This is a genomic window from Pseudomonas sp. B28(2017) (assembly GCF_002113025.1).
In the GTDB taxonomy this organism is placed as follows: Bacteria; Pseudomonadota; Gammaproteobacteria; order Pseudomonadales; family Pseudomonadaceae; genus Aquipseudomonas.
Window position 1 is genome coordinate 168,847 of record NZ_NEJH01000009.1, and the last position, 48,104, is coordinate 216,950.

The 48,104-nt window shown below is 62.0% G+C and carries 43 protein-coding genes (1 of these 43 running past the window's edge); 20 read left to right on the forward strand and 23 right to left on the reverse strand.

Annotation, left to right across the window (positions count from 1 at the left end; genetic code table 11):
* The 10 genes from CAF65_RS21305 to CAF65_RS21350 form a co-directional block, all read left to right on the forward strand.
* A protein-coding gene (locus CAF65_RS21305) for a glycosyltransferase family 4 protein (protein ID WP_085718109.1) crosses the window boundary here: on the forward strand, positions 1-926 show its 3' portion. 169 nt of this gene lie to the left of the window's left edge; only the last 926 of its 1,095 coding nucleotides appear in the window; the start codon falls outside the window, past its left edge; its stop codon occupies positions 924-926.
* Positions 923-2,290, forward strand: a complete 1,368-nt coding sequence (locus CAF65_RS21310; RefSeq protein ID WP_085718070.1) for an O-antigen ligase — start codon at positions 923-925, stop codon at positions 2,288-2,290. The genes CAF65_RS21305 and CAF65_RS21310 overlap by 4 nt, the downstream gene beginning before the upstream one ends.
* Positions 2,287-3,255, forward strand: a complete 969-nt coding sequence (locus CAF65_RS21315) for a glycosyltransferase (protein ID WP_085718071.1) — start codon at positions 2,287-2,289, stop codon at positions 3,253-3,255. The genes CAF65_RS21310 and CAF65_RS21315 overlap by 4 nt, the downstream gene beginning before the upstream one ends.
* Entirely contained in the window at positions 3,248-4,384 is a 1,137-nt protein-coding gene (locus tag CAF65_RS21320; RefSeq protein ID WP_085718072.1) for a glycosyltransferase, read from the forward strand. The genes CAF65_RS21315 and CAF65_RS21320 overlap by 8 nt, the downstream gene beginning before the upstream one ends.
* 12 nt (positions 4,385-4,396) lie before the next feature.
* A complete protein-coding gene (locus tag CAF65_RS21325) occupies positions 4,397-5,395 on the forward strand; it encodes a polysaccharide deacetylase family protein (protein ID WP_085718073.1) in 999 nt (332 codons plus the stop codon).
* Positions 5,392-6,696 carry a lipopolysaccharide biosynthesis protein gene (locus CAF65_RS21330; protein WP_085718074.1) on the forward strand — a complete coding sequence of 435 codons (1,305 nt, stop codon included), beginning with the start codon at positions 5,392-5,394 and terminating at the stop codon, positions 6,694-6,696. The genes CAF65_RS21325 and CAF65_RS21330 overlap by 4 nt, the downstream gene beginning before the upstream one ends.
* Complete coding sequence (locus CAF65_RS21335; RefSeq protein ID WP_085718075.1) at positions 6,693-8,612, forward strand: hypothetical protein; 1,920 nt, start codon at positions 6,693-6,695, stop codon at positions 8,610-8,612. The genes CAF65_RS21330 and CAF65_RS21335 overlap by 4 nt, the downstream gene beginning before the upstream one ends.
* Positions 8,613-8,695: 83 nt before the next feature.
* On the forward strand, positions 8,696-9,382 hold the full coding sequence (locus CAF65_RS21340) for an N-acetyltransferase (RefSeq protein WP_085718076.1): 687 nt from the start codon (positions 8,696-8,698) through the stop codon (positions 9,380-9,382).
* A 4-nt stretch (positions 9,383-9,386) separates the two neighbouring features.
* A complete protein-coding gene (locus tag CAF65_RS21345) occupies positions 9,387-10,580 on the forward strand; it encodes a GNAT family N-acetyltransferase (protein WP_085718077.1) in 1,194 nt (397 codons plus the stop codon).
* Entirely contained in the window at positions 10,552-11,346 is a 795-nt protein-coding gene (locus tag CAF65_RS21350) for a ChbG/HpnK family deacetylase (protein WP_085718078.1), read from the forward strand. The genes CAF65_RS21345 and CAF65_RS21350 overlap by 29 nt, the downstream gene beginning before the upstream one ends.
* A 106-nt stretch (positions 11,347-11,452) precedes the next feature.
* On the opposite strand, the gene CAF65_RS21355 is transcribed toward CAF65_RS21350, so the two are convergent.
* Positions 11,453-12,073: a TetR/AcrR family transcriptional regulator gene (locus CAF65_RS21355; protein ID WP_008017494.1), complete on the reverse strand. Its 621-nt coding sequence runs from the start codon at positions 12,071-12,073 to the stop codon at positions 11,453-11,455.
* Between the two features lie 135 nt (positions 12,074-12,208).
* On the opposite strand from CAF65_RS21355, the gene copC reads away from it, so the two are divergent.
* Positions 12,209-12,574, forward strand: coding sequence for a copper homeostasis periplasmic binding protein CopC (copC, locus tag CAF65_RS21360; RefSeq protein ID WP_085718079.1), 366 nt, complete (start codon positions 12,209-12,211; stop codon positions 12,572-12,574).
* 3 nt (positions 12,575-12,577) lie between these two features.
* Positions 12,578-13,435, forward strand: a complete 858-nt coding sequence (gene copD / locus CAF65_RS21365) for a copper homeostasis membrane protein CopD (protein WP_085718080.1) — start codon at positions 12,578-12,580, stop codon at positions 13,433-13,435.
* Positions 13,436-13,522: 87 nt separating this feature from the next.
* Here the strand turns inward: copD and CAF65_RS21370 are convergent, their stop codons facing one another.
* The 14 genes from CAF65_RS21370 to CAF65_RS28515 form a co-directional block, all read right to left on the reverse strand.
* On the reverse strand, positions 13,523-15,259 hold the full coding sequence (locus CAF65_RS21370) for a NahK/ErcS family hybrid sensor histidine kinase/response regulator (RefSeq protein ID WP_085718081.1): 1,737 nt from the start codon (positions 15,257-15,259) through the stop codon (positions 13,523-13,525).
* Positions 15,243-16,406: an alcohol dehydrogenase-like regulatory protein ErcA gene (gene ercA, locus CAF65_RS21375; RefSeq protein ID WP_085718082.1), complete on the reverse strand. Its 1,164-nt coding sequence runs from the start codon at positions 16,404-16,406 to the stop codon at positions 15,243-15,245. The genes CAF65_RS21370 and ercA overlap by 17 nt, the downstream gene beginning before the upstream one ends.
* A 130-nt stretch (positions 16,407-16,536) precedes the next feature.
* Positions 16,537-17,679 (reverse strand): pyrroloquinoline quinone biosynthesis protein PqqE, encoded by a 1,143-nt coding sequence (gene pqqE / locus CAF65_RS21380; RefSeq protein ID WP_085718083.1) that lies wholly within the window; start codon positions 17,677-17,679, stop codon positions 16,537-16,539.
* Positions 17,657-17,929, reverse strand: coding sequence for a pyrroloquinoline quinone biosynthesis peptide chaperone PqqD (pqqD, locus tag CAF65_RS21385; protein WP_085718084.1), 273 nt, complete (start codon positions 17,927-17,929; stop codon positions 17,657-17,659). The genes pqqE and pqqD overlap by 23 nt, the downstream gene beginning before the upstream one ends.
* Positions 17,926-18,678 (reverse strand): pyrroloquinoline-quinone synthase PqqC, encoded by a 753-nt coding sequence (pqqC, locus tag CAF65_RS21390; RefSeq protein ID WP_085718085.1) that lies wholly within the window; start codon positions 18,676-18,678, stop codon positions 17,926-17,928. Before pqqC ends, pqqD begins: the two co-directional genes overlap by 4 nt.
* 121 nt (positions 18,679-18,799) lie before the next feature.
* The gene (pqqB, locus tag CAF65_RS21395) at positions 18,800-19,714 is read right to left on the reverse strand and encodes a pyrroloquinoline quinone biosynthesis protein PqqB (protein ID WP_085718086.1); all 915 of its coding nucleotides are present in this window, start codon (positions 19,712-19,714) and stop codon (positions 18,800-18,802) included.
* Positions 19,715-19,769: 55 nt separating this feature from the next.
* On the reverse strand, positions 19,770-19,841 hold the full coding sequence (gene pqqA / locus CAF65_RS21400; RefSeq protein ID WP_003253598.1) for a pyrroloquinoline quinone precursor peptide PqqA: 72 nt from the start codon (positions 19,839-19,841) through the stop codon (positions 19,770-19,772).
* Between the two features lie 192 nt (positions 19,842-20,033).
* Positions 20,034-21,554 carry an aldehyde dehydrogenase family protein gene (locus CAF65_RS21405; RefSeq protein ID WP_085718087.1) on the reverse strand — a complete coding sequence of 507 codons (1,521 nt, stop codon included), beginning with the start codon at positions 21,552-21,554 and terminating at the stop codon, positions 20,034-20,036.
* Positions 21,555-21,796: 242 nt separating this feature from the next.
* Positions 21,797-23,572 carry a PQQ-dependent methanol/ethanol family dehydrogenase gene (locus CAF65_RS21410; RefSeq protein WP_085718088.1) on the reverse strand — a complete coding sequence of 592 codons (1,776 nt, stop codon included), beginning with the start codon at positions 23,570-23,572 and terminating at the stop codon, positions 21,797-21,799.
* Positions 23,573-23,855: 283 nt separating this feature from the next.
* Entirely contained in the window at positions 23,856-24,791 is a 936-nt protein-coding gene (locus CAF65_RS21415; protein WP_085718089.1) for a quinoprotein relay system zinc metallohydrolase 1, read from the reverse strand.
* A 16-nt stretch (positions 24,792-24,807) separates the two neighbouring features.
* Positions 24,808-25,569, reverse strand: coding sequence for a quinoprotein dehydrogenase-associated SoxYZ-like carrier (locus CAF65_RS21420; RefSeq protein ID WP_085718090.1), 762 nt, complete (start codon positions 25,567-25,569; stop codon positions 24,808-24,810).
* Positions 25,570-25,578: 9 nt separating this feature from the next.
* On the reverse strand, positions 25,579-26,454 hold the full coding sequence (locus CAF65_RS21425) for an ABC transporter substrate-binding protein (RefSeq protein WP_085718091.1): 876 nt from the start codon (positions 26,452-26,454) through the stop codon (positions 25,579-25,581).
* A gap of 3 nt (positions 26,455-26,457) precedes the next feature.
* The gene (pedF, locus tag CAF65_RS21430) at positions 26,458-26,919 is read right to left on the reverse strand and encodes a cytochrome c-550 PedF (protein WP_085718092.1); all 462 of its coding nucleotides are present in this window, start codon (positions 26,917-26,919) and stop codon (positions 26,458-26,460) included.
* Positions 26,920-26,975: 56 nt separating this feature from the next.
* Positions 26,976-27,140, reverse strand: a complete 165-nt coding sequence (locus tag CAF65_RS28515) for a hypothetical protein (RefSeq protein WP_178076730.1) — start codon at positions 27,138-27,140, stop codon at positions 26,976-26,978.
* Positions 27,141-27,297: 157 nt separating this feature from the next.
* On the opposite strand from CAF65_RS28515, the gene CAF65_RS21435 reads away from it, so the two are divergent.
* The 6 genes from CAF65_RS21435 (at position 27,298) to CAF65_RS21460 (ending at position 32,400) form a co-directional block, all read left to right on the forward strand.
* Positions 27,298-28,482 carry an ABC transporter substrate-binding protein gene (locus CAF65_RS21435; protein ID WP_085718093.1) on the forward strand — a complete coding sequence of 395 codons (1,185 nt, stop codon included), beginning with the start codon at positions 27,298-27,300 and terminating at the stop codon, positions 28,480-28,482.
* Positions 28,483-28,510: 28 nt separating this feature from the next.
* On the forward strand, positions 28,511-29,470 hold the full coding sequence (locus tag CAF65_RS21440; protein ID WP_085718094.1) for a YVTN family beta-propeller repeat protein: 960 nt from the start codon (positions 28,511-28,513) through the stop codon (positions 29,468-29,470).
* Complete coding sequence (locus tag CAF65_RS21445) at positions 29,467-30,198, forward strand: ATP-binding cassette domain-containing protein (RefSeq protein WP_085718095.1); 732 nt, start codon at positions 29,467-29,469, stop codon at positions 30,196-30,198. Before CAF65_RS21440 ends, CAF65_RS21445 begins: the two co-directional genes overlap by 4 nt.
* Positions 30,195-30,986: an ABC transporter permease gene (locus CAF65_RS21450; RefSeq protein WP_085718096.1), complete on the forward strand. Its 792-nt coding sequence runs from the start codon at positions 30,195-30,197 to the stop codon at positions 30,984-30,986. The genes CAF65_RS21445 and CAF65_RS21450 overlap by 4 nt, the downstream gene beginning before the upstream one ends.
* A gap of 134 nt (positions 30,987-31,120) precedes the next feature.
* Entirely contained in the window at positions 31,121-31,678 is a 558-nt protein-coding gene (locus CAF65_RS21455) for a PQQ-dependent catabolism-associated CXXCW motif protein (protein ID WP_085718097.1), read from the forward strand.
* A gap of 56 nt (positions 31,679-31,734) precedes the next feature.
* Positions 31,735-32,400: a response regulator transcription factor gene (locus tag CAF65_RS21460; RefSeq protein WP_057397452.1), complete on the forward strand. Its 666-nt coding sequence runs from the start codon at positions 31,735-31,737 to the stop codon at positions 32,398-32,400.
* Positions 32,401-32,424: 24 nt separating this feature from the next.
* Here the strand turns inward: CAF65_RS21460 and nahK are convergent, their stop codons facing one another.
* The 6 genes from nahK to CAF65_RS21490 form a co-directional block, all read right to left on the reverse strand.
* Complete coding sequence (nahK, locus tag CAF65_RS21465) at positions 32,425-35,058, reverse strand: hybrid sensor histidine kinase/response regulator NahK/ErcS' (protein WP_085718098.1); 2,634 nt, start codon at positions 35,056-35,058, stop codon at positions 32,425-32,427.
* The gene (gene nosP, locus CAF65_RS21470) at positions 34,988-36,151 is read right to left on the reverse strand and encodes a nitric oxide-sensing protein NosP (RefSeq protein ID WP_085718099.1); all 1,164 of its coding nucleotides are present in this window, start codon (positions 36,149-36,151) and stop codon (positions 34,988-34,990) included. Before nosP ends, nahK begins: the two co-directional genes overlap by 71 nt.
* 152 nt (positions 36,152-36,303) lie before the next feature.
* Positions 36,304-37,488: a porin gene (locus CAF65_RS21475; RefSeq protein WP_085718100.1), complete on the reverse strand. Its 1,185-nt coding sequence runs from the start codon at positions 37,486-37,488 to the stop codon at positions 36,304-36,306.
* Positions 37,489-37,697: 209 nt separating this feature from the next.
* The gene (locus tag CAF65_RS21480; RefSeq protein WP_085718101.1) at positions 37,698-38,504 is read right to left on the reverse strand and encodes a sulfite exporter TauE/SafE family protein; all 807 of its coding nucleotides are present in this window, start codon (positions 38,502-38,504) and stop codon (positions 37,698-37,700) included.
* Between the two features lie 9 nt (positions 38,505-38,513).
* Positions 38,514-39,758, reverse strand: a complete 1,245-nt coding sequence (locus tag CAF65_RS21485; RefSeq protein ID WP_085718102.1) for an FAD/NAD(P)-binding oxidoreductase — start codon at positions 39,756-39,758, stop codon at positions 38,514-38,516.
* 79 nt (positions 39,759-39,837) lie between these two features.
* Complete coding sequence (locus CAF65_RS21490; protein ID WP_007976596.1) at positions 39,838-40,179, reverse strand: helix-turn-helix transcriptional regulator; 342 nt, start codon at positions 40,177-40,179, stop codon at positions 39,838-39,840.
* Positions 40,180-40,282: 103 nt separating this feature from the next.
* On the opposite strand from CAF65_RS21490, the gene CAF65_RS21495 reads away from it, so the two are divergent.
* Positions 40,283-41,146, forward strand: coding sequence for an MBL fold metallo-hydrolase (locus CAF65_RS21495; protein ID WP_085718103.1), 864 nt, complete (start codon positions 40,283-40,285; stop codon positions 41,144-41,146).
* Between the two features lie 207 nt (positions 41,147-41,353).
* On the opposite strand, the gene CAF65_RS21500 is transcribed toward CAF65_RS21495, so the two are convergent.
* Positions 41,354-42,256: a universal stress protein gene (locus tag CAF65_RS21500; RefSeq protein WP_085718104.1), complete on the reverse strand. Its 903-nt coding sequence runs from the start codon at positions 42,254-42,256 to the stop codon at positions 41,354-41,356.
* A gap of 284 nt (positions 42,257-42,540) precedes the next feature.
* On the opposite strand from CAF65_RS21500, the gene CAF65_RS21505 reads away from it, so the two are divergent.
* The gene (locus tag CAF65_RS21505) at positions 42,541-43,026 is read left to right on the forward strand and encodes an adenosine-specific kinase (protein ID WP_085718105.1); all 486 of its coding nucleotides are present in this window, start codon (positions 42,541-42,543) and stop codon (positions 43,024-43,026) included.
* Between the two features lie 254 nt (positions 43,027-43,280).
* On the opposite strand, the gene CAF65_RS21510 is transcribed toward CAF65_RS21505, so the two are convergent.
* On the reverse strand, positions 43,281-48,104 hold a 4,824-nt coding region (locus tag CAF65_RS21510), incomplete at its 5' end, for an S-layer family protein (RefSeq protein WP_085718110.1).

Consider the following 48,104-nt stretch of genomic DNA (forward strand, 5'->3'; position numbering starts at 1 on the left):
AGGCCGGTGTCGATTGCCTCGGCTGTGCAGGCCTGGTCGCGTTGCTGGGGCATTTGCGCCAGCGACGGGACCAGCGGCCACTGATCAATACGCACAACTTCAAGGGCCTGTTGTTCGGCTGGGTCAGCGCCACGCTGTTGCGCCTGCCACTGGTGATCACCCAGCACGGCTTCACCCCGCGCAGTCGCAAGCAGAAGCTCTACACCTGGCTGAGCCTGCAACTGTGCCGCACGGCCTCGGTGGACCGGGTGGTGTGTGTCGCCGAAAGCATTGCCGCGCTGCACCGCCAGGCCAATGTGCGCGCGGACAAACTGCAGGTGATCCCCAATGGCCTGCCGGCGACCCACGATTTGCCGCCACCCAGTGGCGAACGTCAACGCCGGCTGGCCGGATACGTCGGGCGCTTGAGCCAGGAAAAAGGCCCAGACCTGTTTCTAGATGCGCTGATTCCGTTGTGTCAGCAGTACCCGCAACTGGACGCGGTGATGCTCGGCGATGGGCCTGAGCGCGAAAGCCTGCAGGCACGCATCGACGAGGCAGGCTTGCAGGCGCGCATCACATTGCCGGGCTATCAGACCGATATGCGCGCCTGGTGGTCACAACTCGATGCGCTGGTGATCAGTTCGCGCACCGAAGGCACGCCCATGATTCTGCTCGAGGCGATGCAGGCCGGGGTACCGGTGGTGGCCTTCGGCGTCGGCGGGATTCCCGATGTCTTGCAGGACCGCCACAACGGCCTGCTCGCCGCGCCCACCGACAGCGCCGCCCTTGCCCGCCAGATCGGCGCGCTGCTGGATGACCCGGCACTGGCCGGCGCGTTGATCGACAACGCAAAACAGACGCAACGCGATCGCTACGACCTCAAGGCCCTGGCCGAACGCTGGTCGCAGCTTTACATACGGACTGCACGGGAGCCGCGCGCGTGATTGTTCCGCTCTCGATCGTCAGTTTGCTCGGCCTGGTCTGCCTTGGTCTGCTGGCCAGCCCTTATCCGTACCTGGCGCCGGGAGCGGTGCTGGGCCTGGTAGGGGTCGCGGTGCTGTACCGCAAGCCGACCTGGGGCCTGCTGGGCATTGTCGCCATCCTGCCTTTCGAGGGCCTGTTCAAGGACAGCGCGTTATCGGGCTCGAAGTTCCTCGGCGCCTCGCTGGCGCTGATCCTGATGCTGCAACTGGCGATTCGCCAACTGCCGTCCGAGCGCCTGCGCAACAATATCTGGCGTTTCCTGATCGGGTTCATGGTGCTGTATCTGCTCAGCCTGTTGAACACCGACAACATGGGCTTCTCCCTGGTCCACCTGCGTGAATTGAGCGTCGGCCTGATTCTGTTTGTCATCACCCTGCTGATCGGGCGTGAGTTGAACCTCGACATGTTCGCCAAACTGGTTGCCATCAGTGTCGCGGTGACCTGCGCCATGGCGATGTTCTCCGCCAAATACCAGGACGAAGGCCGTGCGTCCGGCATGCTCAATGACCCGAACGAATTTGCCCTGATGATCGCCTTCGCCGTGCCCATGGCGCTGTTGCTGGTGGTCCGCAGCCCGAACCGGTTGCACCGGTTGTTCTGGGGGGCCTGTGCCCTCGTGCTGCTGGCCGGCATGACCAAGACTGAGTCCCGCTCGGGGCTGGTGGTGTTGCTCCTCAGCCTGTTGATCGGCACGTGGCACTATCGCGCGCAGTTACCACATATTCGTCCACGCCACCTGGGCTTTGCCATGCTCGGCCTGACGATTGTGATTGCGCTTGGGCTCTATGCGATGCCGGCAAGTTACGTGGCGCGCATCCAGTCGCTGAGCATCCTCAGCTCCGGGGCCAAGAGTCAGGACCAGTCCCTGGGCCGTCGCGCCTCCTACGTTGTGGTCGGCAGCGCCATGATCGCCGAGAACCCCTTGCTTGGCACCGGCCCCGGCACGTTCCCGCTGCACTACGCCAACACCGGTTATGCCAAGGCCTTTGCCATGACCGGCAAGGTCGACGACCTGTACCGCCGCGCCCACAACACCTATATGGAAATCTTCAGTGAACTGGGGGTTCCCGCCGGCCTGATGTTCGTCGGCATGCTAGTCCAGGGGTTGTACAACCTGATTCGCGCCCGCCGCACCTGGCTGTTGCGAGGAGACAGGCATCAGGCCGATCTGATGACCCACCTCGGCATGAGTTTTCTGTCGTTGACGTTGTTCCTGATGTTCCTCAGCGCGCCGAACCACAAGTACCTGTGGATCATGCTCGCGTTGACCGGCGCGCTGCGCACGAAAGCCGAAGAAGCCCCGCTGAAGGAGGTCAGGGCATGAACCGCATCAGTATCGTCATCCCGATGTACAACGAGGCCCGGCACATCGCCCGGACCCTGCAAGCGGCACGACAGGCCGCCGAGGCGGCCAACGTCGAATGCGAGTTGATCGTGGTCGACAACGGCTCCGACGACCAGGGCCCGCACATTGCCCGGGAGTTCGGCGCCCAGGTGCTGGTCCTGCCCGGCCTGCTCATCGGCGCGTTGCGCAATCGCGGAGCGGCGATTGCCAGCGGTGAATGGCTGGCCTTTATCGATGCCGACGTCGAGATGCCCGAGAACTGGCTCAAGCTGTTGTTCGACCTCGAGTCCAGCGGCAAGGCCGATGTCAGCGGTCTTGACCTGCACACTCCGGCCGAAGCGCCGTGGTACGCCGACGCCTGGCAGCGCCGCACCTTGCGCCCCCATACGCAGCCGCTGCATGTCGCGCAATGGCTGCCCACTTGCAACCTGCTGATGCGCCGTCGCTGGTTCGACAAGGTCGGTGGTTTCAATGAACAACTGCGCACCGGCGAGGACAAGGAGCTGACCATGCGCCTGTCCGACGCGGGCGCGAAACTGCTCGCGGTCAACCAGAGCGTGGCGCTGCATTGGGGTTACGAAGGCAGTTGGCGGGAATGGATGGGCAAGGAATTGTGGCGTCAGGGCAGTCATCTGCAACTGCTGCGCACCCATGGCCCGAGCCTGCGCTTGCTGCGCTTTCCGCTACTGTCGATTGCCGTCTGGGTGATCGACTTCATGGCCATTTCCGCCCTGCTCGACGGTTTCCCCCATCATTCGTTGCTGATGCTGCTGATGACCGTCCTGCCCGCCCTGGCCCTGAGCCTGCGTCAAAGTGCCAGGCACCGCGACCCGCTCCTGACCCTGCAACTCTGGGGCCTGCACTGGGTGCGCCTGCACCTGGCGGGCGCCGGGTTCATCCTCAGCCTTTGTCATTGGAATGCCAGGAGGCCCGCCCGTGGCTGAATTCATTTTCTGGTTGTGCCTGTTGCTACCGGTTTACGCCTACCTCGGTTATCCCCTGTTATTGACGTTGCTGGCACCGTTTTACCCGGCACCGCGCCATGGACCGGCACAACCGATGGACGTGAGCATCGTGATTGCCGCGCACAACGAAGCGCGGCATATCGAAGAAAAACTGCGCACCGTGCTGGCCCAGGATTATCAGGCCCGCTCGCTGCAAATCATCCTCGCCAGCGACGGCTCGACCGACGACACCGTGGCCTGCGCGCGCCGGGTCGAGGACCCGCGCATCAGCGTGCTCGATCTGCCCCGCCAGGGCAAGGCGGCGACGCTCAATGCCGGGGTCGCGATCAGCAGCGGCGCGATCCTGGTGTTCACCGACGCCGACAACCAATGGTCCACCGACACCCTCGGCCATTTGCTCGCGCCGCTCAACGACCCGCAGGTCGGTGGCTGCGCCGGGCACATGGTGATCCCGGTGACCGGCAAGGGGTTGAGCGTTGGTGACAGCCTGTATCGGCACTACGAAGGCTGGCTGCGCTACGTGGAAAATCGCACCGGCTGCATGGTCTCCGCCGATGGCGCATTGCTCGCCCTGCGCCGCGAGTTGTTCCAGAACGTGCCGGCGGAGGTCAACGACGATTTCTTTATCAGTACCTGCGCGCCGGTCGCGTTCAAGCGGATTGTCTACGTGCCTCAGGCCCGGGTAATCGACCAGGGTGTGGACGAAGCCGACAAGCAATTGCGCCGCCGTCAGCGGGTTACGGTGGGTGGCCTGCAAAGCCTGGCCCAGCGCCGGGAGCTGCTCAATCCGTTGACCCACGGCCTGTATGCGATTGCCTTGATCAGCCACAAGCTGATCCGGCGGCTGGCGCCGATCCTGTTGCTGCCGTTGCTGCTGAGCAATTTCTGGCTGTGGGAAGACCACGGCTTTTATCGCCTGAGCCTGATCGCACAACTGCTCGGCTACACGATGGCCATTGCCGGCCTGCTGGATTCGCAACACCGCTTGCCCAAACCCTTTCGCCTGGCTGCGTTCCTGCTGGTGACCCTTACCGGGATGAGCATTGGCCTGTGGCAGTTCCTGCGCGGTCGGCGTTACGCGCAATGGAACCCCGAGCAAAATCGATGAGAGGCGCGTGCCATGGCGATCAAACAACTGTTAAAGCGCACCAGTGGCTGGCTGTACCTCAACTCCCCGGTCGGGCGCAATCAACTGCACGGCGCCGGGGTGATCCTGATGCTGCACCGGGTGCTGGCCAGCGATCAGGCCGCCGAACTGCCCCATCGCAATGAACTGTGCGTCGGGCCAAAGGCGTTTGAACATTTGCTGGTGTGGTTGAAAAAACACTTCGACTGCGTGCCGCTGATGGACATTCTGCAACCGGGTGCGCGCTCGGAGCGGCCGAAAGTGGCGCTGACCTTCGACGACGGCTGGCGCGACAACGCGGTGAATGCCTTCCCGTTGCTGCAAAAACACCGGGTGCCGGCGAGCATCTTTCTGTCCACTGATTTCATCGGCAGCCGCCAGCGGTTCTGGTGGGAAAGCATCGGCGAAACCCTATGGAACAGTCATGGCGAACAGGCACGCCTGCACCTGATCGAACATTTGCAGCACCTGGGGCGCCCGTTGCCGACACGGTGCGATGACCCGGATCGGCAACGCCGCAGCCTGGCGCTGCTGAACTTTTTACAGAGCCTGAAAACCCTGGCGCCGCTGGACCTCAATCGCCTGACCGACGCCTGTCCGCAAGAGTCGTTGCCCCAGGCGCTGGACTGGCAGCAAGTACGCAACCTGGAAGCGTCCGGCCTGGTGCGCTTCGGCCCCCACGGTGCCAGCCACGCCATCCTCACTGGTCTCGACGATCAACGCCTGGATGAAGAACTGAGCCGCAGTCGCGACGCGCTGCTCCACGGCTGCGTCCGGCCGTTGCCGGTTTACTGCTACCCCAATGGCGACAACGATGCGCGGGTGCGCCAACAGGTGGCCAGGCACGACTTCCCGTTTGCCCTGGGCACCGGCACCGGCATTTATCGAGGGGCCGGAGATCCACTGGCCCTGCCACGCTTCGGCGTCAGCCAGCGTACCGCGCGCAATCCCGAGTTGCTGTCCTGGCGCCTCTACCGTGGGGCACGCCCATGAGCCGCAGCAACTACCTCAAGCACCTGGCCCTGAGCATGGGCACCAAACTGGCGATGATCGCCCTGCGCTTGCTGCGTAACGTGTTGCTGGCACGGATTCTCGGCCCCAGCGAACGGGGCCTGTTTGCCTTGCTCAACACCCTGCCCGACCTGATCAGCGCTGCCACCAGCGGCGGCCTGAATTCAGCGGTGGGCTATCAGGCGGCCAAGCAACGACCGATGGGCTTGCTGCTCAGTCAGGTGCTGCTGTTCGGTTGTCTGCTGGCGACGCTGCTGACCTTGCTGGTGGTGGCGCTGACCCGCGAGTTCGGCAGTGAACTGGACATCACCACGCAGTTGGGCCTGCTCGCCTGGCTGTTGCTGCTGGCGGTGCCGCTGACCGTGCTCAAAAGCGGTTTGCTGACCCTGCACAACGCCTCAGGTGGCGTGGTCGCCTTCAATGCCTTGCGCCTGACCGAGTCACTGGCGCCGCTGCTGGTATTCCTCAGCCTGTTCTGGATGTGGAAAGGCGCGGCCCTGGAAGCGGCGTTGATCAGTTGGCTGGCGGGGATCAGCCTGGTGGTGCTGGCCGGTTGGGTCTGGCTCAAGCGCGAGCATCCGCTGAGCCTGCAATGGGACCGCGCCAGTCAAAACGAACTGCTGCGCTACAGCGCCCGCAGTCATCCGGACCTGCTGTTCCAGCAGGTGATTCTGCGCTCCGACTACCTGTTCATCGGCGCCCTGCTCGGCACCACGGCGCTGGGTCACTACGCCATGGCCAGCGCGGCCGCCGAGTTGCTGCTGATCGTTCCGGAAGCAGTGACCACGCCGCTGATGAAACGCCTGCTGCAACAGGAAGAAGGCATCGAAAAAGTCACGCCACTGGCCTTGCGCTTGACCGCTACGGTGATGCTCGGCGCTTGCCTGAGCATGGCCGTGGTCGGTGAATGGTTGATCGTGACGCTGTTTGGCGAAGCCTATCAGCCTGCCTATCCTGCGTTGCTGGCGCTGCTGCCAGGCCTGTTGGGTCTGTGCTACATGAGCATTCTGCGTCTGGACTTATTGGGCAAAAACCGCCCCGGCACGATTTCGTTGTCGATGGGCCTCAGCGCCCTGCTCAACCTGGCGCTCAATGTGCTGCTGATCCCGACCTACGGCATCGTCGGCGCAGCAGCCGCATCCTCTATCGCGTACCTGGCCGTGACCCTGGCGCTGTTGGTGATGTATTGCCGGTTGAGCCACGTGCCGGTCTGGAAAACACTTATCGTCCTGCCCGGCGATATCGTGCCGACGCTGCAGATGCTGCAACGGAAATCGGCATGAAACGCCTGTTATTGCTGGTGAGTCTTGGCCTCGGGCTGAGCGCCGAAGCGGCGCCCATGCGTTGGGCCGATATCCGCGACGGCAGCCTGTACCTGCAAACGGACCGCCCCGACAGCCTGACCGTGCTCTGGGCTCCGGTGTGGCAGGCTGAAGCCAACGAAGAACACCTCTACTTGCTCGACGGCCAGGGCAAACTCCTGAGCGAACGACTGATTGCCGCCCATGAGCCCCGCGGCAGCCAACGCTGGGACCTGGCGCCGGGCGCCGCCAGTTATCGACTGGAAATTCCTGGCTACAGCTTCCGCCGTTATACGATTGAGCACGACGACCGCACCGTCGCACTGTTCGCCCCTGCCAAGGTGCATTTCAGCGCCGAGCCCCGGGACGGTGACGAGTTGTATTTCAAGGTCGCGGCCGGTGAACACGCGGTGCTGGCCGGTAAATTCCACGGCGGCGTCGGCGCGTTGCAAGCGCAGCGCGTGAGTGACGGCCAACAGCTTTCACTGCCTCTCAAGCCTTACCCCGCCTATTGGCAGTTCGACAAAGTCGGGTTGCCCGTTGCAACCACCGATCAAGTCTGGCGCCTGCACCTGCGCGGCAGCGGCAAGGTCGCGTTCTGGCTCGACGGCACGGCCAACCTGTTCGCCCAGAACCCACAACAGCTCAAACCCTTGCGCGAAGACGAGGGCGAGACCCGGCTGACGCTGCACCAGGACGTGCTCGGCAAGACCCCGAACCTGGGTATCGCCCTGCCCTATGCGCGACCGCCGGATTCCGGTTTCGCCGTGCTCGATGCCCTGCAACCACAGGCCGGAACCTATTACAGCCTGGTCGACATCATGGCCACGCGGCCGCATTACGAAGACCTGTTCCGCCGACTGTATCAGGATCGCTTCGGCATCACTCAGGACATCACCCTGCTGGCCGGCAGTCAGCGCCAGGCCGAACTGCGCGCCGACACCACCAGCAACGCCGGCCTCAACGCCTGGCTCACCGCCACGCGCGCACTTGGCGGCAAAGGCACGCACTACATCAGCTTTGCCGACGAACCGAACCTCAACTACCCGGACTACGCCAGCTACCAGCGCCTCTTCAACAGCATGGCCTGGCAAGTGCGCAGCAACCCGGACAACGCCAAAGCCGGCGTACGCATCGCCATGCCGGCCAGCTCCCGGTTCGTCAATGGCCCGCTCGTCGACAATGCCGCCGACAAGCGCGGCATCGACTGGGCCCGACGCTTGCTGGCCGAGTCCGGCGACAAGATCGATGCGCTGGCATGGCACGAATGGATGGTCCGCGACCTGCTGGCGACCCGTGTCTACCGCGATAGCGTACGCAAAGCGGCAGAGCTGGTGGGGCTCGACGCCCAGGGACGACCACGCAAGGCCTTGTTGCTGGACCAGACCAACATGTCCAGCGGGGCCAGCCTCAGCCCTTACGATCAGGAAACTCACTACGCCTCGTTATGGTGGGCCTCGGTCATCATCAATGCTTCCCAGGACGGCTTGCTCGACATGCTCGGCTGGTTCCAGGCCGACGACGAACCCGAGTATCCCAAGGGCATGTTCCGCGTGCTCGGCAAGGATGAATTCGAGCTCAAGCCCGTAGGCCTGGCGCAGCAATTTATCCGCAAGCATTGGCTACAGAATGTCATGCGCCTGGAGAACGACGCCTTCGAGGTTGACGTGCTGGCCATGTCTGCCGGGCAGCAACGCAGCCTGCTTGGCGTCAACAAAGGCTCGCGCTTGCAGCGTGTGAGCCTGGCTGGCGCGCAATGCCCATTGCCCCAGGGATCATTGCGCTATTTCGGCGCCGACAACCGCAGTCGCGACGCATTTTTCAAGTGTCTGGAGGGTCGCATCAGCTTCGATTTACCAGGAGAAACCCTGTTTACACTCAGCTGGAGCGCCACATGAACGTCATTGATTTTTGCCGTGTAGACGATTCGTCGTGCATTGAGTCACGGCACTCGCGACCAACACCGTGAGGAGTCAAAAACATGAATGTTCTAAAAAAACTCAGCGATCACATCAAGCAAAAAGGCCTGCGCGCCACCGTCGGCAAGTTGTGGAAACACTACGTGTTTTTCCACGAAGAACTGTTGTGGATGGAGCGCGACCTGGTGAGCCCGGTACCGCCACACAAGCTTCGGCCCTATACACCGCTGCGACTGGAAACCATCACCCCACAAAACGCCGTAGCGTTCACCAGGCACTTCGGTGATCGCGTGGGCACCATGGCCGAGTTGGCGTCCGAAGGATACACCGGGCACATGTACCTGGATGAAAACGGCGATACCGTGGCCTTTATCTGGGGCAGCACACGCGATTATCACGACCGTCATTACTACGGCTGCCTGTTCCCGGTGAAGCCAGGTGAGTTCTTCGAGTTCGCTCTCGAGCAGATTCCTGCCTACCGGGGCACCACGCTGTCGGTCGATTTCCAGCTGAACCTGTGGAAAGCCATGGCTGATCAAGGCTGCAACAAAGTGGTGGATATCTGCGAGTCCCACAACATTCCCGCGCTCAAGCTGCACATCCGCATGGGGTATCGCGAGCAAGGACGGGTCATGAACATCTACCACCTGTTCGGCTGGCGCTTCTTCCGCGAAACCCGCTACAGCGGTTCACGCCTGGATGCCTTGCGCAAACCGGCCCCCTCTCCTGTTCCAGCCGAGGCGAGCTGACCTTATGTCTGCACGATTCGAATGGCGCACTTCTCTGTGCACCGACGACTTTCCGGCAGCGGCTTACGAAGCGTTGCGCCTGCGCATAACGGACCACACGCCGTTCAACACCCTGGCCTGGCTATACGCATCGGAACTGGCACTCAAGCCCGGCGCGCAGTTGCACGTGCTGCTCGGCTGGCAGGATGACGAACTGGCGCTGTGCCTGCCGCTGGTGGCGTCCGTGGAGCGCTTTGCGCGTTTGCCGTTTCGGGTCCTGCATCATTTGGGCTATCCCCTCGCCGACCGTCTCGCACTGCTGACGAGGCTGGACGATGACAATTTACGCAAGGCGCTGACGCAGATCCGTCAACGCCTGCCCCATGCTGTGCTGCAACTCAACGAACTGACCGGTTCCACGGCACAGGCCCTGGCACCGTGGCAGGCGCTGAGTTCGACTGCCGAACAACGCCTCAGCTGTCGAGTGCCGGTGCACCTGATCAGCGAGTCCGACCATCAGGAAGTCTCCGGCGACCCGCGCTACAAACTGCGTCGCGCACGCAAACGCATAGCCGCGTGTGGTGCCCAGGTACGGCGGATTACTCCCGACGCCCTGACCATGGGGCCACTGTTGCAGGAAATCAGTGAAGTCGAAGCGGTGAGCTGGAAAGGCGATGAAGGCGTCGGGATCTTTTCCGATGCGCGCCATCGCCAGTGGATGAACCGCGCCTTCACCGCCCTGGCGGCCCGAGGCCTGGTGCGCGTGGTGGTGCTGGAGCTGGAGGGGCGCTGCATCAGCTATCGCCTTGGCTTGCTGGAACAGGGTCGACTGTACGACTACAATTTGGCGTTCCTGCCGCAATATGCCGACCTGGGCAGCGGTCGGGTGCTGCTCGAAGAGTGGATTCGCTGGGGCCTGGAAGACAACTGGTGCTGGATCGATGCGTCCCGGGTCAGCCTGGAAAACTCCAGCCATCAACTGCACGAACGCATGACCGGGCAACTGGAACACTGGCGCTGGAGTTTTTACTCCTGGCGTCCAGGCGGTCTGGTGCTGGGGCTGGCCTTGCGGGTCTGGCAACGCTTCAAACCCCGATTGCAGCAATGGCGCGCCCGACGCGCGGCGGCCACAGTCGCGACACCCGCGGTCAAGACGCCTGCGCCAGCGGAAAAATTCAAGGAGGGTGAGCATGCCTCGGCAAGTGATAATCAACGCTGACGATTTCGGTCTCAGTGCCTGCGAAAACGCGGTGATCCTTGGCGCGTTCCAGGCCGGGCTCATCAGCTCCGCCACCGCCATGGCCAACATGCCGGCGTTCGAAGCGGCCTGCGCCCTGGCCCGGCATCCGTTACTCGAAGGCCGCATCGGCCTGCACTTCAACCTGACCTACGGTCGTCCGTTGAGCCAGAGCATTGTGCAGCGCCCGACGTTTTGCGACGGTGCCGGCGTGTTCGACCTCAACCTGCCCCGCACCCGCCTCTGGCTCGGGCGCCGGGATCGCCACGCCGTACTGGAAGAACTCGAAGCCCAATGGCAGCGCTGCCTGGACAACGGCGTGCGCCCCAGTCACCTGGACTCCCATCAACACGTGCACAACATCTGGCCGATCGGCGAGATTGTCGCGCGCTTCGCTGCCCGCCAGGGGGTGCCGGTGCGTCTGGCGCGCAACCTGGGACAAAACCTCAGCCTGCCCAAACGTGTATTCAAGGACTTGCTCAATCGGCGCCTGAGCAACCTGGCCGGCGCCACCGCCGACTACGTGTGCACCCCGGTGGATCTGCGCAACGCCGAGCCGCCACCCGACGGACTGCTGGAAATCGTCGCCCACCCGAACCAGCTCGGCGCCGACTTCGGCGATGCCTACCTGGAACCGGGAGAGTCCCTGAGCGCGTTGCTGGAACAGCGTTTGCCGGGTGTACCGAGGGTGGCCTATACCGCTGCGGGCGACGCCACACCTCGCCGTGCGCAGGCCGTTCTGGATTAATCCACCCCACATTGAATCTTTGCCGTACACAAGATCTGTGTACGACAAAGATTCAATGTGAGAGCGGGCTTGTTCGAGAAGAGGCCGGCAACCGCACCACAGATTTTCAAGGCTCCAAACCGATCCCCCGCAAAATCACACTGGTCACCGTCTGCACCGCTTTTTCAAATTGCATGTCCGACAGCGGCTGATGGTCGTTGAGGATATTCACCTGGTGATCGAAGTCGGCGTAGTGCTGGGTCGAGGCCCAGATCATGTACAGCAGGCTCGATGGCTCTACTGGCAGAATGCGTTTGTCGTCCACCCACTGGCGGATTTTCGCTTCCTTCATCTTGGCCCAGTCGTACAGGCTCGCGTCCAGCGCTGCGCCAAGGGTTGGCGCGCCATGGATGATTTCGTTGGCCCAGACTTTCGAACCATAAGGCCGGCTGCGGGAATGGTTCATCTTGGCGCGGATGTAGCTGCTGAGCACCACACGCGGGTCATCGAACATCTCGAAGCACAGGGCGTCCTGCTTCCAGACTTCCAGCAAATCGAACAGCACCGCGCTGTACAGTTCGGTCTTGGTGCTGAAGTAGTAATGCAGGTTGGAACGCGGCAGTTGCACTTCGGCGGCGATGTCGGCCATGGCGGTGCTGCCGAAGCCCTTTTCAGCGAAGACTTTTTCCGCCCCCAGCAGAATCTTTTCGACGTTACTGCGACGAATCTCGATCTTGTGATTGCCCATGCGGGTCCCCGACAACAACGTTGAACAAGACTAGCATCCGCTCTGGACCGCGGCGACAGGGGAAAACGAAACTTCGTACAGCCGCTGTCGTAGCGCTAAACTCTGCGCACCTGGAAACTGCCTGAGGAACTCACGATGCTGCTCAAGAAAACCCTGACCGTCGCTGCCCTGCTTGGCTCGCTGCTCGCCGCTTCTTCGGTGTTTGCCCATGCTCACCTGAAAAGCCAGACACCGGCCGCCGACAGCACCGTGACCGCGCCAACGGAATTGCGCCTGGAGTTCTCCGAGGGTGTCGAGGCCAGTTTCACCAAGGTCACGCTGACCAGGGATGGCGCACCGGTGGCGGTCAAGGCGCTGACCACCGAAGGCAGCGACAAGAAGACCCTGATCGTCACCCCGGCCGCGCCGCTAACCGCCGGTGCCTACAAAGTCGAATGGCACGCCGTGTCGGTCGACACTCACAAAAGCGAAGGTGCCTACGCCTTCAAGGTTGGCCAGTAATTCATGGCGAGCGCGCTGGTGCTGTGCCGCTTCCTGCATTTCATTGTGGTGTTGATGCTGTTCGGAGCCTGGGTGTTCAGGCCGTTGCTGGCCAATGGCGAAAGCGCACTGGATCAGCGGCTGGCACGCACCTCCCATTGGCTGGCCGCGGTGGCGCTGGGCAGCGGGATCTGCTGGCTGTTGCTGGTTACCGCAAGCATGGCCGGAGCCTGGGATGCGGCCTTCGATCCGCCGACCCTGAACCTGGTGCTGGGCAATACCTTTTTCGGTCAGGTCTGGCGCTGGCATCTGCTGATTAACATGGCGTTGCTGGTGGTGTTGCTGACACCGCTACGCGCCAGCCATGCGTCGCGCCTGATCCTCAGCGGTCTGCTGGTGGCCACGCTGGCCCCGGTCGGTCACGGCGCCATGCTCGATGGCACCGCCGGGCAATTGCTGATCCTCAATCAACTCATTCACTTGATGTGCGTGGGTGCCTGGCTCGGCGGCTTGATGTTGCTGGTGATGATTCTGCGACAGCCTGCCGGGCATTCGATCCGCGTGATGTTGCAGCGCTTCAGCGGCGTCGGCTACGGGTTGGTTGCCGGGCTGCTGATCACCGGGCTGATCAATGTGCGGGTGCTCACCGGGGCATTCTGGCCAACGCCGCTGTTCACCGGGTTCGCCTTGATCCTGTTGATCAAGGCGTTGTTGGTGGCCTCGATGTTGGGCCTGGCGGTGTTCAATCGCTTGCGGATCAATGTTTGCGAGCAGCGTCTGCAAACACTGCGCACCAGCGTGATGCTGGAGTGGATGCTGGGGCTTGGCGCAGTGGCGGCCGTTTCATTGCTGGGCACCCTGCCGCCGATGATTTCCAGTTGACCACCCCCTCCCCCTCGCCACAGGAATGCGTTTACTGGAACAAGGTCAGTCCACCGAGCCGGGTTTCACCCTGCAGTATCGGCCGCTTCAGGCAGATGTCCCCAACAGTTGACTCAACACCGCTCGCAATTTGCCGGGCCTCACCGGCTTGTTCAGCAACGGTGAGTTGAGCCGCTGTAACGCACGCCGACAATGATCGGTACGGTCGGCAGTGATGATCACCGCGGGTATGTTCTGATGGAAATGCTCGCGCAAATGTCGCACCACATCACAGCCGACCACCGCGTGATCGAGATGATAGTCCGCGAGAATCAGCTCCGGCGCCTGCCCGCGTAACGTCGCCAGCGCAGACGCTTCATCGGTGGCGGTCAGAACGTCGCAGCCCCACTGTCCGAGCAACGCGCTCATGCTTTCGAGAATGCTCACTTCGTTGTCGATCACCAGCAGACGGCGGCCCGGCAGCGGGTTGCCGGTACCCGGTTGTGGCACCGCCTGGCTCACGGGTAACGGCACCTCGCGGGAAATCGGTACCTCGATGCTGAACATCGACCCACGCCCCGGCAACGAGTACACGCCGACTTTATAGCCAAGGATCTTGGCGATGCGCTCGACAATCGCCAGCCCCAGGCCCACGCCCTTGCGGTCAGCGGCACGGCCGACGTCCAGCTGGTTGAACTCGAGGAAGATCGAATCGAGCCGGTCTGCGGCGATGCCACGCCCGGTGTCCCAGACCTCCAGGCGTAACATCTCGCCTCGACGCCTTGCCCCCAGCAGGATGCTGCCTTCATCGGTGTAGCGGCAGGCATTGCTGAGGAAATTGCGCAGGATCCGTGTCATCAGACGCAAGTCGGTGCTGATGGCGTAATCGGCCATGCGCACCCGCAGGTTCAAGCCGGCCGCCTGCGCGACGGACTGAAACTCCGAGACCAGCGGCCCGAGCAGTTCGTCGAGGCGGTATGGCGCGATGTCCGGCTTGACCGCGGCCTGGTCGAGCCGGGAAATGTCGAGCAGATCCGTCAGCAGGTCTTCGGCCCCTTCCAAGGCCTGGTGTGTGCGTTCCACCAGCACCTGTTCGGTTTCCGGCAACTTGCGTTCGCGCAAGGTCGAAATCAGCAACCGTGCAGCATTCAGCGGTTGCAGCAGGTCGTGGCTGGCGGCGGCGAGGTATTTGTCCTTGCTGTGATTGGCGGCCTCGGCGGCATCGCGAGCGTCGCGCAAGGCCTCGGCGATCTGTTTACGCTGGATGATCTGTTGCTGAAGGTTACGGTTGGCTTCGAGCAGTTCATTGGTGCGCGCGACGACGCGCAGCTCCAGTTCGTCATTGAGTTGCTGCAGGCGTCGCTGGGCCTGTTTGCGCTCGGTGATATCGGAAACGAACCCCTCCACCAGCCCTTCCTGGCCGGGCTTGAGCAGCAGGTTCATCAACACATCGAGGTGACTGCCGTCCTTGCGGCGCAAGCGGGTTTCATAGCCGTGAAGGCTGCGCTGGTGCCTGAGGATCTCGCCGATGTTTTCCAGCTCCTGCGCGCCGTCGACAAACAGGGTGCTCGCCAGGTCGGTCAGGGAGAACTGCACCTCCTGCGGGTCCTGGTAGCCAAGCATGCGTGCCAGCGCCGGGTTGGCGGCGCGCATGCCATCGTGCAGGCTGGCCTGGAAGATCCCGTGCACCGCGTTTTCGAACAGCCACTTGTAGCGGTTACGCTCGGCTTCCAGATCATCCAGGCGCGCTGCCAGTTCCGGGTAATGACTCTTGCGGGCCGAATGGCTGCCCAGCCCCAGCAGCCCGGCCAGGGCCCGTTGTTGCTCGTCAGAGGGCTTCGCCATAGACGACCTCGACATCACGCTGGCTGGATTCGCGCGGGTTGGTCAGGATGCACGGATCGTCCATGGCATGTTGCGACAGGAACGGAATGTCCGAGGTCCTGACACCATGCAAACCGAGGGTTTCGTGAAAGCCGATGGCGTGCTTGAGGGCGATCAGGTGTTCGACCAGACGCCCGCAGATCTGCCGGTGATTCAGGCCTCGGCAGTCGATGCCGAAGGTCTCGGCGATCACCTTGAAGCGCTCCGGCGCCGAGTTGTAATTGAAGGCCACCACGTGCTCGACAAGCACCGCGTTGCACAGGCCGTGAGGCAGGTCGAGAAAGCCGCCGAGGCTGTGGGACATGGCATGCACGGCGCCCAGGATTGCGTTGGAAAATGCCAGGCCGGCCTGCATGCTGCCGAGCATGATCTTCTCGCGCAGGGCGATGTCGGTCGGGTTGGCGATCATTTGCACCAGGTTGCCATTGATCAGGCGCATCGCCTCCAACGCGTGAGGGTCGGTCAGCGGCCCGTGGCCGGTGGACACGAAAGCTTCAATGGCATGCACCAACGCGTCGATGCCTGTACAGGCCGACAGGAACGGATCCATGCTCAGGGTGGTTTCCGGGTCGATCAGCGAAACGTCCGGCACCACCGCCTTGCTGACGATGGAGAACTTCATGCGTTCCTGCTGGTTGGAAATGATCACGAATTGCGAGACGTCGGCCGAGGTGCCGGCAGTGGTCGGAATCAGGATCAGCGGCGGGCTGGGCACACGGATGGTGTCCACGCCCTCGAATTCGAGAATGCTGCGGCCATGGGCGACGACGATGCCGATGCCCTTGCCGCAGTCCATCGGGCTGCCGCCACCGACGGCGACGATCACGTCGCAGTGGTTTTCCCGGTACAGCTCGGCGCCGCGCATCACCTCTTCGACCCGCGGGTTGGGCGAAACATCGCTGTAAAGGCAGTATTCGATGCCCAGCGCCTGCAGGCTGGCTTCTACATCGGCGACCCAGCCGGCGGCAATCACGCCGGGATCGCTGACCACCAGGACCTTGCGCGCGCCAAAGGTCTTGGCATAGTTGCCGACATTGTGCCGGCTACCGGCACCGAAGATGATTTCAGGCGAAACGAATTTACGCAGCTGGTTGAGACTCTGGCTCATCGGAAAGCCTGTTTTTATTGTTTTGGAAGGTAAAAGCCACACTAAACCATCCAGCTGCGAATGCAATCAGACCAATGGGTAGCACTGCCTGGGGTGTACTCACATTCTGCGTCGGTCGTACCTTTTCGATTCACCCGCGGTAGATCAACTGCGAAGCCTTCTCGTTGCGCAGCGTCAGGTGTTCCATCCCCAGCCCCGGCAGCTCAGCCTCCTCCCGGGCCTTGAGAATGACGCCATGGTGCGGCGACTTGCTGCACACCGGGTCGGCATTGCCGGCATCGCCGGTCAGCATGAACGCCTGGCAGCGGCAGCCCCCCAGGTCCTTGTGCTTTTCGTCACAGGAGCGGCACGGCTCCTTCATCCAGTCATCGCCGCGAAAACGGTTGAAGCCGAACGAGTCGTTCCAGATGTGCTCGATGCTGTGTTCCCGCACGTTGGGAAACTGTACCGGCAATTGCCGGGCGCTGTGACAAGGTAACGCCGTGCCATCGGGGGTGATGTCGAGAAACAGATTGGCCCAGCCGTTCATGCAGGTCTTGGGACGCTCTTCGTAGTAGTCCGGGGTGACGAAGATCAGCTTGCAGGGATGGCCCTGTGCCTCAAGTCGCTGGCGATATTCGTTGGTGATGCGCTCGGCCCGTTGCAGTTGTTCGCGGGTCGGCAGCAAGCCGACGCGATTGAGTTCGGCCCAGCCATAGAACTGGCACGTAGCCAGTTCGACAAAGTCCGCTTCCAGTTCCAGGCACAGCTCGATGATCTGCGCGATCCGGTCGATGTTGTGCCGATGGGTGACGAAGTTCAGCACCATCGGATAGCCTTGGGCTTTCACCGCCCTGGCCATCGCGAGTTTCTGGGCGAAGGCCTTGCGCGAACCGGCCAGCATGTTGTTCACCGCTTCGTCGGCGGCCTGGAAACTGATCTGGATATGGTCCAGCCCGGCCACCTTGAAGTCGCGCACCTTCTGCTCGGTCAGGCCGATGCCGGAGGTGATCAGGTTGGTGTAGTAGCCCATGTCCCGGGCAGCCTTGATCAGTTCGGCGAGGTCCTGGCGAACCAATGGTTCGCCGCCGGAAAAACCCAGTTGTGCCGCGCCCATTTCACGCGCCTGCCGGAACACCCGGATCCATTCGGCGGTACTCAGTTCTGCACCGTGCCGGGCAAAGTCCAGTGGGTTGGAGCAATAGGGACATTGCAGCGGGCAGCGGTAGGTCAGCTCGGCGAGCAGCCACAACGGCGGTCCGGGCTGCGTCTCACTCGATCCAGAATTGCGCATGGGCCACCTCCAGAAACGCCAGCACGTCTTCGTCGATCCCCGGTACACCGGGGAAATTCGCGCTCAATCGATCAATGATCGCCGCCACGCTGCGCTGGCCGTCCACCAGGTCGAGAATCTGTCCGGCACTGCTGTTGAGCTTGATCATGCCTTCGGGGTACAGCAGCACATGGCAGCCCTGACGGGGTTCCCATTGCAGACGAAAACCGCGACGCAAGGCCGGTGACTGCTGGCGATTGATCAGGCTCACAGGGCGATCCCCCGATGCCAGACGTTGTCGCCGGTGACCGTATGATACGGCGGGCGCGCAAGCTCAAAGGCCATGCTCATGGCATCGAGCATGCTCCACAGCACGTCGAGCTTGAATTGCAGAATCTCCAGCATGCGTCGTTGCCCCGCGGCCGTTACATAGTGCGCCAGGGTGATGCGCAAGCCATGCTCGACATCGCGCCGCGCCTGGCTCAGGCGCGTGCGGAAATAGTCGTAGCCTGCGACGTCGATCCACGGGTAATGGGTGGGCCAGGCGTCGAGTCGCGATTGATGGATCTGCGGGGCAAAGAGTTCGGTCAGCGAACTGCTGGCCGCTTCCTGCCAGCAGGCGCGACGGGCGAAATTGACGTAGGCGTCCACCGCAAATCGCACCCCTGGCAACACCAGTTCCTGGGACAGAATCCGCTCGCGATCCAGTCCCACCGCTTCGCCCAGGCGCAGCCAGGCTTCGATACCGCCCTCGGTACCCGGGACGCCGTCATGGTCGAGAATCCGTTGCAGCCATTCCCGGCGCACGTCACGGTCCGGGCAGTTGGCCAGGATCGCGGCGTCTTTCAGGGGAATGTTGACCTGGTAATAGAAACGATTGGCGACCCAGCCCTGGATCTGCTCGCGGCTGGCACGTCCGGTGTACATGGCTTGGTGGAACGGATGATGGATATGGTAATAGGCGCCCTTGGCGCGCAGGGCAACTTCGAATTCGGCGGCGGACATCGGGATGTCGGTCATTGTGGTTCTCCTGGAAACCCTCGGGTGTCTGGTGTGGCCCCTTCGCGAGCAGACTCGCTCCCACATTGAATATTCGGTGCCCCCCCTGTGGGAGCGAGCCTGCTCGCGAAGGGGCTATCGACTACAACTCAATACCCATGCCGTCATAAGCCACTTCGATCCCCCGCCGCTCCAGCAGTGCCCGCTCGGCCGAGTTTTCATCAAGGATCGGATTGGTGTTGTTGATGTGAATCAGCACCTTGCGCTGACGGTTGAAACCCTCCAGCACTTCAAGCATCCCGCCGGGGCCGCTTTGTGCAAGGTGCCCCATTTCGCTGCCCAGGCTCTGGCCGACTTCGCAGAGACGCATCTCATCGTCTCGCCACAGGGTGCCGTCCAGCAGCAGGCAATCGGCACGCTGCATCCAGCCCAGCACTTCATCGTCGATTCGGCCGAGGCCCGGTGCATAGAACAGCGAGGCGCCGTTGCGCAGGTCTTCAATGAACAGGCCAATGGTGTCGCCCGGTTGCGGGTTGCCGCGATTGGGCGAATACGGCGGCGCGTTGCTTACCAGGGGAATCGCGCGAAATTGCAAATGCTCGCAGGCCGGGATGCCGAACGGCTGGCGATCGAGGCCGACCGGTTGCCATTGCAATCCGCCGTTCCAATGCCCAAGCATCTCGAACAACGGGAAACCACTGCTCAGGTCCTGATGCACGCGCTCGGTGCACCACACCGCATGCGGGCAGCCTTCGCGCAGACTGAGCAAACCGGTGCAATGGTCGATCTGGCTGTCCAGCAGCACGATGCCGGCGATGGCGCTGTCACGCAGTCGCCGCGCCGGTTGCAAGGGCGCAAAACTCTCGAGTTGCGCGCGAATGTCCGGTGAAGCGTTGCACAGCACCCAGGCCACACCGTCGTCACTCAGGGCAATCGACGACTGCGTACGGCGCTGTGCCTGGAGGCTGCCATTGCGCACGCCGGCGCACTGGCGGCAATTGCAGTTCCACTGGGGGAAGCCACCGCCGGCTGCGGAACCGAGAACGCGGATGTACATGGCAGATGCTCCGGAAGGCAGGCCCGGCCAACGCATCGGCTGGCCGGGTGATCAATCAACGGTTGGCGAAATACATCGTCACTTCGAAGCCAATGCGCAGATCGGTAAACGCAGGTTTAGTCCACATGGGTCATTCCTCTTCTTGTGCCCGGGTGATTCCGGTAATGCCATTAATGCACGGGGCGTCGAGTGCCCGAATGCTACTTTCGAAGGAGCTTTGGGGGTGATTTGGTAGGGGGTGTTTCGCAAGTTTCCAGAGCCCCACGTCCTCATGTGGGAGCAAGCTCGCTCCCACAGGTTTTTCAGTGTTCTTGCGAAATCAGAAGAACCCCAGCGGATTGATGTCGTAGCTCACCAGCAGGTTTTTGGTCTGTTGATAGTGATCGAGCATCATCTTGTGGGTTTCCCGACCGACGCCGGACTTCTTGTAGCCACCAAACGCCGCGTGCGCCGGGTACAGGTGGTAGCAGTTGGTCCACACACGACCGGCCTTGATCGCCCGGCCCATTCGGTAGGCGCGGTTGATGTCGCGGGTCCACAGGCCGGCGCCGAGGCCGAACTCGCTGTCGTTGGCGATGGCCAGGGCTTCAGCCTCGTCCTTGAAGGTGGTGACACCCACCACCGGGCCGAAGATTTCTTCCTGGAACACGCGCATCTTGTTGTGCCCCTTGAGCAGCGTTGGCTGGATGTAATAGCCGCTGGACAGGTCGCCCTCCAGGCGTTCGGCCGCACCACCGGTGAGCAGCTCGGCGCCCTCCTCCCGTGCGATGGTCAGGTACGAGAGGATCTTGTCGTACTGCTGCTCGGAAGCCTGGGCGCCGACCATGGTCTCGGTGTCCAGCGGGTTGCCGCGCTTGATCTTGACGATCTTCTTCATCACCTCGGCCATGAACGGCTCGTAGATCGACTCCTGCACCAGTGCCCGGGACGGGCAGGTGCAGACTTCGCCCTGGTTGAAGAACGCCAGCACCAGGCCTTCGGCGGCTTTTTCGATGAACGCAGGCTCCGCGCTCATGATGTCTTCGAAGAAGATGTTCGGCGACTTGCCGCCCAGTTCGACGGTGCTGGGAATGATGTTCTCGGCGGCGCAATGCATGATGTGCGCGCCCACCGGGGTCGAACCGGTGAAGGCGATCTTGGCGATGCGCTTGCTGGTGGCCAGCGCTTCACCGGCTTCGCGACCGAAGCCCTGGACGATGTTCAGTACGCCGGCCGGCAGCAGGTCGGCGATGAGCTCAGCGAAGACCATGATCGACAGCGGCGTCTGCTCGGCCGGTTTGAGCACGATGCAGTTGCCCGCAGCCAGGGCCGGGGCGAGTTTCCAGGCGGCCATCAACAGCGGGAAGTTCCACGGAATGATCTGCCCGACCACGCCCAGCGGCTCATGGAAGTGATAGGCCGTGGTCAGCTCGTTGATCTCGGCGACGCCGCCTTCCTGGGCGCGGATGCAGCCGGCGAAGTAGCGGAAATGGTCGGCTGCCAGCGGCACGTCGGCGTTGAGGGTTTCGCGCACGGCCTTGCCGTTGTCCCAGGTTTCGGTGACGGCCAGGACCTCAAGGTTCTGCTCGATGCGATCGGCGATTTTCAGCAGCACCAGGGAGCGCTCCTGGGCCGAGGTCTTGCCCCAGGCGTCGGCGGCGGCATGGGCAGCATCCAGGGCCTTGTCGATGTCGGCAGCGCTGGAGCGCGGGAATTCGGCAATCACTTCGCCGTTGACCGGCGAGGTATTGGTGAAGTACTCGCCATTGACCGGCGCGACGAATTCGCCGCCGATGAAGTTGCCGTAGCGCGGCTTGAAGGTAATGACGGCACCTGGGGTTCCGGGTTGTGCGTAGATCATGATGGGCCTCTGTCTGGGTCGGAGCCTGTCGTTCTGACAGGCGATGAGCCGATACTAGAGAGCCCCGTGTGCCAGACGAATGCATCGTTGGCAGGAGGGGCTCTCGTTATTTGGTCGTAGGAGCGAGCTTGCTCCGGGCGGTGTTCCGACGATGGTCGTCAACGAAATCGCTGGGCACCTGACACCCCTCGGTGTTCTCAGGTTCATCGCGAGCAGGCTCGCTCCTACAGGTTTGTGGTGGATCAGTGTCTGGCGACGAGGTCCTTGGGCAGCTTGAAGGTCCAGAGCATGCCGCCCTGGTTGAAGTCCTTCACCCGCTTGGCCACTTCGCCCCCCCACAACGGTACGGCGCCGCCCCAGCCGGAGAGCACCGAGACATACTGTTCGCCGTCCATTTCCCAGGTCACGGGCGAGCCGAGCACACCGGAGCCGGTCTGGAACTCCCAGACCTTCTCGCCCGTCTTGGCGTTGAACGCCTGCAGGAATCCTTCAGGCGTACCGGTGAACACCAGGTTGCCCTTGGTGGTCAGCACCCCGCCCCACAGCGGCGCGTAGTTCTTGTGGCGCCAGACTTCCTTGCCGGTTTTCGGATCGATGGCCCGCAACACGCCGATGTAGTCTTCGTTCAATGGCTTGATGGTGAATCCGGCACCGAGGAACGCCGCGCCTTTCTTGTAGGCGATGCCTTCGTTCCAGATGTCCATGCCCCATTCGTTGGACGGCACATAGAACAGCCCGGTGTCTTTGTTGTAAGCCATCGGCATCCAGTTTTTCGCACCGAGGAACGCCGGCGCCACGAAGACCGAACTGCCCTTGGCTTCGGAACCCGGGGCACCGGGACGGCTGGCTTCGTTGTAGATCGGCCGGCCGGTTTTATCCAGGCCGGTGGCCCAGGTGATCTTGTCCACGAACGGGAAGCCACGGATGAATTTGCCATTGGTACGATCCAGCACGTAGAAGAAACCGTTACGGTCGGCAGTGGCCGCTGCCTTGATCTCTTTACCGCCTTCGCTGTAATTGAACGACACCAGCTCGTTCACGCCGTCGTAGTCCCAACCGTCGTGGGGTGTGCTCTGGAAGTGCCACTTGATGGTGCCGTCATCCGGATTGAGTGCCAGGCGCGATGAGGAGTAGAGGTTGTCGCCAGGGCGCAGGTGCGAGTTCCACGGCGCCGGGTTGCCGGTACCGAACAGCAGCAGGTTGGTTTCCGGGTCGTAATAGCCGCCAAGCCAAGGGGCCGCGCCGCCGGTTTTCCAGAGATCGCCGGGCCAGGTCTTGCCCGCCTCGCCACCGGAGATGCCGTTTTCCACTGCTTTGCCGTCCTTGTAGACGTAACCCATATGGCCTTCGACCGTCGGTCGGGTCCACAGCAGGTCACCGTTTTTCGGGTCGTAGGCCTCGATCTTGCCCACCACGCCGAACTCGCCACCGGCCACGCCGGTAATCAGTTTGCCGTTGATCACCAACGGCGCGGCGCTGATCGAGTAGCCGTCCTTGTGGTCGGCGACTTTCTTGCTCCAGACCACCTTGCCGGTGTCCTTGTTCAGCGCCACGAGCTTGGCGTCGAGGGTGCCGAAAATCACCAGGTCGCCATACAGCGCGACGCCACGGTTGATCACGTCGCAGCAGGGGCGTATGTCATCCGGCAGGCGCGCATCGTATTGCCAGAGCTTCTTGCCGGTGCGCGCATCCACGGCGAACACCCGCGAATAGGAACCGGTCATGTACATCACGCCGTCCTTGACCATCGGCTGCGCTTGCTGGCCACGCTGCTTTTCACCACCGAAGGAAAACGCCCAGGCCGGTCGCAGCTCCTTGACGTTGTCGACATTGAGGATGTCCAGCGGGCTGTAACGCTGGCCCTGGACACCCAGGCCGTTGGTCACGACCTGCTCGGGATTCTTCGGGTCCTGGAGAATGTCCTGGTCGGAAACCCCGGCCAATGCCTGGCCGGACAACAGCATGGCACTGAGCAGCAGGCTCAGGACGAAGGGCTGGCGACGTGCGGGTTGAGTCATGACGGCTTCCTCTGCAATTTTTGTTATGCCCGGGAAATTTTCCCGGTCTGGTGCAGATTCTTGGGCGCCGCCGCCCTGGCAACAATTGCCCGCAATGTGGAGTTTTCTAGTTCCTTGGTAGCGGGTCGAGTGAGATAGACACTCGATTTTGTGAATGACACCGGCCCCTGTAGGAGCGAGCCTGCTCGCGAAAAACGTCAGACCACCGCGTTCATCCAGGCAGCTCGCGTTATCGTTAACGTCCATCGCGAGCAGGCTCGCTCCTACAGGGGATCTGGGGCGACTATTTGCTGGCGGAATCCACCCGCGTCATCTGCCCGCGCTCGTAACGCGGGTACAAATGACTGACGCTGCGAATCAGCTCGTATCGGTTCAGGTTGACCCCGGCGAAACGCTCGGGGATGGGGCTGCGGATCATCTCGGCCATGTCGCTGCCACTGGCGGCGCCGTCGCGCATAAGCTGATCGAGCCAGGTCAGGTAATCGCGCATCTGCTCGAAGGGTCGTGGATCGCTTGCCACCGGGCCATGGCCGGGTACGACAAGCGTCCAGGGCAAGCCTTGCAGGGTCGCGATGTCCGCCAGCCACACGGACAGCCCGGGACTGTTGGGCGTGGTCAGCGCCCGTTGATAAAACACCAGGTCCCCGGCAAACAGCACACCGGTTCGCTGGTCGAGAATAGCCAGATCCGCGCCCGTATGCCCACCCAGGCTCAGCAGACGCAAATCGTGATTCCCAAAACTTTTCACACCGGGTGTGAGGGTCTGCGTCGGCAACACCACTTCGGTGCCACGCATCCAGTCCCCCACCAGCCGATACATGTTCTCGGCCATGGCATCGCCCTGCTTTTTCAGCAGCTCGGCGGTGCCGGCCAATGCGCCGATCGGCACGTCGGTAAAAGCCTGGTTGCCCAGCACATGGTCAGGGTGATGATGGGTCAGCAGAACCTGGACGACCGGCTTGTCCGTAGTGGCGGCAATGGCCCGGCGCATGGCCTCGCCATAACGCTTCGACGGTCCGGTATCGATGACCACCACCCCGCGCTCAGTCACGATGAACGCGGTGTTGACGATGTTGCCACCGTTGCCCTTGGCGAAATTATCGGTGCTGCCCTCCAGCAACCAGGTGTCCTGGGCGATCTGCCGGGGCTTGAGCGAGTATTCGAGGTCGGCCAGGGTCGGCAGACTGACGCACAACACCATCAGCAGTATCCAGCGCATGCCACGCTCCTTTGAGTCAGGGAATCGATGCATCAAATTCATTGCCGCTGTTGTCCCGTAGTAACAGGCGCGTTTGCCCTGCCCCTACGATGTCGAAGGCCAGGTTGGGGTTTTCGCTGACGGCGGGAAACAGCTCCAGCCGGGCCAGCACCTGGTCGCTGCGGTCGCGCAGCTCGGCATGGTTGATGAAGAATTCCGGAATGCCGCTGACCATGCCGTTGTCCATGGGATGGGCTACCTGCAAACGCAGACGGCTGAACTCGCCCCGGGAATAGCGCCCGCCGAGCACTTCGCCGATGTGCTCCTCCCATCCCGGCTGGCTGCGTACCACGCTCGGCGCGGTGCAACCGCCACCCGCCGCGTCGATCAGGGTCGAACCGACGTGCCACAAGCCGTCACGGGTCAACACCGCCGCGCGCAAGGGCGTGGCCTGTTCGATGCGAATGCGCAACGACAGCCAGGGCATAACGGAACCCAGCGGCTGGAAGTCGACGATTTTCGGTAAAGGGTTCAGCTCTGCCCAGGCGAGGATCCTCACCACCTCGCCATTGAACGCCCGGGCGTCGATTTCCAGCGGCACCTGCCGGGCATCTTCGGCAAACGGCGGCGCCAGCAACTTGACCCGATCATCGAAAACGAACGGTGCATTGCCAAGAAACTGCTTGTGATAGAACGTCCACATCACCGATGGCACCGGATCCTTGCCGGGATCGATATCGGCGGCCTGTGCCGCCAGGCTCAACCAGCAGGCCAACAGACAACTCCCTCGCCATTTCATCGCCTGCTCCTATTGATACATCTCGGGCACGTCATAACGCAGGCCGTAATGGCCGTAGATGGCCTTCACCGAGCCCTCGCGGATCAGGCCTTCGAGCGCCTCTTCCACGGCATAGGCCAGTTGACGGTTGCTTTCGTGCACCGCCATGCCGATTTCCCAAAGCTGCTTGCCCATGTTCGGGTAGGCGTTTTGCGCCAACGCCACTTGTGGGTCGGCGGCCAGGTGTACCTGCCAGTCGATCTCGCCGCGCATGGCCATCACCGCGTCAACCTCACCGGCCTTCATCGCGGCAAACGCCTGGGGCACGCCGGGATAGTGATGAGTCTTGCCGGCGAGCATGCCGTTGAACACCGAGGTCAGGTAGAACGACGGTACGCTGTCGACTTCGACGCCAATCGGGTGTTGCCCGAACACCGCGACGCTGGCGACCTTGTCCAGCCGCCGACGGTCATAGGCCACCTGCCATTGTTCGTTCTGGTACGGACCGAACATCACCACATGGCCATTTTCCAGTTCGCCGAACTCATTGCGCTTCTGCGCATAGTCACGGTCGTAGGGCACGCGCATCATCAGGTCGGCCAGTTGCTGGTTGTGCAAGGCACTGGCACGCCAGATGTAATCGCGCAGGTCGTCATCGAGCTTTTCCCCGGCCGGTGCCCAGATCAGCGACAGGCGCACACCGAGTGCCTTGGCCAAGGCCTCGGCGAGTTCAACATCGACCCCCTGGGGCTTTCCGGCGCTTTCGAAACTGTAGGGGGCGAAGTCCTTGTAGACCGCCACCTTCAGCTCACCGGCGGCGATTATTTCGTCGTAGTTGCGAACCTGCGCCTGCACCGGCTGGCAGCACAACCACAGAGCGCTGATCAACACCGCGAGCAGGCGCATGGGTCACTCCTCGACGTGCACAGTGTCCAGATAGGTGCGCACCGCCCACAGAGCTTCCTGGCTCAGGTAGTCGGCCATCTTCGGCATGTAGACCCGACCGTCGCGCACCGCGCCATGGCGTACCCGTTCGGCGAACCATTCATCGCCAGACTCACCGACATCGAGCATGCGCAAGTCGGGGGCGATGCCGCCGGACTTGGCTTCCAGACCATGGCAGGCCGCGCAGTTCTGGGTATAGGCCGAGGCGCCGATTTCCACTGCCTTGTCATGTTCCGGGGCGGTGCGATAAGGGTTTACCGCAGCCCAGCCGTCGGCATCGAGTTGCACACCCGCGTCCTTGACTGGCGTCAGTCCCTTGGTTTCCACGGCCTGGGGTACCACGTTGCCGTGGGCCCACACGGAACCTGCACTGATAAGACCGACCAGCAGCCCGGTCACGAGCAAGGCGTTGCGTTTTGTTGTCATTGTTCTGCCCTCACGATTGCACGCAAAACCTCTTGTCAGAGGCTATGGCGCTCATCTTAGAAAGCCCTGCGCACAGGCCCCATGCTGCTTTGGTGGTCGCCACCTACTCCCTTGGTCGTAAGGCGATCGGTGGACTCCGGACGCGGGCCGTGGAGCCGGTCGACGCCGATCAGGGTCAGGATCAGCAGAAACGGCAGGAGCAGTATTTTGACGATACGCATGGTCAATCCCCTCCAGATCAATGGCCGTGGTTGCCCATGCTAGAACTGCGCCGTACGTGGCGGGCTACTACCTTGGTACTGGCCCTTCGGTACTTTCTGCATATTTTCACTGCACCACAGGCTTCCTATGCTGGCGCTACCGGTCATGGAGAGCCTTATGCGCCAGCTTGCCCCTTATGCCCTGATCTATCTGCTGGCGATTGCCTGCGCCGCTGGCATGGCCACGCATAGCCAGGCCGCGGATGCACCCTTGCAGGTGCGCATCGGCTACCTGGGTTATCGCCCCGACCCTGGCCCGCTGCTGTCGAACGTCATTCCCGAACCCACCGATGCCGGCCTGCGCGGCGCCGAACTGGCGATCACCGACAGCAACAGCACCGGGCGTTTTCTCAATCACGGCTACAGCCTGGTCAGCGCCAGCGTCGACAGCCCCGAAGCCTTGCTCGACGCGGCGAAGGCCCAGCATGAACAAGGTCTGCGCCTGTTTGTGGTGAACGCACCCGCAGGCAGCCTGCGCCAGCTCAGTGCCGCACTGCCCGACAGCCTGCTGTTCAACGCCGGCAGCCCGGACGACAACCTGCGCACCACCGATTGCCTGCCGAACGTGCTGCACACCTTGCCGAGCCGGGCGATGCTCGCCGATGCACTGGTACAGTTTCTGGTGCTGCGCAAATGGCAGCGGGCGCTGCTGATAGTCGGCCCGACGGCGGACGATCAAGCCTACGCCGCCGCCCTGCGCCGCGCCGCCAGGCGCTTCGGCCTGCAACTGGTGGCGGAAAAAACCTGGAGTTTTGATAACGACCAACGCCGCAGCGCGCAGGCGGATATGCCGCTGTTCACTCAGACCGCCGAGTACGACGTGGTACTGGTGGCCGATGAACGCGGCGACTTCGGTGAGTACGTGCCCTACCAGACCTGGTACCCGCGCCCGGTCGCCGGCACCCAGGGCCTGACCCCGGTGGGCTGGCACAAAACCGTGGAAACCTACGGCGCCGCGCAACTGCAAAAACGCTTCGAAGCCCTGACCGGACGCTGGATGAACGACCGCGATTTCGCGGCCTGGATGGCCGTGCGCAGTATCGCCAGCGCCGTGAGCAAACAGCGCCAGGCCGAGCCGATGGCGATCCGTACGCTTGAAATCAGCGACCAGTTGCCGCTCGACGGATTCAAGGGCCGCAAGCTCAGCTATCGGCCGTGGAACGGCCAGTTGCGCCAGCCGATTCCCATTGTCCAGCCCCGGGCACTGGTCAGCACGTCACCCCAGGACGGCTTTTTGCACCCGTTCAACGAGATGGACAGCCTGGGTTACGACAAATCCGAGGTGAGCTGCCGCTTTCCCTGAACACAACAACTACAACAAGGACACTGCCATGCGCCGCACCCTGCTTTCATGCATCCTGCTGCTCGCCGCCGGTCACGCGGTCGCCAGCACGGCCTGGGTCTCCAACGAAAAGGACAACAGCCTGAGCCTGATCGACATGCAGACCCTGCAAGTCACCGACACCCTGCCCGTCGGCCAGCGCCCCCGCGGCCTGCTGCTGTCCCATGACCACAAGCTGTTGTACATCTGCGCCAGTGACTCGGACCGGGTCCAGGTGATGGACGTGGCCACGCGCAAGATCATCAAGGAATTGCCCTCGGGCAAAGACCCTGAACAATTCGCCCTGCACCCGAACAATCGCTGGTTGTATGTCTCCAACGAAGACGATGCACTGGTCACGGTGATCGACACCGAAACCTCCAAGGTCCTCGGCCAGATCAACGTCGGCGTCGAACCCGAAGGCATGGCGGTGAGCCCCGACGGCAAGTGGGCGGTCAATACCAGCGAAACCACCAACATGCTGCACTGGATCGACACCAGCACCCAGACCCTGGCCGACAGCACTCTGGTGGACCAGCGCCCGCGCTTCGTCGAGTTCTCCCCGGATGGCGCGAAGCTCTGGGCCTCGGCGGAAATCGGCGGCACCGTGACCATTCTCGACGTGGCCAGCCGCAACGTCCTCAAGACCCTGAACTTCCAGATCAAGGGCGTGCATCCGGACAAGGTGCAACCGGTGGGCATCAAGCTCAGCGCCGATGGTAAATACGCTTTCGTCGCCCTTGGCCCGGCCAATCACGTCGCGGTGATCGATGCCAGAACCTTCGAAATTGTCGATTACCTGCTGGTGGGTCGACGGGTCTGGCAGATGGCGTTCACCCCGGACCAGAAGCAATTGCTGGCCACCAACGGCGTCAGCGGCGATGTCTCGGTGATCGATGTCGACAGCCTCAAGGTCAGCAAGTCGGTGAAGGTCGGGCGCTATCCCTGGGGCGTGGTGGTGACGCCATGAACACCCTTGAAGTCAGTGACCTGAGCTTCGCCTACGGTACTCGGGAGGCCTTGCGCAAGGTGAGTTTCAACCTGGAACCCGGGCGTTTCGCCGCGCTGCTGGGGCCCAACGGCGCAGGCAAGTCGACCCTGATTGCCCTGCTGACCCGGCTCTATGATCTGCAGCAAGGCGAGATCCGCGTCGGTGGCTGTTCATTGCGCAGCGCGGCACGCCCGGCGCTCAGGCAATTGGGTGTGGTGTTCCAGCAAAGCACGCTGGACCTGGACCTCAGCGTCGAGCAGAACCTGCGTTATCACGCGGCACTGCATGGCCTGTCCCGGCGTCAGAGCGGCCTTCGGGTCGACGCCGAACTGGCCCGCCAGGCCCTGACCGAGCGCCGCCGCGAACGGGTGCGTGAACTCAACGGCGGCCATCGTCGGCGTGTAGAAATTGCCCGGGCCCTGTTACATGAGCCGCGTCTGCTGCTGCTCGATGAAGCCAGTATCGGCCTCGACCCGGCAAGTCGCCTGGCGCTCAATCAGCACCTGCGCAGCCTGTGTCGAGAGGAGCGCATCAGCGTGCTCTGGACCACTCACCTGCTCGACGAAGTGCAGCCCAGTGACGACTTGCTGATTCTCCATCAAGGCCGGCTGGTGGCCAGCGGACAGGCAGCTGCCCTGAGCCTGGAACACGGCGGTGACCTCGGTTCGGCATTCACCCGCCTGACGACCACAGGAGCCAGGCAATGACAGCTTACTGGCAATGCTTGCGCGGCATCGTGCTACGCGAATGGCTGCGCTTCGTACTGCAACGCACGCGGTTTCTCAGTGCCCTGGTGCGGCCACTGCTGTGGCTGCTGGTATTCGCGGCCGGTTTTCGCGCAGCGCTCGGGATCGCCATCATCGAGCCCTACGACACCTACATTCCCTATGAGGTCTACATCATTCCTGGGCTGGCCTGCATGATTCTGCTGTTCAACGGCATGCAGGGGTCACTGTCGATGGTCTACGACCGCGAGATGGGCAGCATGCGCGTGCTGTTGACCAGCCCCCTGCCGCGCACCTTCGTGCTGTGCAGCAAGCTGCTGGCCACCTCACTGATTTCGCTGTTGCAGGTGTATGCGTTTCTGGCGATTGCCTGGATTTACGGCGTGCGACCACCCGCCCTGGGTCTGTTGATGGCGTTGCCGGCCCTGCTGCTGGTGGCGTTGATGCTCAGCGCACTGGGCCTGTTGCTGTCGAACGCGATCCGCCAGCTGGAGAACTTTGCCGGGGTGATGAATTTCGTGATCTTCCCGCTGTTTTTCCTGTCATCGGCGCTGTATCCGCTGTGGAAGATGCGCGAGGCCAGCGAGTGGCTGTACTGGTTATGCGCCCTGAACCCGTTCAGCCATGCGGTGGAACTGGTGCGCTTTGCCTTGTATGAACGCTTCAATCCGCTGGCGCTGGCGGTGTGTGCGGGTTTAACGCTGCTGTTCACGCTGCTCGCCGTGCTGACCTTCAACCCCCAGCATGCGGCCTTGCGCAAAACCAACTAATTACTCGCTACTGCAGGGGATCTTTTTTGAACAGGGGAAATTACTACTTTAGTACTGGTTTCCCTGTCTATCGTCGCATTCCCAACGTCCCCCGACTGGCATGTAATAGGTTCATAACTATAAGGACTGAACCCATGCCGCGTGCCCGACGTCGCCTGTTGCGCCCTGCTCTCACCGCCCTGTCGCTGAGCCTGCTGCTGAGTACTGCGCAGGCCGATACAGCGCTGTTCTCTGCCGACGGCTATCGCATTGGCCTGTACCGCAGCCCGACGCCCGACCAGCTGCAAGGCGCAACCATCGTCGACACCCGCGCCCTGCAAACGCTGCTCGGCCAAAACCCGCGCCCGGTGCTGATCGACGTCTACCGCCGTCAGTGGCTGCAAGGGCAATTCATCGAAGACCAGCCCCATGAAAACCTGCCCGGCAGCCATTGGCTGGCCAATACCGGTGACGGCGACCTGACGCCCGCCTGGCAGGATTATTTCTCCCGAAACCTGAAGTCGCTGACTGGCGGCGATCCGACGCAACCGCTGGTCTTCTATTGTCGCTCCGACTGCTGGTTGAGCTGGAACGCGGCCAAACGCGCAGCCACCATGGGCTATAAGACCCTGTATTGGTATCGCGATGGCCTCGACGCCTGGCAAGCGGCCAACCTGCCGGTTTCGCCAGCCAGCCCCGAACCCTTTCCCTGAGCTTTACGCGTGCGTGTAGTTGCCACACCATAATCAAAATAATGAGGTGAAAGGCCATGTACAAAATTCTGATTGCCGACGATCACCCGCTGTTTCGCGAAGCCATTCACAACGTCATCAGCGACGGTTTTGCCGGCAGCGAGGTGATGGAAACCGCTGACCTGGACAGCGCCCTGGCGCTGACCCGGGAGCACGACGACCTCGACCTGATCCTGCTCGACCTGAACATGCCCGGCATGCACGGGCTCAATGGCCTGATCAACCTGCGTAACGAAGCGCCGACCATTCCGGTGGTGATTGTCTCCGCAGAGCAAGACAAACAGATCGTGCTGCAAGCCATCACCTACGGTGCGGTAGGTTTTATCACCAAGTCTTCACCCCGCGCACAGATGACCGATGCCATCCAGCAAATTCTCAATGGCAATGTCTACCTGCCCCCGGACATTATCCGCACCGCCAAAAGCAGCACCCAGCGGCGGATGAACGACACTCCGAGCTTCCCGCCCGAACTGCTCCAGGCTCTGACCCGAAAGCAACTGCAGGTGCTGGAACGCATGACCAAGGGCGAATCGAACAAGCAGATCGCCTACACCCTGGAAATCGCCGAGACCACGGTCAAGGCCCATGTCTCGGCGATCCTGCGCAAGCTCAACGTGCACAACCGGGTGCAGGCGATCCTGAGTGCCGGGGATATTGATTTCGGGTCATACCTGCGGCGTTGAGTCAGAACGACCGCGGCGCGCCCTTCAAGGCCTGCCGAGCAAATGACTCATCGCCGTCTTCAGCTTCATCGGCCGCACCGGCTTGTGCATCAGGGTGTGGCCCAGTTCGCGGATCTGCTGCTTGAGTTCATTGCTGTAGTTGGCCGTGATCATCATCGCCGGGACCGGTGACACGCGCCGGGCATTGATCCGGGCGACGGCGTCGACACCGTTGCAGTCGTTGTCCAGGTGGTAATCGGCTATCAGCAAGTCGGCCTCGGCATGGTAGTTGTCCACTTGCCGCGCCAGGTCCTCCTCCGACAGCGCCGTCACCACCCGACACCCCCATCCCTCCAGCAACGTGCGCATGCCGGCACAGATGGTCGCATCGTTGTCCAGCACCCAGATCCGTGCACCACGCAGGCGCTCAAGCATCGGCTCGCTCATCGGCAATGTCGGCGGCGGTTTCGGCGCGGTGGCGCTCAGCGGTACTTCGACCGAGAACATCGAGCCCCGGCCCGGCCACGAGCGCACATGAATGCGATGCCCAAGAATGCCGGCAATTTTCTCGACAATCGCCAGGCCCAGGCCCAGGCCGCGATCCTGGTCGGGTCGCTGCACATCACCGCGCTTGAACTCCTGGAAAATCTCCTCCAGGCGATGTTCGGCGATGCCCATGCCGCTGTCCCAGACCTCGATCGTCAGGCACTGATGATGCCGCCTGCAACCCAGCACCACACGACCACTGTAGGTATAGCGAATCGCATTGCTCAGCAGGTTGCGCAGAATGCGCGCCAGCAACTGGATGTCGCTGCGCACCAGCGCCGAACAACCGATGAAGTGCAGTTGCAGGCCCTCACTGCGCGCCACCTGTGTGTATTCGGCGGCCAGGTTGTCCAGCAGCTCACTGAGGGCGAACGGCGCAATGTCGGCCTTGATCACCCCTGCATCGAGCTTGGAAATATCCACCAGGGTGCCCAGCAGGTTTTCCACGTCTTCCAGGGAGTTGCTCACGTTGCGCACCAGTATCTCGCTGGACATCGGCTCGCGTCGTTCCAGCAAGGCACTGGTAAACAGCCGCGCGGCATTCAACGGTTGCAGCAGGTCGTGGCTGACGGCCGCGAGGAACTTGGTTTTCGACAGGTTGGCCTGCTCGGCTTCCTGCTTGGCCTCGCGCAAGCGTGACTCGACCAGGCGACGCTCATCGATCTCACGCAGCAACTGATCGTTGAGGGTGGTCAATTCCGCCGTGCGCTCGCGTACCCGCAGCTCAAGATTCTGATAAGCCTGATGCAGCGCCTCGGCGGTGCGGCGGCGTTCGGTGATGTCGCGGATCAGCACGAAAATCCCCACCACCTCGCCACTGGCCAGGCGGTTGGGCACATAGGAGCGCAGCATGTAGCGCTCCTGGTCGTTGACGTTGGTTTCGGCGAACTCGAAGGTCACGCTCTCGCCCGCCAGCGCCCTGGCCACGTAGGGTTCCAGCCGCTGGTAATGCTGTTCGCTGTGCACTTCGCGCAGGCTCTGGCCGAGCATCACGCCTCGGGGCCAGCAGTACCACTCTTCGTAGACCTTGTTGGTGAACTCGTAGACCAGATCGGCATTGAGGTAGGCAATCAATGCCGGAACGTGATCGGTGATCAGGCGAATCCAGTGTTCGCTTTCACTCAGCGCCTCGGCGTGCTGGTAGCGTTCGGTAATGTCGGTGAAGGTGTTGACGAATCCGCCGGCGGGCAGCGGATGGGTGCGGATTTCCAGAACCCGGCCATCGTACAGGCGCTGCTCGCATTCCCTTACCGGTCGTCCGTTGCCATCGCGACTGGCCGGGGTCAGCAGGTTCAGCTCGCTGTCGGCGATCACCTCGGCAAACGGGCGATGGGCAGCCACCGGCGCCAGACCGCTCAACTCCAGGAAGCGCCGGTTCCACAGCTCCAGAATGCCCTCGGCGTTGACCATTGCCACCCCTTGGGACAGGTTGTCGACCGCCCGTTGCAACAGATGCGACTTCTGTGCCACCGCCTGCTCACGGCGTACGGTTTCGCTGAGTTTGACGTCGGTAATGTCGGTGAACAGAATCACCCGCCCACCCTCTTGGGTCGGCCGCTCGCTGACCTGCAGCCAGCGCCCGTCCTGCAGGCGGTAAAGCAGGTTTTCGTCGGCATGCCCGCGTGGTTCCTCGGTGAACTGACCGTTGTTCATCATCAGGCGCTTGACCTCGGTCAGGCGCATTCCGGCGTTGATGCGCATCCGGCTGTTGCTCCAGAACGCCTTGAAGCGACTGTTGAACAGCACGATGCGCTGCTCGGCGTCGAACAGGACGAAGGCGTCGGAAATGCTTTCGATGGCATCGATCAGGTGTTGATGCGCGGTTTCCGCGCGCAGGCGGGCTTCGCTGAGCAAATGATTACCGGCCTTGAGTTCTGCCATGGCCTGGTTCAGGGCATCGGTGCGTTCGCGCACTTGCTCGGCCAGCACCACCGAATGCTGGAATGCGGCGTACGGATCGTTGCCGCGGGTCACCCCGGACTCGACCCGTTCGATCAGCGCGCCATTGATGCGCTGCAGTTTATGGTTTTCGAGGCGCAGCCTGGCCAGCTCGGCCTGCAGCTCAGCGACGTCCTGGGGCACGGCCACGGGCAATGGCAACGCCGGTGAAGGTCTGGTTGATGTGCATGCCATTGAACTGTTCTCCATAGGTGTTGAAACCCATCACCCGTTGCTCACGCAAAAACGTGCCGATCCGGTCAAGACTGCCGTCGTCTTCGAGTTCCAGACGCCGCAGGAAACAGTCGCAACCGATGGTCAGGAGCAAATCACCCAGGCGCTCCTGCAACCCCTCGAACAGGCTCTGCAGGTTTGGCAGCATCGGGCCCGGGGTCATCGCGGTGAGGACGATGCCGTTTTCCACGGCGCAGTAGAAACTCAGGCTCAGGTCCGGATGCACCTGCTGGATGGCCCGCACGTAGTACTGCTGGTTGATTCGCACCGCCAACGGGTGCGCGGCGAAGACCCGGTGATCGAGCTCCGCCACCGGCACGCCGATGTGCCGGGCATACTCGGCGGCTGCCGGCTCGGCATTGAGTTCGAAGACCCGGCGCAAGGTGCTGTCGGCCCCGGTGACCACCAGCTTCTCGGCACGGGGCAACACATGGTGGGTGGTGAACACCTCGAAATCCAGCCAGGTATTGACCAGCACCACCACGGCCGCGCCGCTGTGAAACTCGCCATCGAAGTACACATGGGTATGGGTCAGGTAGTTATCGTCGCCAGCCGAGCCGCCGAAATGTGGAATGTCGCCCAAGGCCGCGCTCAAGGCCGCCAGGACCATTTCTTCGCGGCTGGACAGGCCATCGAGCAAGGTCAGGGCAAAGCTGTTGCCCTTGATCGGGGCCAGGGTGTTGCTGCGGCAGCCACTGACCAGGCGCTCGACCATTTGCTGGGCATCGATCAGGCTGAAGTGCTCCATCTCGTCGATCAGCTCGATCGCGATGGAAAAGTGCCGATGATCGAAGCCCACCGCCGTCACGCAACTGCGCCCATAGCCCAGCGGGGTGATCTCCCCGGCGCTGGTGCAGCCCACCAGGCGAATGCCGCCGAAGCTTTGCTGCAAGGCCTGGCCCAGTGCCTGCAAGTCGTACTCGGCGGAACAGAAGAACAGCACGAACCCCAGGTGCGGATGCAACAACTGCCCTGCCAGCTCCTGCGCGACCTGCCGGGCATCGGTGGCCTGGGACATCGCACTGACGACACCTTCGTTCTGGACCGGCTGCATCGTCACCTCCCGCAGGTGTGTGTATGAGGCACGAGTGTACGAAGCCTGTGAGGTGCGACGAATGCTACTTGGGTAGCGGGTAGCCGCTTCGATGGGATGAGACGGGTGGCGACCCTCGCCGCGATGCGCACGGCCAGGGTCACCTCCCGGGGTTACCAGGTCAGCACCGCACCCACTGCAAAGGTGTCGGTGTCTTCATTCTGGGCGCTGGTGTCGTGACCGTTGATTTCGAACTGGTTGTACTCGGCCACCAGCTTGAGGTTGTCGTTCACGTCATGGAACAACGCGATACCGCGGGTCTCGTAGTCCGCGCCGCTGCCGACCACGCCGTTGCCATCGTCATTGGTCTTGCCGTAGGACAAGGCCAGGCGGTTCTTGCCCAGCTTGTAGGAGCCCTGCAACAGGTATCCGTCGCTGTCGACGTTGCGCAGGGTCGGCTCGCCGGCATTGTTGGTGAAAAACGGGTTGATGCCCTTGGCCTGGAAACCCGACCCGGTGAGGGACAAGCCGCCCATCTTCGCCTGCACACCATAACCGACACCCTTGGAAGTGACGGTCTCGACCGTGGAATCGGTGTTGTCCGAGGTCTGGTAGCTGCCGTTGACCCAGCTGTAGATCTTTGCCCCGGCCAAGTCGAACTGATAGGTGATTTCGCTCTCGGTACGCGGGTTTTCCTGATAGGCCTTGCCCGTCGGGCTGCTGTCGTTGGTGTCTACCGGGTCCATGATGCCTACCGCCACACGCAGACCGTCGATCACCGGGGTGCGATAGGTTATCTGCGAGGTCGGGAACGGATACGGGTAACCGGTACCGATGTTGCCGAACGACACCCCGCCGCCATCCACCAACCCCAACGTATCGCTGACCTGACCGTAACCGGCGAGCATTTCGTCGAGCAGGATGTTGGAACGGGCGAACAGCCCGAAGTCTTTGCCGATCAGCACTTCGCCCCATTCCGGATTGGCTACGGTGCCGTAGAACTGCCGCACATCGATGGCCGTATCGGTGCCGTTGGTTTGGCTGTCGTTGATGGTGACCCAGAACGAGGCGCGGGCGCCGAGCTTGAGATCGTCTACCTGCTTGCCCATGTTGAACCCCAGGTAGTTGGGCAGGAACCCCATCTTGACCCGCGACTGTCGACGGTCGAACTGCTCGCCGGCACGGTCGACATCACTGTTCACGTAAAAGGCGTTGATGTAGCCGTCGGTGGAGAACGTCGTCTGGTCCTTGTCGTACAGCATGATTTCCGCCTTGGCCACCGGGCTCAGGCCAAGGGCAGACAGGCTGGCGATGAAGGCTGGCAGAAAACGATGCGTGAAGTTCTTATTGTTGTGCATGGCGCGCTCCGAAACGGGGGACTGAGTGTCGGAGGCGATTATCGAAACCTGACCGGCGGCGCCATACGCTGCCTTGGGGGCGGTTTTCAGCTGCTTTGGACTGGACGGCGGTGCGTGACCACTATGGCGTACGACCGCTGGTCGGCGAGGCTCGCAACTTAGGGTGTAGGCCTGCGGAGCCGACTGGCGTCCGCAGGAACCGGTACCGGTCAGGCGTTGGCTTTGAACAGCATGTAAGCGGCGACCACCACGCAGATGCTGGCGAACCCGACCTGCAACCCCCGCGCCGGAACCCGCGCGCACAGCTTGCGGCCAACGATCATGCCGGCGATGCTGGCGCCGATGAAGGTGGCACCGACGCCGTCGATGCGCACGCCGGCATGGAACGCGCCAATCACCCCGATGGCGGAAATCAGGCTGATCACCATCAGCGAGGTGGCGACAATCCCGCGCATTTGCACATCAGTCAGTTGCTTGAACGCCGGTACGATCAGAAAGCCGCCGCCGACGCCCAGCAACCCCGACACCACCCCCGTCACCGCACCGAGTGCGGCGAGGGTCGCAGTGCATTTGGCGGTCCAGGAAAAGCGCCCGGTCTGTTGATCGAGCATGCAGTTCTTCTGGCCCCAGTTGGCGTGCCCATGATCGCTCGGACCGTCATCCTTGCGCTCACGGCGCAACATCCGCCAGGCCACCATGACCATCAACAGGCTGAACAGGATCATCAGGATTTTTTCCGGCAACTGATGGGCGAAATAGATGCCCATCGGCGAAAACACCGCACCGAGCGCTGCGATCAACAACGCCGCGCGATAACGCACCAGGCCATGGCGCAAACCATCAATGGCACCGACCGCTGCCGCACTGCCCACCGCGAACAACGCCACCGGAGCGGCCTGAGTCATGCTCCAGCCCAGCCCCAACACCAGGGCCGGGACCGCAAGGATACCGCCGCCGGCGCCAGTCAAGCCGAGCACCAACCCCATCACTACGCCAAACAGACTTGCCAGCAACATAGGGAGCTCTCAATCGACCCTGGACACACGCGTCAGCCACTCACGGCCCTTGAGCATACCGTTCCAGTAGAACCACGGTAGCAGTGTCGCCTTCAGCCACCACGCCGAGCGGCGCGGCGTCGTCGGGTCAAGGGGAAAGGTCGGCAGCAACTTGCCCGCGTAACCGAACTCGGCAAGGATCACCTTGCCCTTCTCCACCGTCAGCGGACAGGAGCCATAGCCGTCGTACTTCAGCGGCAGCGCCTGTTGCTTGCGCAAGGCCAGCAGGTTCTCGGCCACCACCACGATCTGCTTGCGCACCGCTGCAGCGGTTTTTGCGTTCGTGGTGCCGCAGATATCACCCAGCGCGAAGACGTCGGGGAAACGCGGATGCTGCAGGCTGTGCGGATCGACCTCGCACCAGCCTGCGGTGTCGGCCAGCGGGCTGCGGGCGATGAAATCCGGGGAGACCTGGGGCGGTACGACATGCAGCAGGTCAAAGGTTTTTGCCTGACGGGTGACATTGCCATCGGCATCCCTGACCTCGAACCATGCAGTTTTTGCCGGGCCGTCGACCTTGACCAGATTCGAGTTGAACGCCAACCGGGCCTTGTACTTCTCGATGTACTTCATCAGCGGCGGGACAAACGTCGCCACACCAAACAGCGCCGCGCCGGCCAGGTTGAATTCGACGTCAATGTCGTTCAGCACCCCGGTCCTGTTCCAGTGATCGCAGGACAGGTACAGCGCCTTTTGTGGCGCTCCCGCACATTTGATCGGCATGGCCGGCTGAGTGAACAGCACCTTGCCGCCACGCAACTTCTGCACCTGATCCCAGGTGTAGGGCGCGTGCCGATAGCTGTAATTCGAGGTCACGCCATGCTGGCCGAGGGTTTCCTCCAAACCTTCGATTTTCTCCCAGGCCAGGCGCAGGCCGGGGCAGACGACCAGATTGAGATAGCTGACCGTGCGCGCGTCACTGAGGGTGAGTTGGCGCTTGTCAGGATCGATGCCAGTCACGGCGGCCTGCACCCAATTGGCCCCGCGCGGCATCACCGACGCTGTCGGTCGCACGGTGTTTTCCACGTTGTATGCACCACCGCCGACCAGCGTCCAGGCCGGCTGATAGAAGTGCCGGGAGTCGGGTTCGATCACGGTGACGTTCAGATGCGGGCTACGCTTGAGCAGGCTGGCGACAAGGCCGATACCCGCCGTGCCGCCGCCGATGACCACGATATCTGCACTGATGGATGGGCCCCAGTGTTGATCGTTCATTGCTTGTTCCTTATTGCTGCACGCAAGGATTGTTACGAGTCAAACCACAAAACCTGTGGGAGCGGTGTGTTGAATAAGATCAGGGTTGAACCCAGCTTTTAAGCACCGCCCCGCAGTACAGCCCGGAGAGGGTTTTCATCACCTGGATCACTTCGTGACTGGCAAGACCGTAAAAAATGTACTTGCCTTCACGACGGGTTGCGACCAGTCCTTCGTCACGCAGGATCCCCAATTGCTGGGACAGGGTCGGTTGGCGCACGCCGGTCATTTTCTCCAGTTCGCCAACGTTGCGCTCGCCCTGGGTCAACTGGCACAGGATCAACAAGCGATCCTCATTGGCCAAGGCCTTGAGCAGCGCACAGGCCTTGGAGGCCGAGGCGCGCAGTTGAGCGACTTCACATTCGGTCAGACTGGATTGCATTTGCAGGATGCCTTCAAGGTCACTTAAGCTGCGAACATTATGTTTTTATGTAAAGTGTTGCAACCCATGACTGACTTTTCCAACCCTGCACAGGTCCGTGTCCATGCCCGCGCTGATTGAAGCTTTCCTCGACCCCGCCTCCTCGACCTACAGTTATGTGGTTTACGAGGCCGATGGCGGGCAGTGTGCGATTGTCGACCCCGTGCTCGATTACGACGGTGCCGCCGGACGCACCGCGACGACCCAGGCTGACAAAATCATCGCCTTCGTCCGTGCCCACAGGCTACAGGTGCAATGGCTGCTGGAAACCCACGCCCACGCCGACCACCTGTCCGCCGCGCCTTATCTGCGGCGGGAGCTGGGCGGCAAGATCGCCATTGGCGAGTCGATCAGCAAGGTCCAGGACGTGTTCAAGGCGCTGTTCAATCTGGAGCCATCCTTTCGCGTCGACGGCTCCCAGTTCGATCACCTGTTCGCCCCCGACGAATCGTTCATGATCGGCAACCTCAAGGCGACCGCCCTGCACGTGCCCGGCCATACCCCGGCGGACATGGCTTACCTGATCGACAGCGATGTGATTCTGGTGGGCGACACGATGTTCATGCCGGACGTCGGCACCGCCCGCTGCGATTTCCCGGGCGGCAATGCCAACCAGATGTTCGCCTCGATCCACAAACTGCTGGCCTTCCCCGCCAGCGTGCGGCTGTTCGTCTGCCACGACTACCCGCCCAATGGCCGCTCCCCCCAATGCATGACGACTGTGGGCGAGCAACGCAAAAACAACATTCATGTGCATGACGGGATCGATGAAGCCGCGTTCGTGGAAATGCGTACACGACGTGATGCAGGGCTGGGCATGCCGACGCTGTTGCTGCCGGCGATTCAGGTGAATGTGCGGGCGGGGAATTTGCCGCCGGCCGAGGGCAATGGCGTGACTTACCTGAAAATCCCTCTGAACAAATTCTGACATCTGTGGAGCGGGCTTGCCCGCGAAGGCGTCGATACACACGGCACAAAAACAAGAAACGCAGAAAGCGGCCTTCGGCCTTTCGCTGGCAGGCCAGCTCTACAGAATCCTTAACTGAACAGCACCACGCTCAGTGGCGGGCTTTTTTGTCTTCGGAATCAGGCAACCATCGGCCAGAAGCAGATACGCTTTACGGTGTCTTCCCGATCACTGATCCGCAGCCCCCGTAACGGCGAAAATGTTGCAGGGCACTTGATACAGAACATGCTCCGTCGTACTGCCCACCCATTTGCCAAGACCCTTGCGATGCGCATTTCCCATGACGATCGCATCGGCCCGGTGATGCGCTGCGAAGTCGGCCAGCGCTTTGCCAGGCGGCCCTGCAACGAAGTGTTGTCGCTCAGTGGGTACGCCAAAGTGGTTGGCCAATGCACTAAATGACTTTTGCAGTGACTTGCGTACATCGCTGCTGAAGCCTGGCATCGTCACTGCACCGGCGCCGGCGTCGGATATATGTGTCTGCGATAGATCGTAGGCATGCAGCAGATGCAGCTCCGCGTTGCATTGCATCGACAACCCGTTCGCCGCCTGGATGATGCGCTCGTTGATGCCAGTGATCTGAGTCTCGGGTTGTGACGGATCGACTGCCGCTACCACCACCCGTGGAAGTGGACATCTGAGTTCGCTGACCAGATGCACAGCCACCGGACATTCACGCAACAAGTGCCAGTCCAGAGGCGTAATGAAAACGCGTTTGAGCGCTGACTCGTGGTGCACGTCCTTGATAACCAGATCCGGCTGCATTTCTGCCACATGTCGAAGTATTTCTTGCAGCGCGCTGCGCGTAACAAGCACTTCGGTGCTCACTGCGACTCCGCGCTCGCGGATCAGATCCGCCTCATCCTTCAGCCACTTTTCGTTTTCCTGCTGGCAGGCCTCACGAAAACGCGCACCGGCGCTCATCAAACCCAAGAGGCTGGAGTCTTCGATAAACACCGTGATATGCAGCGCTGCGCCAGTGGCTTGGGCAATGGCGACAGCTCGCTCCAACGCCGGGGTGTGACGCATGGCTGGACCGGCTATCAGAAAGAGTCGTTGATACTGGCTCATGTAACACCTCCAAACGTTCCGGGATATCTGGCTCCCCCAGCGCTCTCGACTGTCACAACACCGACGATTTGCTATCGCCTCAACTCTCTGGATCGGCACTATCAATATACGCCTGGATTCCATCAACCCCTGCCTGGTCGAGTCGACTTTCTCAACAGAACCGGCCGATTCCATTGCCACTACTCAGCCAAAAACAGTCCGCGAACGGAGCAATAACCACCGAGTAGCTATGCTTGATGTGTTGCCAGCCCCTGGTAGCAATATCGTGAAAGGAGGTGTTTGAGATGCAACTCATCACGTTGAAAATCGATAAGCCGGACGTAACGAACTTCATTTTGGGTCAGACGCACTTCATCAAGTCCGTCGAGGACATCCACGAATCGCTGGTCAATGCCGTGCCCGGTATCCAGTTTGGCGTGGCCTTTTGTGAAGCCTCCGGCAAATGCATGGTGCGATGGTCTGGCACCGATACCTCAATGATCGAACTTGCACAGAAGAATGCGAAAGCCATCGCCGCGGGCCATAGCTTCATCATTTTCCTGGGCGACGGTTTCTATCCGCTGAACGTGTTGAACACCCTCAAAATGGTCCCGGAGGTATGCCGTATTTTTTGTGCAACGGCCAATCCAACCGAGGTGGTTCTCGCCGAGACGGAGCAAGGGCGAGCCATCCTGGGCGTCGTGGACGGTTTCTGTGCCACTGACATTGAAGGCGATGAAGACATCCTGTGGCGCAAGAACCTGTTGCGGCAGATTGGCTACAAGCAGTGAATTGCAGCTGGTCTCGGATGGCCGGAATCGGCCAGTAAAAAGGCGTGCATCCATCAGGGCTCACCTGCCAGCTCAGTCCCCTGCCATCGACAGTATGCCTTCATCCAGTCGTCGACCCTGGCGTTGCTGGCAGCACATGCTCAGTCAATCGACACGTGGATTGACGAGAAAAACACCTCGCACAGAGCCCATCGCGGATTTATCCGCAATGGGCTCTGCAACCGCGCAGCAATGTGCGACCAGCAGCAAAAGCATCATGCCGTCAGGATAAAGTCCGTCTGATCGATACCCGCACTGTTGACACCGACAAGGCGAATAGAGTCCATCCCGATCCCGATCAGCGTGTCCGCCCCGTCAGCCGCAATGCTCACGTTGGCAGCGAACGTCTCGCTGCTGATCCCCAGCCCCGCGATATTGAGCAAGTCCTGCCCTCCGGCCGGATTGGCGTCGAAGTCCTGGATCGAGTCGTTGCCGAAGCCTGCGGCAGCAAACGCAAAGGTATCGTTGCCGAGGCCGCCGTTGAGCGTGTCGTTGCCCAGCCCGCCGAAGAACAGATCGTCACCCGCACCGCCAACCAGAATGTCGTTGGCCAGGCCGCCCAGCATCGTGTGGTTTGCCGCCGCGGCATCGTAGGCCAACTCACTGCCGCTGCCCTCGGTGTTCGCTTGCAAACCTGCCGCCGCGTATTGGCCGTTCAGCGTGACCTGCGTTGCATGTGCGCCGTCGCTCACCATTAACAGGCCGCCGGTGCCAGCGTCATTCGCTGCATAGATGATCTGCGTATTGCTGCCGAACGCAATATCGCCAAAGTCCAGCTTGTCACCTGCGGCAAAACCGCTGACGCTGCCACTGAACGCCGCAGAATCATCGAGCTTGAGCGTGCCTGCCGCGCCGCTGTCAAACGTCACATGCTGATCGGAGGCAGCACCGAATTCCAGCATCGCCGAACCGCTGATAGTCGCGTTTCCTGCGCCACTGGCATCTCCGTGGACGGTGATGTTGCCATCGTTCGCCCACAGGCTGCCGCTGTTGACGAGCGCACTTTCAACCACCAATCCGCCGCTGCCGCTCGCTTGCAGCACGCCAGTGTTGGTGACGGCGTTGCTACCGGTATCGATCACCAGCGCATTGACGCCGCTGGCATGAATCAGGCCCGAGTTGACCAGCATCATCTGCCCCGCACCCAATTGGCCAGCACCCGAGATGGTGTTGTCGGCATTGGTGAGCACCGTGTCGGCGCTGCCGCCGAAAATCACGTTTTGCGCGTTGTCGGATAGCAGCACCTGGCCGCCACCGGTCAAGGTCGCGCCACGGAACAGAATCTCAAGGTTGGTCGCGCTGCCGGCGGAGCCGAGCTCGATGGTGCCGCTGTTATGGATGCTGCCACCGAACGGCATGATCGCGCCGTCGCCAATGGTGAGGGTGCCCGTATTGGTCGTGACCGGGTCCACATCGAACAGCAGGTTGGCCCCGCTCAACGCCGCCGCATCCACACCTTTGACCGTGATCGTCTGGTCGGCGCTGATGCTGAGCACCGCATTGCCGTTCGCGTCGTTGGCGATACTCACATCCGCAAAATCGTTGACGCCCGTGAAGCCGATCAAGTCAATTTTGTCCGTCGCCGCGTCGAAGCTGTGAATGACGTTGTTGCCGATTGGCTGGGCGAACACGAACAGGTCGGCGCCGCTGGAGCCGGTCAGGTTGTCGTCCGCTGACAATGCGAAGATCGGCGAGCCGGGGGCGTAGGCTTCGACGTTGTCGGACACAAAGGCATTGCCAACGCTGCCGTCGGCGTTGGTCCAGTTCATGTTGACGTCGAGCACCAATGCTCCCGCGAAGTCGGCTAGGGTAGTTACCGTCAGCGAACTGGGATCGTCGGTCTGCACTGTCCAGGTACCGTCGCCGTTGTCGGTTCCTGTATTGAACGTCCATCCCGAGGGAACACCGCTGATGGCCACCGTTATAGGGCCGCTGATATCGGCCGACGGAACGTTGAGGGCTAGATTGATGGGTTCGCCAGCCACACCTGCCGGGAGATTTGCGCTGGAGGTGAACGCAACACCCGTATTACCAGCCAAGTCCGTGTAGGTGTTTGTAACGCTGGCTTTTACAGATCCATTGCTGGTTCTGGTGAAGTCCACTGTATAAGTAGTGCCGCTACCGGAGAAGTTGCTGAGGGTTCCGCGGCCTGCGGTGACACTGAAATCACTGATATCGAAGTTAATCACAGCTTCACTGAATGTGATGGTTATTGTGCCGCTACCGGTGTTCCCTAACACTGGGGACGCAGTAATGGAAGTCACCGTTGGCGCCACGGTATCAACTGGAGTCTCAACGACGTTCTGCACGTTTACCGTAATGGTCTGAGTGTCGGTTCCGCCATTGCCGTCGGCCACCTGAACATCCACAACGTAGGCGTTGTCGCCATCGGTACCACCGACATCCTGGGGATTCTCGTAATCGGGCGCCGAATTGAACGTCAGCACCCCGCTCGAACTGATCGAGAACTTGCTGAAGTCCGTCCCGGCCGTATTCAGGATCGTGTAGCTCAGCGTCTGCGCTGGTAGATCTGCATCGGTCGCCAGCACTGTCGTGACCGCCGTGGTGTTCTCCGCCACATTGACCGAAGCCGTCGCACCACCACCGTTGGAGGTGATCACCGGGGAGTTATCGTTGACTCCCGTCACGGTTACCGCGATCGCCTGGTCGTCAAACAGCGTGCCGTCCGACGCTCGCACAATCACGTCATAGACGTTGTTTGTTCCCGAATCAGTCGGCGCTTCAAAGTTGGGGGCAGAGATAAAGCTCAGCACACCTGTGCCTGAAACGACTGAGAACTTCGCGGCATCCGCTCCGCCGATGATGCTGTAGCTCAGCGTTTGCGCCGGCAGATCAGCATCGGTCGCCGCCACCGTCGTGACCGCCGTGGTGTTCTCCGCCACATTGATCGAAGCCGTCGCACCACCACCGTTGGAGGTGATCACCGGGGAGTTGTCGTTGACGCCCGTTACGGTTACCGCGATTGCCTGGTCGTCAAACAGCGTGCCGTCCGACGCCCGCACAATCACGTCATAAACGTTGTTCGTTCCCGAATCAGTCGGTGCTTCAAAGTTGGGTGCAGAAATAAAGCTCAGCGCGCCTGTGCCTGAAACGATCGAGAACTTCGCGGCATCCGCTCCGCCGGCGATGCTGTAGCTCAGCGTTTGCGCCGGCAGATCAGCATCGGTCGCCGCCACCGTCGTGACCGCCGTGGTGTTCTCCGCCACGTTGATCGAAGCCGTCGCACCGCCACCGTTGGAAGTGATCGTCGGTGAGTCGTTGCTGCCGGCGATATGCACGGTGACCGAAGTGAGGGTGCCGTCGGCACTGCTCACCGCGAAGGTGTCGGTGTAGGTGGTGCCGGCGGCGAACTCGTTGTGGGCGGAGTTGGCGACGTAGGTCCAGGCACCGCCGGTGCCGATGGAGAACTGGCCGTAGCTGCCGGCGGTGTTGGTTTGCGCGACGAAGGTTGCGGCGCTGTCGACGTCGCTGATGGTCAGGGTGCCGGTGGTGGAAATGTCGACGGCGGCATTGGTCTCGGTGAGGTTGGCGATGTCGGCGGACAGCACGGCCGCATCGTTGGTGCCGAGGATATGCACGGTGACTGAAGTAAGGGTGCCGTCGGCACTGCTCACCGCGAAGGTGTCGGTGTAGGTGGTACCGGCGGCGAACTCGTTGTGGGCGGAGCTGGCGACGTAGGTCCAGGCACCGCCGGTGCCGATGGAGAACTGGCCGTAGCTGCCGGCGGTGTTGGTTTGCGCGACGAAGGTTGCGGCGCTGTCGACGTCGCTGATGGTCAGGGTGCCGGTGGTGGAAATGTCGACGGCGGCATTGGTCTCGGTGAGGTTGGCGATGTCGGCGGACAGCACGGCCGCATCGTTGGTGCCGAGGATATGCACGGTGACTGAAGTAAGGGTGCCGTCGGCACTGCTCACCGCGAAGGTGTCGGTGTAGGTGGTACCGGCGGCGAACTCGTTGTGGGCGGAGCTGGCGACGTAGGTCCAGGCACCGCCGGTGCCGATGGAGAACTGGCCGTAGCTGCCGGCGGTGTTGGTTTGCGCCTGGAAGCTTTCCGGGCTGTCGATATCGCTAATGGTCAGGCTGCCGCCGGTGGTCAGCGGAGAATTGGTTTCGCTCAGCGTAACGCTGGCCGAGGACAGCACGGCGGCGTCGTTGCTGCCGGTGACGGTGATAGTCACCAGTTGAGTGTCGACACCGCCGAGGCCATCGCTGACTTGCACGCTGAACACTTCGTTGTGACTCTCGCCGGCCTGCAGCGACTGCACGGCGCTGGCGACGCCATTGGTGCCGTTGGCCAGGGTGTAGGTCCATTGGCCGCTGCTGTCGACCGCGATCGAGCCGTAGGTGCCCGTTGGCGAGCCATTGATGCTCCAGCTGGTCGTGGCACCGTGATCGATGTCGGCCGAGTTGAACTGGCCGCTGACGCTGAGGATGGTGTCTTCTTTCGCGGTGCCAACATCGTTGCCGGTCGCGAAGCTGAGCACCGGTGCGTCGTTGCTGCCGGTGACGGTGACGGTCACCAGCTGGGTGTCGACGCCGCCCAGGCCATCACTGACTTGCACGCTGAACACTTCGTTGTGAGTCTCGCCGGCCTGCAGCGACTGCACCGCGCTGGCGACACCGTCGGTGCCGTTGGCCAGGGTGTACGTCCACTGGCCACTATTGTCCACCGCGATCGAGCCGTAGGTTCCAGTTGGCGAGCCATTGATGCTCCAGGTCGCCGTGGCATCGTGATCGATGTCGGTCGAGCTGAACTGGCCGCTGACGCTGAGCGTGGTGTCTTCCTGCACCGCGCCGGCAGCATTGCCGGTCGCGAAGCTGAGCACCGGTGCATCGTTGCTGCCGCTGACGGTGATGGTCACCAGCTGAGTATCGACGCCACCGAGGCCGTCGCTGACCTGCACCGTAAACACCTCATCGTGACTCTCGCCCGCCTTCAGTGACTGCACCGCACTGGCCACGCCATCGGTGCCATTGGCCAGGGTGTACGTCCACTGGCCGCTGCTGTCCACCGCGAT

Coding starts and splice junctions, on each gene's coding strand:
- pedF (WP_085718092.1), bottom strand. CDS start 26,919: ATGACAACAAAACGCAACGCCTTGCTCGTGACCGGGCTGCTGGTCGGT.
- CAF65_RS21480 (WP_085718101.1), bottom strand. CDS start 38,504: ATGTTGCTGGCAAGTCTGTTTGGCGTAGTGATGGGGTTGGTGCTCGGC.
- CAF65_RS21455 (WP_085718097.1), top strand. CDS start 31,121: ATGCCGCGTGCCCGACGTCGCCTGTTGCGCCCTGCTCTCACCGCCCTG.
- pqqB (WP_085718086.1), bottom strand. CDS start 19,714: ATGTACATCCGCGTTCTCGGTTCCGCAGCCGGCGGTGGCTTCCCCCAG.
- CAF65_RS21500 (WP_085718104.1), bottom strand. CDS start 42,256: ATGAGCCAGTATCAACGACTCTTTCTGATAGCCGGTCCAGCCATGCGT.
- CAF65_RS21335 (WP_085718075.1), top strand. CDS start 6,693: ATGAAACGCCTGTTATTGCTGGTGAGTCTTGGCCTCGGGCTGAGCGCC.
- CAF65_RS21415 (WP_085718089.1), bottom strand. CDS start 24,791: ATGCGCTGGATACTGCTGATGGTGTTGTGCGTCAGTCTGCCGACCCTG.
- CAF65_RS21410 (WP_085718088.1), bottom strand. CDS start 23,572: ATGACTCAACCCGCACGTCGCCAGCCCTTCGTCCTGAGCCTGCTGCTC.
- copC (WP_085718079.1), top strand. CDS start 12,209: ATGCTGCTCAAGAAAACCCTGACCGTCGCTGCCCTGCTTGGCTCGCTG.
- CAF65_RS21405 (WP_085718087.1), bottom strand. CDS start 21,554: ATGATCTACGCACAACCCGGAACCCCAGGTGCCGTCATTACCTTCAAG.
- CAF65_RS21345 (WP_085718077.1), top strand. CDS start 9,387: ATGTCTGCACGATTCGAATGGCGCACTTCTCTGTGCACCGACGACTTT.
- CAF65_RS21485 (WP_085718102.1), bottom strand. CDS start 39,758: ATGAACGATCAACACTGGGGCCCATCCATCAGTGCAGATATCGTGGTC.
- CAF65_RS21435 (WP_085718093.1), top strand. CDS start 27,298: ATGCGCCAGCTTGCCCCTTATGCCCTGATCTATCTGCTGGCGATTGCC.
- CAF65_RS21450 (WP_085718096.1), top strand. CDS start 30,195: ATGACAGCTTACTGGCAATGCTTGCGCGGCATCGTGCTACGCGAATGG.
- nahK (WP_085718098.1), bottom strand. CDS start 35,058: ATGGCATGCACATCAACCAGACCTTCACCGGCGTTGCCATTGCCCGTG.
- CAF65_RS21315 (WP_085718071.1), top strand. CDS start 2,287: ATGAACCGCATCAGTATCGTCATCCCGATGTACAACGAGGCCCGGCAC.
- CAF65_RS21420 (WP_085718090.1), bottom strand. CDS start 25,569: ATGAAATGGCGAGGGAGTTGTCTGTTGGCCTGCTGGTTGAGCCTGGCG.
- CAF65_RS21440 (WP_085718094.1), top strand. CDS start 28,511: ATGCGCCGCACCCTGCTTTCATGCATCCTGCTGCTCGCCGCCGGTCAC.
- copD (WP_085718080.1), top strand. CDS start 12,578: ATGGCGAGCGCGCTGGTGCTGTGCCGCTTCCTGCATTTCATTGTGGTG.
- CAF65_RS21495 (WP_085718103.1), top strand. CDS start 40,283: ATGCCCGCGCTGATTGAAGCTTTCCTCGACCCCGCCTCCTCGACCTAC.
- CAF65_RS21425 (WP_085718091.1), bottom strand. CDS start 26,454: ATGCGCCTGCTCGCGGTGTTGATCAGCGCTCTGTGGTTGTGCTGCCAG.
- CAF65_RS21475 (WP_085718100.1), bottom strand. CDS start 37,488: ATGCACAACAATAAGAACTTCACGCATCGTTTTCTGCCAGCCTTCATC.
- nosP (WP_085718099.1), bottom strand. CDS start 36,151: ATGCAGCCGGTCCAGAACGAAGGTGTCGTCAGTGCGATGTCCCAGGCC.
- CAF65_RS21445 (WP_085718095.1), top strand. CDS start 29,467: ATGAACACCCTTGAAGTCAGTGACCTGAGCTTCGCCTACGGTACTCGG.
- CAF65_RS21350 (WP_085718078.1), top strand. CDS start 10,552: ATGCCTCGGCAAGTGATAATCAACGCTGACGATTTCGGTCTCAGTGCC.
- CAF65_RS21355 (WP_008017494.1), bottom strand. CDS start 12,073: ATGGGCAATCACAAGATCGAGATTCGTCGCAGTAACGTCGAAAAGATT.
- CAF65_RS21330 (WP_085718074.1), top strand. CDS start 5,392: ATGAGCCGCAGCAACTACCTCAAGCACCTGGCCCTGAGCATGGGCACC.
- CAF65_RS21490 (WP_007976596.1), bottom strand. CDS start 40,179: ATGCAATCCAGTCTGACCGAATGTGAAGTCGCTCAACTGCGCGCCTCG.
- CAF65_RS21460 (WP_057397452.1), top strand. CDS start 31,735: ATGTACAAAATTCTGATTGCCGACGATCACCCGCTGTTTCGCGAAGCC.
- CAF65_RS21505 (WP_085718105.1), top strand. CDS start 42,541: ATGCAACTCATCACGTTGAAAATCGATAAGCCGGACGTAACGAACTTC.
- CAF65_RS21340 (WP_085718076.1), top strand. CDS start 8,696: ATGAATGTTCTAAAAAAACTCAGCGATCACATCAAGCAAAAAGGCCTG.
- ercA (WP_085718082.1), bottom strand. CDS start 16,406: ATGAGCCAGAGTCTCAACCAGCTGCGTAAATTCGTTTCGCCTGAAATC.
- pqqE (WP_085718083.1), bottom strand. CDS start 17,679: ATGCGCAATTCTGGATCGAGTGAGACGCAGCCCGGACCGCCGTTGTGG.
- CAF65_RS28515 (WP_178076730.1), bottom strand. CDS start 27,140: ATGCGTATCGTCAAAATACTGCTCCTGCCGTTTCTGCTGATCCTGACC.
- CAF65_RS21325 (WP_085718073.1), top strand. CDS start 4,397: ATGGCGATCAAACAACTGTTAAAGCGCACCAGTGGCTGGCTGTACCTC.
- pqqC (WP_085718085.1), bottom strand. CDS start 18,678: ATGACCGACATCCCGATGTCCGCCGCCGAATTCGAAGTTGCCCTGCGC.
- CAF65_RS21370 (WP_085718081.1), bottom strand. CDS start 15,259: ATGGCGAAGCCCTCTGACGAGCAACAACGGGCCCTGGCCGGGCTGCTG.